52 protein-coding genes, 1 other RNA gene and 1 other annotated feature (1 of these 54 running past the window's edge) are annotated in these 57,671 nt (G+C 49.1%); of the genes, 31 read left to right on the top strand and 22 right to left on the bottom strand.

What is annotated here, in order from left to right; translation table 11 throughout:
- The 7 genes in view from ABNS49_RS09235 to mutS are tightly spaced (at most 3 nt apart) and all read right to left on the bottom strand, a layout consistent with a single transcriptional unit that may run on beyond the window.
- Positions 1–262 carry the 5' portion of a GNAT family N-acetyltransferase gene (locus ABNS49_RS09235; RefSeq protein ID WP_135980269.1) on the bottom strand. Its footprint begins 143 nt before the window's first position, so only the first 262 of its 405 coding nucleotides appear in the window; it begins with the start codon at positions 260–262; its stop codon lies off the left edge, out of view.
- Positions 263–1,639 (bottom strand): hemolysin family protein, encoded by a 1,377-nt coding sequence (locus ABNS49_RS09230; protein ID WP_277820806.1) that lies wholly within the window; start codon positions 1,637–1,639, stop codon positions 263–265.
- On the bottom strand, positions 1,567–2,472 hold the full coding sequence (locus ABNS49_RS09225) for a diacylglycerol kinase family protein (RefSeq protein WP_135980271.1): 906 nt from the start codon (positions 2,470–2,472) through the stop codon (positions 1,567–1,569). The genes ABNS49_RS09230 and ABNS49_RS09225 overlap by 73 nt, the downstream gene beginning before the upstream one ends.
- Entirely contained in the window at positions 2,469–3,164 is a 696-nt protein-coding gene (locus ABNS49_RS09220; RefSeq protein ID WP_348688175.1) for a ThiF family adenylyltransferase, read from the bottom strand. Before ABNS49_RS09220 ends, ABNS49_RS09225 begins: the two co-directional genes overlap by 4 nt.
- Entirely contained in the window at positions 3,148–4,062 is a 915-nt protein-coding gene (miaA, locus tag ABNS49_RS09215) for a tRNA (adenosine(37)-N6)-dimethylallyltransferase MiaA (RefSeq protein ID WP_135980273.1), read from the bottom strand. Before miaA ends, ABNS49_RS09220 begins: the two co-directional genes overlap by 17 nt.
- Entirely contained in the window at positions 4,055–5,956 is a 1,902-nt protein-coding gene (gene mutL / locus ABNS49_RS09210; RefSeq protein ID WP_289108112.1) for a DNA mismatch repair endonuclease MutL, read from the bottom strand. The genes miaA and mutL overlap by 8 nt, the downstream gene beginning before the upstream one ends.
- A gap of 3 nt (positions 5,957–5,959) precedes the next feature.
- Positions 5,960–8,494 carry a DNA mismatch repair protein MutS gene (mutS, locus tag ABNS49_RS09205; RefSeq protein ID WP_135980275.1) on the bottom strand — a complete coding sequence of 845 codons (2,535 nt, stop codon included), beginning with the start codon at positions 8,492–8,494 and terminating at the stop codon, positions 5,960–5,962.
- Positions 8,495–8,594: 100 nt separating this feature from the next.
- Here mutS and ABNS49_RS09200 point away from each other — a divergent pair, with 100 nt between their 5' ends.
- Positions 8,595–9,845, top strand: a complete 1,251-nt coding sequence (locus ABNS49_RS09200; protein WP_288341583.1) for an FtsW/RodA/SpoVE family cell cycle protein — start codon at positions 8,595–8,597, stop codon at positions 9,843–9,845.
- Here ABNS49_RS09200 and ABNS49_RS09195 read toward each other — a convergent pair.
- Complete coding sequence (locus ABNS49_RS09195; protein WP_288341585.1) at positions 9,820–10,674, bottom strand: NAD(+)/NADH kinase; 855 nt, start codon at positions 10,672–10,674, stop codon at positions 9,820–9,822. The two genes, ABNS49_RS09200 and ABNS49_RS09195, sit on opposite strands and share 26 nt — an antisense overlap.
- 55 nt (positions 10,675–10,729) lie before the next feature.
- Here ABNS49_RS09195 and ABNS49_RS09190 point away from each other — a divergent pair, with 55 nt between their 5' ends.
- On the top strand, positions 10,730–11,278 hold the full coding sequence (locus ABNS49_RS09190; RefSeq protein WP_288341587.1) for a CYTH domain-containing protein: 549 nt from the start codon (positions 10,730–10,732) through the stop codon (positions 11,276–11,278).
- A 6-nt stretch (positions 11,279–11,284) separates the two neighbouring features.
- Here ABNS49_RS09190 and ABNS49_RS09185 read toward each other — a convergent pair whose 3' ends face one another.
- The 3 genes from ABNS49_RS09185 to dnaX form a co-directional block, all read right to left on the bottom strand.
- Positions 11,285–11,833 carry a hypothetical protein gene (locus tag ABNS49_RS09185; protein ID WP_288341589.1) on the bottom strand — a complete coding sequence of 183 codons (549 nt, stop codon included), beginning with the start codon at positions 11,831–11,833 and terminating at the stop codon, positions 11,285–11,287.
- A gap of 350 nt (positions 11,834–12,183) precedes the next feature.
- Positions 12,184–12,774 (bottom strand): recombination mediator RecR, encoded by a 591-nt coding sequence (gene recR, locus ABNS49_RS09180; RefSeq protein WP_135980280.1) that lies wholly within the window; start codon positions 12,772–12,774, stop codon positions 12,184–12,186.
- Positions 12,775–12,788: 14 nt separating this feature from the next.
- A complete protein-coding gene (gene dnaX / locus ABNS49_RS09175; RefSeq protein ID WP_135980281.1) occupies positions 12,789–14,549 on the bottom strand; it encodes a DNA polymerase III subunit gamma/tau in 1,761 nt (586 codons plus the stop codon).
- Positions 14,550–14,676: 127 nt separating this feature from the next.
- Between dnaX and ABNS49_RS09170 the strand changes: the two genes are divergently transcribed.
- A complete protein-coding gene (locus ABNS49_RS09170) occupies positions 14,677–15,333 on the top strand; it encodes an HAD family phosphatase (protein ID WP_135980282.1) in 657 nt (218 codons plus the stop codon).
- Between the two features lie 13 nt (positions 15,334–15,346).
- Here the strand turns inward: ABNS49_RS09170 and tadA are convergent, their stop codons facing one another.
- The 9 genes from tadA to dnaA all read right to left on the bottom strand — a co-directional run bounded on the left by tadA (position 15,347) and on the right by dnaA (position 26,151).
- Positions 15,347–15,835 carry a tRNA adenosine(34) deaminase TadA gene (gene tadA / locus ABNS49_RS09165; protein WP_135980283.1) on the bottom strand — a complete coding sequence of 163 codons (489 nt, stop codon included), beginning with the start codon at positions 15,833–15,835 and terminating at the stop codon, positions 15,347–15,349.
- Positions 15,836–15,853: 18 nt separating this feature from the next.
- Positions 15,854–15,951: signal recognition particle sRNA small type (ffs, locus tag ABNS49_RS09160), an RNA gene on the bottom strand.
- 49 nt (positions 15,952–16,000) lie between these two features.
- The gene (gene serS / locus ABNS49_RS09155) at positions 16,001–17,290 is read right to left on the bottom strand and encodes a serine--tRNA ligase (protein WP_135980284.1); all 1,290 of its coding nucleotides are present in this window, start codon (positions 17,288–17,290) and stop codon (positions 16,001–16,003) included.
- Positions 17,291–17,318: 28 nt separating this feature from the next.
- Positions 17,319–17,534, bottom strand: a binding site (T-box leader).
- Between the two features lie 42 nt (positions 17,535–17,576).
- Positions 17,577–20,156 carry a DNA gyrase subunit A gene (gene gyrA / locus ABNS49_RS09150; RefSeq protein WP_277820807.1) on the bottom strand — a complete coding sequence of 860 codons (2,580 nt, stop codon included), beginning with the start codon at positions 20,154–20,156 and terminating at the stop codon, positions 17,577–17,579.
- Positions 20,157–20,166: 10 nt separating this feature from the next.
- Positions 20,167–22,134 carry a DNA topoisomerase (ATP-hydrolyzing) subunit B gene (gene gyrB / locus ABNS49_RS09145; RefSeq protein ID WP_135980285.1) on the bottom strand — a complete coding sequence of 656 codons (1,968 nt, stop codon included), beginning with the start codon at positions 22,132–22,134 and terminating at the stop codon, positions 20,167–20,169.
- Positions 22,127–23,227 carry a DNA replication/repair protein RecF gene (gene recF / locus ABNS49_RS09140; protein WP_135980286.1) on the bottom strand — a complete coding sequence of 367 codons (1,101 nt, stop codon included), beginning with the start codon at positions 23,225–23,227 and terminating at the stop codon, positions 22,127–22,129. The genes gyrB and recF overlap by 8 nt, the downstream gene beginning before the upstream one ends.
- Entirely contained in the window at positions 23,224–23,427 is a 204-nt protein-coding gene (yaaA, locus tag ABNS49_RS09135; RefSeq protein ID WP_135980287.1) for a S4 domain-containing protein YaaA, read from the bottom strand. Before yaaA ends, recF begins: the two co-directional genes overlap by 4 nt.
- 102 nt (positions 23,428–23,529) lie before the next feature.
- A complete protein-coding gene (dnaN, locus tag ABNS49_RS09130) occupies positions 23,530–24,651 on the bottom strand; it encodes a DNA polymerase III subunit beta (protein WP_135980288.1) in 1,122 nt (373 codons plus the stop codon).
- A 153-nt stretch (positions 24,652–24,804) separates the two neighbouring features.
- The gene (gene dnaA, locus ABNS49_RS09125) at positions 24,805–26,151 is read right to left on the bottom strand and encodes a chromosomal replication initiator protein DnaA (protein WP_277820808.1); all 1,347 of its coding nucleotides are present in this window, start codon (positions 26,149–26,151) and stop codon (positions 24,805–24,807) included.
- A 490-nt stretch (positions 26,152–26,641) separates the two neighbouring features.
- Between dnaA and rpmH the strand changes: the two genes are divergently transcribed.
- From rpmH to ABNS49_RS09035, 18 genes are all read left to right on the top strand, one after another.
- Positions 26,642–26,776, top strand: coding sequence for a 50S ribosomal protein L34 (gene rpmH, locus ABNS49_RS09120; protein ID WP_016319755.1), 135 nt, complete (start codon positions 26,642–26,644; stop codon positions 26,774–26,776).
- 42 nt (positions 26,777–26,818) lie between these two features.
- Positions 26,819–27,169 (top strand): ribonuclease P protein component, encoded by a 351-nt coding sequence (gene rnpA / locus ABNS49_RS09115; protein ID WP_135980289.1) that lies wholly within the window; start codon positions 26,819–26,821, stop codon positions 27,167–27,169.
- Positions 27,166–28,188 (top strand): YidC/Oxa1 family membrane protein insertase, encoded by a 1,023-nt coding sequence (locus tag ABNS49_RS09110; RefSeq protein ID WP_135980290.1) that lies wholly within the window; start codon positions 27,166–27,168, stop codon positions 28,186–28,188. The genes rnpA and ABNS49_RS09110 overlap by 4 nt, the downstream gene beginning before the upstream one ends.
- A gap of 10 nt (positions 28,189–28,198) precedes the next feature.
- Positions 28,199–28,828 carry a R3H domain-containing nucleic acid-binding protein gene (locus ABNS49_RS09105; RefSeq protein ID WP_135980291.1) on the top strand — a complete coding sequence of 210 codons (630 nt, stop codon included), beginning with the start codon at positions 28,199–28,201 and terminating at the stop codon, positions 28,826–28,828.
- Between the two features lie 45 nt (positions 28,829–28,873).
- The gene (gene pth, locus ABNS49_RS09100) at positions 28,874–29,434 is read left to right on the top strand and encodes an aminoacyl-tRNA hydrolase (protein ID WP_135980292.1); all 561 of its coding nucleotides are present in this window, start codon (positions 28,874–28,876) and stop codon (positions 29,432–29,434) included.
- Positions 29,435–29,443: 9 nt separating this feature from the next.
- Positions 29,444–32,833, top strand: coding sequence for a transcription-repair coupling factor (gene mfd / locus ABNS49_RS09095; RefSeq protein WP_135980293.1), 3,390 nt, complete (start codon positions 29,444–29,446; stop codon positions 32,831–32,833).
- The gene (locus tag ABNS49_RS09090) at positions 32,830–33,096 is read left to right on the top strand and encodes an RNA-binding S4 domain-containing protein (protein WP_135980294.1); all 267 of its coding nucleotides are present in this window, start codon (positions 32,830–32,832) and stop codon (positions 33,094–33,096) included. The genes mfd and ABNS49_RS09090 overlap by 4 nt, the downstream gene beginning before the upstream one ends.
- 72 nt (positions 33,097–33,168) lie before the next feature.
- On the top strand, positions 33,169–34,395 hold the full coding sequence (locus ABNS49_RS09085) for an HD domain-containing protein (RefSeq protein ID WP_135980295.1): 1,227 nt from the start codon (positions 33,169–33,171) through the stop codon (positions 34,393–34,395).
- A 48-nt stretch (positions 34,396–34,443) separates the two neighbouring features.
- Positions 34,444–34,812 (top strand): DUF1934 family protein, encoded by a 369-nt coding sequence (locus tag ABNS49_RS09080; RefSeq protein WP_135980296.1) that lies wholly within the window; start codon positions 34,444–34,446, stop codon positions 34,810–34,812.
- Between the two features lie 5 nt (positions 34,813–34,817).
- A complete protein-coding gene (gene argS, locus ABNS49_RS09075) occupies positions 34,818–36,458 on the top strand; it encodes an arginine--tRNA ligase (protein ID WP_135980297.1) in 1,641 nt (546 codons plus the stop codon).
- 38 nt (positions 36,459–36,496) lie between these two features.
- Positions 36,497–36,829 (top strand): DNA-directed RNA polymerase subunit delta, encoded by a 333-nt coding sequence (gene rpoE, locus ABNS49_RS09070; RefSeq protein WP_135980298.1) that lies wholly within the window; start codon positions 36,497–36,499, stop codon positions 36,827–36,829.
- Positions 36,830–36,891: 62 nt separating this feature from the next.
- On the top strand, positions 36,892–37,722 hold the full coding sequence (locus ABNS49_RS09065; RefSeq protein ID WP_135980299.1) for an ABC transporter permease: 831 nt from the start codon (positions 36,892–36,894) through the stop codon (positions 37,720–37,722).
- 8 nt (positions 37,723–37,730) lie between these two features.
- A complete protein-coding gene (locus ABNS49_RS09060; protein WP_135980300.1) occupies positions 37,731–38,561 on the top strand; it encodes an ABC transporter ATP-binding protein in 831 nt (276 codons plus the stop codon).
- Between the two features lie 15 nt (positions 38,562–38,576).
- The gene (tagD, locus tag ABNS49_RS09055) at positions 38,577–38,963 is read left to right on the top strand and encodes a glycerol-3-phosphate cytidylyltransferase (protein ID WP_135980301.1); all 387 of its coding nucleotides are present in this window, start codon (positions 38,577–38,579) and stop codon (positions 38,961–38,963) included.
- A 2-nt stretch (positions 38,964–38,965) separates the two neighbouring features.
- Positions 38,966–42,313 (top strand): CDP-glycerol glycerophosphotransferase family protein, encoded by a 3,348-nt coding sequence (locus tag ABNS49_RS09050; protein WP_135980302.1) that lies wholly within the window; start codon positions 38,966–38,968, stop codon positions 42,311–42,313.
- A complete protein-coding gene (locus ABNS49_RS09045; RefSeq protein WP_135980303.1) occupies positions 42,313–43,323 on the top strand; it encodes an acyltransferase in 1,011 nt (336 codons plus the stop codon). The genes ABNS49_RS09050 and ABNS49_RS09045 overlap by 1 nt, the downstream gene beginning before the upstream one ends.
- Positions 43,320–44,516: a CDP-glycerol glycerophosphotransferase family protein gene (locus ABNS49_RS09040; RefSeq protein ID WP_348688174.1), complete on the top strand. Its 1,197-nt coding sequence runs from the start codon at positions 43,320–43,322 to the stop codon at positions 44,514–44,516. The genes ABNS49_RS09045 and ABNS49_RS09040 overlap by 4 nt, the downstream gene beginning before the upstream one ends.
- Before the next feature lie 9 nt (positions 44,517–44,525).
- A complete protein-coding gene (locus tag ABNS49_RS09035) occupies positions 44,526–45,641 on the top strand; it encodes a CDP-glycerol glycerophosphotransferase family protein (RefSeq protein ID WP_290091914.1) in 1,116 nt (371 codons plus the stop codon).
- On the opposite strand, the gene ABNS49_RS09030 is transcribed toward ABNS49_RS09035, so the two are convergent.
- On the bottom strand, positions 45,638–46,252 hold the full coding sequence (locus tag ABNS49_RS09030) for a DUF4230 domain-containing protein (RefSeq protein ID WP_277820810.1): 615 nt from the start codon (positions 46,250–46,252) through the stop codon (positions 45,638–45,640). The genes ABNS49_RS09035 and ABNS49_RS09030 overlap by 4 nt on opposite strands.
- Positions 46,253–46,328: 76 nt before the next feature.
- On the opposite strand from ABNS49_RS09030, the gene rsmG reads away from it, so the two are divergent.
- The 4 genes from rsmG (at position 46,329) to glmS (ending at position 50,736) form a co-directional block, all read left to right on the top strand.
- Positions 46,329–47,045: a 16S rRNA (guanine(527)-N(7))-methyltransferase RsmG gene (gene rsmG / locus ABNS49_RS09025; RefSeq protein ID WP_135980305.1), complete on the top strand. Its 717-nt coding sequence runs from the start codon at positions 46,329–46,331 to the stop codon at positions 47,043–47,045.
- Positions 47,033–47,812, top strand: a complete 780-nt coding sequence (locus ABNS49_RS09020; RefSeq protein ID WP_135980306.1) for an AAA family ATPase — start codon at positions 47,033–47,035, stop codon at positions 47,810–47,812. Before rsmG ends, ABNS49_RS09020 begins: the two co-directional genes overlap by 13 nt.
- Complete coding sequence (locus tag ABNS49_RS09015) at positions 47,809–48,690, top strand: ParB/RepB/Spo0J family partition protein (RefSeq protein ID WP_135980307.1); 882 nt, start codon at positions 47,809–47,811, stop codon at positions 48,688–48,690. Before ABNS49_RS09020 ends, ABNS49_RS09015 begins: the two co-directional genes overlap by 4 nt.
- Positions 48,691–48,930: 240 nt before the next feature.
- Positions 48,931–50,736 carry a glutamine--fructose-6-phosphate transaminase (isomerizing) gene (gene glmS, locus ABNS49_RS09010; protein WP_135980308.1) on the top strand — a complete coding sequence of 602 codons (1,806 nt, stop codon included), beginning with the start codon at positions 48,931–48,933 and terminating at the stop codon, positions 50,734–50,736.
- A gap of 1 nt (position 50,737) precedes the next feature.
- Here glmS and ABNS49_RS09005 read toward each other — a convergent pair whose 3' ends face one another.
- The gene (locus ABNS49_RS09005) at positions 50,738–51,271 is read right to left on the bottom strand and encodes a DUF5662 family protein (protein ID WP_135980309.1); all 534 of its coding nucleotides are present in this window, start codon (positions 51,269–51,271) and stop codon (positions 50,738–50,740) included.
- A gap of 164 nt (positions 51,272–51,435) precedes the next feature.
- On the opposite strand from ABNS49_RS09005, the gene ABNS49_RS09000 reads away from it, so the two are divergent.
- The 6 genes from ABNS49_RS09000 to ABNS49_RS08975 all read left to right on the top strand — a co-directional run bounded on the left by ABNS49_RS09000 (position 51,436) and on the right by ABNS49_RS08975 (position 57,454).
- Complete coding sequence (locus ABNS49_RS09000; protein WP_290091911.1) at positions 51,436–53,130, top strand: ABC transporter substrate-binding protein; 1,695 nt, start codon at positions 51,436–51,438, stop codon at positions 53,128–53,130.
- Positions 53,131–53,307: 177 nt separating this feature from the next.
- Positions 53,308–54,288 (top strand): ABC transporter permease, encoded by a 981-nt coding sequence (locus ABNS49_RS08995; protein WP_135980311.1) that lies wholly within the window; start codon positions 53,308–53,310, stop codon positions 54,286–54,288.
- Between the two features lie 11 nt (positions 54,289–54,299).
- Positions 54,300–55,211 carry an oligopeptide ABC transporter permease gene (gene opp4C, locus ABNS49_RS08990; protein ID WP_290091910.1) on the top strand — a complete coding sequence of 304 codons (912 nt, stop codon included), beginning with the start codon at positions 54,300–54,302 and terminating at the stop codon, positions 55,209–55,211.
- Between the two features lie 15 nt (positions 55,212–55,226).
- Positions 55,227–56,273 (top strand): ABC transporter ATP-binding protein, encoded by a 1,047-nt coding sequence (locus tag ABNS49_RS08985; protein WP_135980313.1) that lies wholly within the window; start codon positions 55,227–55,229, stop codon positions 56,271–56,273.
- Between the two features lie 3 nt (positions 56,274–56,276).
- Entirely contained in the window at positions 56,277–57,263 is a 987-nt protein-coding gene (locus ABNS49_RS08980; RefSeq protein ID WP_135980314.1) for an oligopeptide/dipeptide ABC transporter ATP-binding protein, read from the top strand.
- A complete protein-coding gene (locus ABNS49_RS08975; protein WP_135980315.1) occupies positions 57,263–57,454 on the top strand; it encodes a hypothetical protein in 192 nt (63 codons plus the stop codon). The genes ABNS49_RS08980 and ABNS49_RS08975 overlap by 1 nt, the downstream gene beginning before the upstream one ends.
- Positions 57,455–57,671 lie beyond the last annotated feature (217 nt).

Raw genomic sequence — 57,671 nt, 5'->3', positions numbered from 1 at the left:
AAGCGCTGCCAATCCCTTTGCCTTGCGCTGCCGGATCGACGAGCAAGTCTTGAATGAAGACGACCGAAACGCCATCTCCAACGACCCGGATCAGGCCTGCCAGTTTCTTTTTCTGGTATGCGCCGTAAATTTTCAGAGAACGGGAAAACGCCCGTTTCAGACGTTCCGGCTCTTTCGTGTATGCCCGCCATCCGACTCGCTCGTATAGCGATACGATTTCCTGCTCGTCGTACGTCGTATATTCCCGAATCACGAACTCCATTTATTTTTTCGCTTTCTCGGTTTCTACGATTTCCGCGTCTTCCGCGCACACCGGCAAAATAAGCCGGACTTCCTCGATGCGGTTTTTGTCGATTTTTTTCACTTGCAGGATAATGCCGTTTTCCAGCGTCACCTGGTCGTTGAGCTGCGGCAGACGACCAAGCCGGTCGATAATCAAACCGCCAATCGAATCAAAGTCCTCGCTGTCCAAATGAAGATGAAGCTCGTCGTTCAAATCATGCAAATTGATAAAGCCTTTTATATCGTAGGTGTGATCGTCGATTTTTTGAATGTTCTCCATTTCATGCGCGTCGTATTCGTCCTGCACTTCCCCGACGATTTCCTCTACGATATCTTCCACCGTGACGATGCCGGCCACTTCGCCGTATTCATCGAGCACAATCGCCAAATTGAATGTCGATTGCTTCATTTCCATCAGCAAGTCCGAAACGTTTTTGTTTTCAACCGTAAAATACGGTTTTCGCAAAATCTTGCGAATGTCGAAGTGCTCCAGATCTTCATACAAAAGCAAATCTTTCATATTGATCAAGCCGATAATATTGTCCACATTGCCTTCGTAAATCGGGATCCGGGTAAACTGCTCTTCCCGGAAAAGACGGATCAAATCGTCGTAGCTGCTTTCCACATCCGCCATCACGACGTACACCCGCGGCACCATGACGTCTTTGGCCACCGCGTCGCCCAAATCGAACACGTTGTTGATCATTTCCTTCTCGTCTTCCTCAATCACGCCCTCCTCGTGGGACACGTCGACGATCGTGCGCAGTTCCGACTCGGTCATGCTCGGTCTGGAATCTTTGCCAACGCCAAGAATCTTTAAGATGCAGGCGCTAAACAAGTTGATGAACCAAATGACCGGCGTCAGGATGCGCATCAAAAACAAAATGACCGGACCGTACGCCAGCGCCAGCTTTTCGGCGTTTTGGGTGGCGATCGTCTTTGGCGTGATTTCACCAAAGACCAAAATCAAAAACGTGATAATGAACGTCGCGACGCTGACCGCCGCGCTGCCGCCAAACGACAACGCGATCATCGAAGCGATACTGGCCGCGTACGTATTGACCAGGTTGTTTCCAATCAAAATAGCGCTTAGCATTTTCGCGTCGTTTTCAAAAATCTTCATCAACGTCTGCGCGCGTTTCACCCCGGATTCCGCCATGCTGCGAATCTTGATTTTGCTCACAGCGACCAGCGACGTTTCGGCTGAAGAGAAAAAGCCCGACAACAGCAATAAAATCAGCAGTACAACGATTTGTTTCCATATGTCTTCATTCATGAATTGTTTCACTCCTTTGTCCTTGCGGGTAAAGCCAGCCGCACCGCGCCGGGAACGATCCCGATCCATGGATCCCGGCATTTGCGCACTTCCCCATCCATATTCGCATAAACGACGCGGCCATTCGTATCGACATGCACCAAAGACGCGGTTTTCATCGTCACGATTTTCTCAAACGCCACATGCTCGCCGCGCGCGTACGCTTTGGAAAACCGGACGATTTGATATTTTTGAATGTCGTGAATCAAACACACATCCATTTTTCCGTCGTCGACTTGTCCATCCGGACAAGGCTGGTATCCGCCACCATAAAACCTTCCGTTGCCCAGCACGACAAACGCGTAGTCCTTTTTTAGACTGTCCACGCCGTCGATTGCCAGCGACAACGACACGTTCAGCGGCTTGAGCAAGCTTTTCGCCATGCCAAACGTGTAGGGAACGATCCCGGTTCCCGGAAATTTTTTCCGGCATTCGTTGACCGCCTTCGCCACATGGACATCGAAACCAAACGAAATCGTGTTGATCGCGTACTCGCCATGCATACACAACACGTCGCACTCCATATGCCGGGGCCGCTCGTAACGGGTCAAATCCAAAAAATCCGTCAGCTCGTATTCCGGAAACGACTTGACGAAATCGTTTCCCGTTCCAATCGGGCAAATCGAAAGCAGCACATGCCCGGCGTGCACGATTCCGTTCACGATTTCATGCAGCAAGCCGTCCCCGCCACACGAAAACAAGTGAACCGGCTTTTTTTGCAAGGCGTAATGACGGGCGATATGGGTCGCGTGTTCCGGATAGCGGGTCCATTCCACTTTGACATCTCGCCCGATCCGCCATTGCTCGACTTGCGCCAGAAGCGCGGCCCGACGCGACGCGTCCGCCAGGCCATTGACAATCAAAACGGTTTTCATTGACCGGATCCTTTCAGCTGCTCGACGCAATAGTGCGCAAGCGCGAGTCCGGCCGCCGCCGGAACGAACATCATGCTTGGCAGCGGCTCGCCCGCCTCGACTTTGACTGGAATCTCGCTGGAAGCCGCCACCATGATTTTTTTCCGGATCCGCTCTTTCCGCTTCCAGACGCGCAGCCGTTTCGCCATCGGATCGTAACTCGTCTTTTCTAGCTCCATCACTTGAATTTTACACGGGTCCTTTCGGCGCGCCATCCCCATGCTGCAAATAAACGGAATGTTTCGATCCAGGGCGTAGCGAATCAAATCCTGCTTGGAAGAAATCGAGTCGATGCAGTCGACCACAAAGTCGATCGGGTATTGATCCAGTACCTCGTTCATATGACCATCATACGTTCCATGAATGGCGACGACTTGCGTTTTTGGCGCGAGCGAAGCGATTCGCTCTTTCCATACCTCTCCCTTTTTCCGGCCCACGCTTTCAAACGTCGCGACAAGCTGGCGGTTGATATTGGACGCTTCGACAATGTCCCGATCCACCAAAACAAGATGGCCGATTCCGCTGCGTGCCAACGCTTCGATGCACATGCCGCCCACACCGCCGACGCCCACGACCAAAACCCATTTCGTTTGCAGGTTTTGGATCGAGTCGCGCCCCAGCAGCAACTCGCTGCGTTCATTCGCCTTTGTCATCGTACCACTCCTTCACCGTTTTCAAGATCGAATCCTGATCCGTTTTTTCAAACCAGCGCACCGGGATCTGGTGATTGAACCACGTCATTTGCCGTTTCGCGTACTGGCGGGTGTGGATCTTGATTTTTTCCTTCACCATTTCCTCGGACCATTCCTTTAAAAAATATGGTTTGAACTCCTTGTAGCCAATGCCTTGAAAACTCGTGTATTCCCACGTCTTGGGATCCGAAAACAAACGGCTCGCCTCCTCGACCAGTCCCTGGGCGAACATTTGCTCGACCCGCTCGTCGATTCGCTCCATGAGCCGGCTTCGCTCCAAATCCAGGCCAATCCATAAAATGTCGTACAGCGGCTCGTGCCGCTGCGCCGCCTCGCGTTCGCTCTTCGTCGTTCCCGAACGGGCGATTTGCAGCGCCCGGATAATTCGCTTCCGGTTGTTTGGATGGATTGTCTTAGTCGAAGCGGGATCTTCTTGTTTCAAACGCTCGTACAGCGCGCTCGTTTCCATCCCCTCTAGCTCCTTTTCGTACGCCTTGTCACCAGGCTGCTCTTCAAACTCGTAATCATACAGCGCCGCTTTCAAATACAGCCCGGTCCCGCCGCACACGATAGGCAGCTTGTGGTGGCTGGCGGCCGACTCGATCGCCGCCCGGCATTTTTCCTGAAACGCCATCACATGAAACGGCTGATCATACGATTGGATATCCAGCAAATAATGCCGGATGCCTTGTTTTTCCTCGTCTTTGATTTTCGCGGTCCCGATATCCATTCCCCGATACACCTGCATGCTGTCGCCGGAAATGACTTCCCCGTCAAACAGCCGGGCACACGTGATGGACAAACTCGTTTTGCCGACACCCGTTGGACCGACGATTGCCAGCACTTTTTGTTTAGCCACGTTCAAATTCCTTTCTAAGGTCGCCGTCGCTTAAAGTGATGACGGTCGGCCTGCCATGCGGACAATGATACGGCTGTTCGCATTTTTGCAAGTCGGCGATGACTTGCCGCATCTCGTCCATCGAAAGATTCCGGTTGAATCGAATCGAGGAGTGACACGCCATCGTCGCGATCATATGCTTTTGGATTTTCGCCAGGTCGACGTGCAAATCCCGCATAAAGAACGCGATCAAGTCGTCCAAAAACGCCTGCTCGTCCACCTGTTTGAGCCAAACCGGCACTTCCCGGACGAGAAGCCGGTCCTGCCCGAACGGTTCGAACCGCAGTCCGAAGTACGCGATCTTTTCATTGATCGTTTCCACATGGGCCATCACCGACGCGCTCACATGCACCTGCATCGGCAGCATAAGGGTTTGCGTTTTCGTCGTTGGCGTCAAAAACCGCGCGCGCAGCTGCTCATAGTGGTAACGCTCCTGCGCCGCGTGCTGGTCGATAATGACGAGCCCTTCTTCGTTTTCACACAAAATATACGACGACTTCAACTGGCCGATAATGCGAAGATGGTCAAAGAAATCGTGACCAAGCGCGTGGTTCTCGGCGTGTTTTTCCTTCGTCGAGGCAATCGACGCCATCACGGTTTCCGTGGATTCCGGCGCGGCCGGCACCAGCGGTCCTTGCGCAGGCGCAGCCGGAGGGACCGGATCCTCCTCTACCATGCTCATAAAGTTTTTCTTATGATATTCATACGATTGAGCCGATGGCGCCGGCATGTCATCAAGAACAGGTTCCGTCTTGGCTTTTTCCAGTCGGGGCGTTTCCGTATCCAGGGCGAGCGTCGGCTGTTCCACCACGGGCTCTTCTTGCGATGTGCGCGACACGACGACCCGTTTCGGATCGACTTCCACCGTTTTCAGTTTTTCTTCAAACAAGCCGGCAATCGTTTGTCGAATTAATTCGACGAGATCGTTTTGTTTCGTGAGCCGGATTTCCCATTTGTTGGGATGCACGTTGACGTCGACGAGCTGCGGATCGACTTCGATGTCGATCAAAAAAATCGGGTAACGGTTGGGCGGCATGAATTCATGGTACGCGTCGATGATCGCGTTTTGCAGCGGAAGACTGCGAACGAGCCGGTGGTTGACGCTAATAAACATGAAATATTTCGTCGCGCGGTTGATTTTGGGCTGGATCGCGTACCCGTGGATATGAAAATCCAAAGTCCGGGAATCGAAGGCTTCGGCGGCGGACGCCACCTCTTTCCCGTACATTTGGTAAATGATTTCCAAAATGTTGCCTTTTCCGCTCGTTTGAAAAACAAGCCGTCCATTGTGGGAAAGCGAAAAACGAATGTGAGGGTACGACAGCGCGAGCTTGTTGACGAGTTCCGCGATAACCGAAAACTCGTAATTCGACTTTCGCAAGTATTTGAATCGGGCCGGCGTCTTGTAAAAAAGACCCGTCACCTCGATTCGCGTACCCGCCGGACAGCTTGTCGCCTCTTCTTTGATTTTCTCGCCATAATCGTAGACGACTTCCGTCGCCTCCTGGCCGTTGTTCGTTTTCAATTCCACATGCGCGACCGCCGCGATGGAAGGAAGCGCCTCCCCGCGAAAGCCCATCGTCTGGATGTTGAACAAGTCGTCTTCGTCCAAAATCTTGCTCGTGGCGTGCCGCACAAATGCCAGCGCCGTGTCTTCGGCCGCCATGCCCAGCCCGTCGTCCGTGATGACGAGCTTGTCGATGCCGCCTTCCCACGCCTCGATCGAAATCGAAGTCGCCTGAGCGTCGATGCTGTTTTCAACGCATTCTTTGACAATGTTGGCGGGCCGCTCCACGACTTCGCCCGCCGCAATCATGTTGGATAAATGTTCACTCAATACGTGTATTTTCGCCATGGTTTATTCCTCGATTTCCTCTTGCAGCTTTTTCAGCTCGTACAAGCAAGCCAGCGCCTCCCGGGGAGTCAGCTCGTCGACGTCGATCGTTTGCAATTTTTGGATCAGCTTCGATTTTTCCGGCTTGACTTCGTCCATGATAAACAAATTAGGCTGGTATCCGCTTGTGTTGTCTTGCGACTCGAATCCTTTCAGCAAGCTGGAAGCGCGCTCCAGCACGACTTTGGGCAGTTTAGCGAGCCGGGCCACGTTGATGCCATACGACTTGTCCGCCTTGCCTTTGACGATGCGGTAGCGAAACTCGATTTCGCCTTTCTTTTCCTGCACGTCGACGTGGACGTTTTTCATCGTGGCGTGCTCTTCTTCCAAATTCGTCAGTTCGTGGTAATGAGTGGAAAACAGTGTCTTGGCTTGGAGGGCCGCGTCAATGTATTCAAGCATCGCCTGGGCGATCGCCATACCGTCGTATGTCGCCGTTCCGCGGCCAATTTCGTCAAAAATAATGAGCGAGTCGGCCGTGGCGTACTGGAGGGCCGCGTTGGCTTCCATCATTTCCATCATAAAAGTCGATTTGCCCGTCAGCAAATCGTCGCTCGCCCCGATCCGGGTAAAGATCCGGTCGAACAACGGCAGGTTCGCGCTGCGCGCCGGGATGAAACTTCCCATTTGCGCCATAATAACGAGCAGCGCGTTTTGACGCATATACGTCGACTTTCCGCCCATGTTCGGTCCGGTAATGAGTTCGATGTGCTCCTGCTCGTCCATGATCCAGTCGTTAGAAATGTACGCGCTCATGCGCGCATCCAAAATCGGATGCTTGCCTTCGAGCACTTCCACGCGGTGGCTGGCGTTGAATCGGGGCCGCACATAGCCTTCCTTGCCCGCCAGTTCGGCCAGCGCCACGAGCACGTCGACAGTCGCCAAAGCGTGGGCGCACGTATGCAAATCGAAAAGATTCGCCTTGATGGTCGCCAGCAGCTGCTGGAACAGCTCCATTTCCAGCTTCACTTTCCGTTCCTGGGCGTGGAGGATCTTTTCCTCCTCCTCTTTCAATTCCTGGGTTATAAAACGGGTGGCGTTGGCCAGTGTCTGCTTGGCCACATAGCCGAATTCCGGCTTGATTCGTTCAAGATTTCCGTTCCGCACTTCGATATAGTATCCAAACACGCGGTTGTAGCCGATTTTCAACGACCGCACTTCGGTCCGTTCCCGTTCTTTTTGTTCCAGAGCGATGATGTAGTTTTGCCCCTCATCCGCGATTTTTTTCACTTCGTCCAGCTCTTCGGAGTAGCCGGCCCGAAACACGCCGCCCTCTTTTAGCGTCAAAGGCGGCTCGTCCACGATCGCGCCCTGAATCGTTTCATACAAGCTCTGGCATGTGGGAACCGATTGAAACTGCGGATACGCTTCCAGCCGGCCGGCCATCTCGAGAATCGGCGCGGCGTGCTCGAGCGAGGCGACAAGCTGGATGATGTCGCGCGGGCTGGCGTTGCCGTACGCGATCCGGGAAGCCAGGCGTTCCATGTCGTAAATAAACCCCAAATGATCTTTCAGCTGTTCCCGCAGCATGAAGTCGTCCATCAGCTGCTCGATCGCGTCCTGGCGCTGTTCGATCGGGCCTTGTTCGATGAGCGGAGCGACGATCCACTGTTTGAGAAGCCTTGCGCCCATGGCGCTTTGCGTCCGATCCATGAACTCCCAAAGGGAGATGGCTTTGGCGGCGTTGGAACGGCTTTCGGTCAGCTCGAGATGCTGTTTCGTGTCGTAATCCATTTGAAGGATATGGTCCTGGTCCATTTTCTCGATTTGGAAAAAATGGTCGATGTGCTGCTTCTGGGTCTTTTTCAAATACCCCATCAGCAAGCCCAGCGTTTCGCGCATCGACTCGTCGTTTTCGGTCAGCAGCTTTTCATCGTCGGGCTCCAGCGGGCTTTTTTTATGGGTCGAAATCAAAAAGCGGTCCAGTTCCTCAAACGCCGCTTTCCATCGTTTATCCATTGTGGAATCCACGACGATTTCGCTCACATTCATTTCCAGCAGCGCTTTTTGCAGCCGGACGAGCGAGCGCTCCAGCTTTTGGCTTCGAAGCTCGCCTGTACTCAGCTCGCAATACAAAACGCACACTTCATAGCCATTCATATGAATGGCGGCTAAATAGTTGCTTGCTTTGGATTCAGACGTTTCCTCCATGTACGTGCCGGGCGTCACGATTTTGATAATGTCCCGATCCACGAGCCCTTTGGATTGGGATGGATCGGACAGCTGCTCGCAAATCGCCACCTTGTAGCCTTTTTTGATGAGACGCTGAATGTAAGCCTGCGCGGCGTGGAACGGGATGCCGCACATCGGCACTTTTTCTTCGACGCCCGCCGAGCGGCCGGTCAGGACAAGGTCGAGTTCCCTGGAGGCCGTTTTGGCGTCTTCGAAAAACATTTCGTAAAAATCGCCGAGCCTGTAAAAGAGGATCGAGTCCTGGTTTTCTTCTTTCAGCTTTAAATAATGCTGCATCATCGGAGTGTATTGCTGTTTTTTTGGCACGTTTCTTCGTCCTTTCTATCCATCTTCAAGAAATCCTTGTTTTTCATTATACCAAATCTTTTCGCCTTAGTGATATACTATGAAAACAAGGGGGTCATTTGTGAAACATAAAATCAAAATCGGAAAACACACTTTGCGAATCGACATCGGCTTTATTCTCATTTTGCTTTGGATGTGCGCGCTCAGCTGTCTTGCTTTATATACATCGTTTAATTTGATCAGTATCGGATCGGGTACCCGCTATCTTGTGATGCAGGTCATCTGGTACATCGTCGGCTTCACGACGATGGGGATCATCGGCTATTTTCACAACCGGGTCTTGTACCGCTACATGCGGCCGGCCTACAACTTTTTGATGGGATGTCTGGTGTACTTGTTTTTGTCGATGGTCTGTTCCCGGCTGCTTCACTTCAACCTCCCGCTCGCTCCGACGCTCAACGGCGCGGTTTCCTGGTTTCAGATCCCGTTCATATCGAGTTTTCAGCCTTCGGAGTTTTTGAAGATCGTCCTGATTGTCATGACGGCGCAAACGATTACGAGCTTTCAGAAAAAGCATAAAAACCCGACCATGCATGACGATTTGCACATGCTGTGGGAAATCGGAAAAGTCGTGCTGCCGCCGCTGGTGCTCATTTTTCTTCAACCGGACACGGGCGTTTGCATCATTATCTTCGTCACGATTCTCGTCATGCTTATGTGCTCGGGGATCCGGAAGCAGTATATTTGGATTTTGCTCGGTTTGGCGGTTCTCGCCATTGGCGGCTTTTTCTACTTGTATTTTTTCCAGGAGGATTTCCTGCACTCGTTTGTTTCCAGCTACCGCTTGCAGCGTATCGACGCCTGGCTGGATCCCGAAAGCAACATTCGGGGCAGCTCCAACCAGTTGTACACCGCCCTGCTTTCTTTAGGCAGCTCGGGGCTGACCGGCTATGGCTTGCAGCCTAACATCATCGCGATTCCCGAGGCCCATACGGACTTCATTTTCGCGGCGTTTGGTCAAAGCTTTGGTTTGATTGGCACGACGGTGATTGTGCTTTCGTGCTTTGGACTCGACTTGTATTTGTGCAAGATCGCCTACAACATGCGCAACCGGACGGACCGGTTGATCGTCATCGGCGTTATCGGCATGCTGTTTTACCAGCAAATCCAAAACCTGGGCATGATCGTCGGCCTGCTGCCGATCACGGGTATCACCTTGCCGCTTATCTCGTATGGCGGCAGTAGTATCCTTTCCTATTTTATCGCCTTTGGATTCATTTCAAATTCCAGTCCACAGGCGCGCAAAAAAGGCATTCGAATTGGAAAGTTGAAGAAAAGAACCTCGGCTAATAAAGGTTCTTCAAACGTTTAAGATAGGAATACGTGCGATATCGGGCGAATCGCACTTTTTTTTCGGATGTCCAGATTTCCACTCGTTCGTTGCCGGCCAGCGACCGCTCGAGATGGTCGTAGCACACATGCGCCTCTCCAAGCTCTTTCGATAAAATCGTAATGACCCGGTTGGTGTTCATTATGTACGGATTGCGCAAAGAGTGGTGGTTTTTATGGGAAATGGGCATGATTTCACACAACTGCATCACTTCCAGTCCGCTGTCGATCACGGCTCCGTTGAGGGCGCGGTTCACAGCGGTCGAACCGGCTTGCGAAGAAACGCAAATGCCGGAACCGGTCGCGCGTTCGAAAAACTCATGATCCAAATAAATATCGAGAATCAACGTCTTGGAAAACGATTCGATGCGCATTTCATTCAAAGAGTAAATCGTTTCCCCGTTTTCCAGTTTCATTGCCAGAAGCGGAGACTGCTCGATGTCCGGCTCACCTTTTTCGATGTCCTCTAAAAACATTTCAATTTCCTGCTGGGTATAATCGGTAAAAAAACCAAGCGTTCCCGTATGGATACCGATAAAGGCGATGCGATCCAGCTGCTCCAAATACTGGTGGATGGCTCGCAACAGCGTTCCGTCGCCGCCAATGCATAAAATGATTTCCGGTTGCTCCGGATCGTAAATCCACCCTCGTTTTTCACATTGCGACCGGATGTAGGCCGCGATTTGAACCGAATTGGGATCGGAACGATCGACGATATTGAATTTCATCGGATTGCGAAGTGGATACATGCAGGAAACTTCGCTTCCCCCTTCCTTGTGCGTATCCTTTGATTCCTTGGTGATTTGGCTCATCGTGCTTTTGTTTGTTTCCTGTTCATTGTATCATGAAAACAGAAGGTGATAGACAATGTACGAAAATAAAGAACGTGAGTTGAAACTTCTGCTTTCCAGGCAAAAGTACGATGAGATTTTATCTTCCTGTGATTTTCCGGTTTGCCGCACGCAAACCAATGTGTATTTCGACACACCCGATTCGCAAGTACGCGACGCGGGTTGCGCGCTGCGGATCCGAACTACGAAAGACGAACGGATTTTCACATTGAAAAAACGGATCGACCCGATCACGCTCATCGAGCTGGAACGTCCGATCGACGCCGACACGATCGCCGCCATCCGCGATCCGCAAGTGCTTTCGTGGCTGACGGAGTATCATATTCCTGTTCAGAAACTTCAGCCGGTCGCTTCGTTTACGACAACAAGGCGTCTTTTAAAACTCGACCACGCCGAGCTTTGTCTGGATCAGACGACATTCGCGCACCATACGGATTATGAAATCGAATATGAATATTTTGAAGACCACGACGGAGTGCGGGCGTTTAACGAGTTTCTCGCCCCGTTTGGATTGCGGTATGAAAAAAATTGCTCCAGCAAAATTGCCAGAGCAATGAAAGATTGAGCCAAATTAGATTTTGTGCATCAAGCGGTAGAAGAAGGATTTTGAATTGTATTCTTCTTCTTTTCTTTTATAGTCCTCGTTTTTGCGTTTGAGTTCTTCCGCCTCGGACAGTTCTTTTTTTAATTTCTGATTTTCAGATTCCAATTCGGAAATTTTAGACTCTTTTGTTTGGTTTTCCAGCAAAAACGTCTGCCGGTTTTTTTCCAGTTCCAGCAGCAGTCTTTCTTTATACAGTTGCTCGATTTGATTCGCCGCTTTTTCCTTCTCTTCAATGATCGCTTTCAGCTTCTCATTTTCATAGCGAAGTTCCATTTCCACAGCCGACACTTCGTGTTTTTCCTTCCGGAAATACGTCGACAGTTTTTCCACGCCTTCCGCTTTGATCGTGATCCGCTTCGTTTCCGGGTTTTTATATTTCCAATCTTTATCCGGATTGTCTTTGACAAGTTTGGCGATGGCTTTATCGACTGTATTCCGGGATTTGTTGAAATGCTGACAAATCTGCGCAATATCCATATCATAGTAAACGTCGATCGTTTTTTCGACTTCAGACATTCCAATCATCCTCTCTTTTTCATAAATAAAAATCAGCGAATGCATTATAGCATACTTTATATTGAATAGCTATTCCGATTGGCCCGGATACGAAAAGCGAAAAAAGAACGCCATTTTCGCCTTCTGGTTTCCACCGATTTTCTTTTATATGATTTATATATGATTTTCATATATTTTCAACTTTTTTGAATTTCTCTCAAGATTGAGGTGTGATTTTTACGATTTATTTCATATGACCGGTAAGGTTTTCGTTTTTCTTCCTTTCTCCATGTTTTTCACCTCTTCTTTCCTTATCCCTTTTCGGTAATAAAAAAAGCGAAGGATTCAACGCTCCTTCGCCAGAAAAAGGACTATTTTTCGTTCGAGCTGCGTCCTTCGAACGCTTTCGCCAAGGTTCGGGCATCCGCGTAATCCAAATGTCCCCCCACCGGAATTCCATGCGCCAGCTTCGATACTTTAACATGTCCTTGCAGCAGCTTTTCCAAATACAGCGCGGTCGTCTCGCCTTCAATCGTCGGGTCCACCGCAAGAATCACTTCCTCTGTTTCTTCATTGATCCGTTTCAGCAGCGCGTTGATGTTCAACATATCCGGCAGGATGCCTTTGGATGTGTTAATCAACCCGTTCAACACATGATACACCCCTTCATACGATTGCATATTCTCAATCGCCACAATGTCTTTCGGATAGGAAACGACGCAGATGATGTTCTGATTTCGGTTGTGATTTTCACATATCGAGCAGATTTTGCCGCTGCTCAAGTTCCCGCAAATTTCGCAGTGCTGAATTTGATCTATGCCATTCAGAGACGCGATCAGATCTTTTCGTTTTTCCGCGTCCCAATCCAAAATGGTAAACGCGTATCGTTCGGCGGTTTTCGCCCCGACGCCAGGCAGACGCTGCAAGGCGAAAATCAGATTTTCTAACTGGTTTGGATACATACAGACTCCTCTCTTTAATCTTCAAAAATTTGAATGGTTGGAAACACTTTTGTCATTAAGTCTCCCTCGTTGTTTTTCGTATTTTCCGTTTTTTGTTCCTTTTTCAGTTCCACGACAACCGGCTCCGGCAAATCATGGCTGGCCATGCGTTCCCGAAACTGCCGGACGACGCGCTCGTATTGCGCTTTGGGAACCGCGAACAGTTTTTTCGGTGTTCCAAGAAGGCCTTCGAAATAATCCAGGAAACCGATGTTGAATTCCATTTCGTTCAGCTCATCCGCTTCGAGCGGATGCTGGGTTTCCACGAGCACATAATTGGAGCCACTGGCGACCAGCTGGCTATTTTTAAGCAAACTGATACTGCGAATCCATCTCAAATCTGTCATTAGCTGATCTTGAATATTGAATTTCATCGCGTCTTTTTGGCGCTCCGATTTCGTCGCGCCAACGAGTAAACCAAGCACATATTCGTCTTCAAACCGAATGCGCTCGGACTGAAAATTAGCATTTTTTGTGTCAATAATTGTTTCACGTGAAACATCAGAAATGGGAATAGGATGTGAAAAGCCCTGTTTTTGGGGGATTTTCACTGTTTTTTGGCCGATTTCTGACTGTTCAGATGGCTCATTCTTCGAAAAATCGTACTTTTTCACCTCTGAAACCGGAATGTTTTCAGAATTCGAAGCCGAAGCATCTGAATACGAATTTGACAGAAACTGCAAAAACGCGCCCTCGATATAATCCAAAATCCGACTGGCATATGAAAACTTGCTGTAGGTGTCCATCAACAAATTCATCAAAGCGATCCGTCCGCTCAAGGGAATGTTTTTCATCGACTCATGGACGACTTCCTTCGTGCTCTCGTCCACAAGCGTCGAATTCGCCGAGTACTCCAAAATCACGCTGTCTTTCAATAAGCGAATCGCGTCCGCCGTGAATCGTTTCAAATCGAAACCGTCCTCGTCAATGCCATGGAGAAACTCAATCACATCTTCCACTTTGCGCTCGCTTAAATCCATCAACAGCCGCCCAATGTCCTGCTTCGTGACGACACCATATACCTCCCGCACGTCGTCCAGCTCGATATGCTTGTCGCAATACGCCACGCATTGATCCAAAATCGACAGCGAGTCGCGCATGCCGCCATCGCTCAATTCCGCAATGAGCGACAAAGCCGGCAGCGAGGCGTCGATGCCTTCCTCCTGGCAAACCGTCGTCAAACGGGAAACGATGTCCTTGATCGCGACTTTGGAAAAATCGAAACGCTGACAGCGGGAAATGATGGTTGGAATCACTTTGTTTGGCTCCGTCGTCGCAAAAATGAAAATCACATGTTCCGGAGGCTCCTCGATCGTTTTGAGCAACGCGTTGAACGCGCCGGTCGTCATCATATGCACCTCGTCAATAATATAGACTTTGTATTTGCCTTCCATCGGCGCGTATTTCACCCGCTCGATCAAGTTCCGAACCTCGTCCACGCCATTGTTGCTGGCGGCGTCGATTTCTATAATATCCGGATGGGAATTGGACAGCGCCATCTTGCAGTTGGGACATTGATTGCATGGCGCGTTTTGAGGATCGGTGCAGTTGAGCATGCGCGCGAAAATCTTCGCGATCGAAGTCTTTCCCGTTCCCCGCGGTCCGCAAAACAAATACGCGTGCGAGATCCGGTTGTGCAGCACGGCGTTTTTCAACGTTTGAATGATTTGCCGTTGGCCAACGACTTCCTCGAAATTCGATGGCCGGTATTTGCGATAAAGCGCCTGATACGCCATACGTCATCGCTCCTTTCCGATATACTTTCCCATTATAGCATGAGAAGCCGCCGCTGTTGGACATCGGATTTCGAATTGCTTCCCGAAACGGAACCCGATACAATGAAAGAGAGAAAGGAGAAAGACGATGAAAGGGATCATCTTTGATATGGACGGCCTGATGATTGACTCGGAAAGAGTCACCTACGAAGGCTATGTGGAACTTTGTGAAAAGCTCGGAAAGACATTGACCGTCGATATGTATGTCCAATGCCTCGGAAAGCCGGTCCCGCAAATTTGGGATGTGTTTTACAAAGGGTTTGGCAGCGACTTCCCGGCACCGGAAATCATGAAGGCGAACCACGACCGGATGGCCGCCCAGTTCGAACAAGAAGGCGTACCCGTCAAACCCGGGTTGCGCCCGCTTCTCGACTATTTAAAAGCGCAGGGATATAAAACGTGCGTGGCGACCAGCAGCACGCGGGAGCGCGTCGACAAAATTTTAGCCAAAGCGGATTTAGCCAACGCGTTTGACGAGACGATTTGCGGCGATGAAGTGGAAAGAGGAAAGCCGGATCCGGAAATCTTTTTGAAAGCGTGCCAAAAGCTCCAGCTTCCACCGGAAGCGTGTCTAGTTTTGGAAGACAGCGAAATGGGAATTCTAGCCGCCAGCCGGGCCGGCATCCGGGTGGTCTGCGTTCCGGATATGAAATACCCGGAACCGGAATACGCCAAAAAAACGTGGAAAATCGTGGAACGACTTGATCAAGTCATTCCGCTTTTACGCGAATCGGAGCAATCATAGGAAAAGGAGCGCCTCAATCCGATGGCGCTCCTTGTTTTTTTTGTTCTTTTCGCAATTTCCGTTTTTTTCTGAAAAAATCCGACAGCAAAGCCGAACACTCCGGCTGCAAAATTCCTCCTTCATAGGAAGGGTAGTGATTGAAACCGGGAACGGCGAATAAATTCGTACACGATCCCACGCAGCCTCCTTTGGGATCGTACGCCCCAAAGACGACCCGGCGAATACGGGACTGGATGATGGCTCCCGCGCACATCGGACATGGTTCAAGCGTCACATACAAATCGCAGTCGTCCAGCCGCCAGGAACCAAGTTTCCGGCACGCTTTTTCAATAGCGATGATTTCCGCATGCGCGATGGAACGTTGCTTTGTTTCGCGTCGGTTCGATCCTCTCGCGATGATTTGGTTGTCTTTGACGATCACGCAGCCAATCGGCACCTCGTCGTATTTCAGCGCTTTCTTCGCTTCCACAATGGCTTTCTTCATCCAGTATTGCTCGTCCATTTCTGCTTCCTCGACTTTTCCATAAAAAAAACTACTACACATACGGGAGCTTCCTTAAGGCTGCTTCATTCCTGACCTGACCTGATTCGTAAGATCGTATTGTAGTAGCTCATTCATAATAGCAAACTTCCAAATTCCTGTCAATTCAAAACAGAAAGGTTTGGATTAGCGAACCGGAACGAGTTTTTCTTTCATTCCCATATACGGCCGCAGCACCTCCGGAATGCGAACCGATCCATCCGCCTCCAGATTGTTTTCCAGGAAGGCGATCAGCATTCTGGGCGGCGCCACGCACGTGTTGTTGAGCGTGTGGGCGAAATACTTCTTGCCGTTCTCGTCCTTGACCCGGATTTTCAGTCGGCGCGCCTGCGCGTCTGTCAAATTGGAACAGCTTCCCACTTCAAAGTATTTTTGCTGTCGAGGGGACCATGCTTCGACGTCGACCGATTTGCATTTGAGATCCGCCAAATCGCCCGAGCAGCATTCCAGCGTTCGGACCGGCACATCCATCGAGCGGAAAAACTCTACCGTGTTCATATACATCTTCTTGAACCAGTCCATGGAATCTTCCGGTTTGCAGACGACGATCATTTCCTGCTTCTCAAACTGGTGGATCCGGTACACGCCCCGCTCTTCGATTCCGTGGGCGCCCTTTTCCTTCCGGAAACAAGGCGAGTACGAAGTGTACGTGTATGGAAGGTCTTTTTCGTCGAGAATCGTGTCAATGAATTTTCCAATCATCGAATGCTCGCTCGTTCCAATTAAATACAGATCCTCGCTGTCGATCTTATACATCATGCCTTCCATTTCCGCAAACGACATGACGCCGGTCACGACATTGGAGCGAATCATGTAAGGCGGGATGACGTACGTGAATCCCTTGTCGATCATGAAGTCGCGCGCGTAAGACAAAATAGCCGAATGCAGTCTGGCGATATCGCCCATTAAATAATAAAAGCCGTTTCCCGCCACTTTGCGGGCGCTGTCCAAGTCGATTCCATGAAACGACTCCATAATCTCGGTATGGTAAGGAATCTCGAAATCCGGAACAAACGGTTCGCCAAAGCGCTCCAGCTCCACGTTTTCCGAATCGTCTTTTCCAATCGGAACGCTGGCGTCGATCATATTCGGAATTTGCATCATCTTTTCCTGCACCGCAGCCCGCAGCGCGTCTTCTTTATTCGAAAGCGCGTTCAAATCCTCGGCAATCGCGGCCACCTTTTGTTTGGTTTGCTCGGCTTCCTCTTTTTTTCCTTGTCCCATCAGTTTTCCGATTTCTTTGGAAATCGACTTGCGCTGACTGCGCAGATCGTCCGCCTGCCGCTGCGTTTGCCGTAAATCCAGATCGTCCTGGATCACTTCATCCACGAGATGCAGCTTATGATCCTGGAATTTCTTTTTCATATTCTCTTTCACAAGATCTGGGTTCTCTCGAACAAATTTGATATCTAGCATGTTCTCCTCCTATAAAAAAGAGACCTTCAAAAAGGACGAAGGTCTCGTGGTGCCACCTTTTTTCTTTTCACGTGAAACATTTTCCGGAAAAGTCTTCCACAAAATAACGGTGTGGGCCGAAACCGGATACTGGATTCCCCGGTTCACTCGAAGGGGCTCGACACGCGGATCCAAGGGACATTCGCACCACCCATGTCCTCTCTGCGCTCTTTGCCGCGTATACTGTCCTTCTCGATGTTTTCGGTTTTAATATATCATATTTGTCTTTGATTTCAACTCCGGTTTTTTATTCCGTCAAGTTTTCTTCAAAGACATTCATTTCCTGCTCGTCGTTGGATTCCACATCCAGCCGCTCAACCATGCCTTCGCCGTCTTTGACAATGTCGATCTCTTCGACTTCTTCCTCGTCGCCATTCACCAGCGTCACCTTCGTCACTTTCGCCCCGTCGTTCAAACTAATGAGCTTCAGTCCCTGGGTGTTGCGGCCATAGACGCCGATATCGGCTAACCGCAAACGAATCATGATGCCTGTGCTCGACACGATCAACGCGTCCTCGTCGCCTTTGACCGCCTGAAGCGAAACCAGGCTGCCGGTCTTCTCCGTAATGTGGAGCGCTCGGACGCCTTTTTTGCCACGCGACGTCAAACGGAAATCGTCGAACTGGCTGCGTTTGCCATATCCGTTTTCCGATACGACAAGAACCGTGTCGCCTTCATGGGAGAGGGCCACGCCAATCACCGTTCCGCCATCCGTGTTGAATCCTTGCACGCCCGACGCGGTTCGTCCCATCATCCGGATTTCCTTTTCGTCGAAGCGCACCGCTTTACCGTTGTCGCCCGCGATGATGACTTCGTCATCGCCTCGTGTCGCTTTCACATACCGCAGCTCGTCGCCTTCGCGCAGCGTGATCGAGATCTTGCCGTTTTTATTGATGTTGTCGAACTCCGACACCGGCGTGCGTTTCGCCAATCCGTTTTTCGTGACAAACAACAACGACTCGACGCCTTCCTTGTCTTCCGGGATCGGCAGCAGCGTCTGCACTTTTTCATCCGGCAGCAGCTCGATAATATTGACGATTGGCAATCCTTTCGCCGTGCGGGAAGCGTTTGGAATGTTGTAGCCCTTCAAACGATACACCCGTCCTTTGTTCGTAAACAGCAAAATGTGGTTATGCGTCGTCATCGCCACCATCGTATCCACCGAATCCTCTTCGTTGAGCGTCACGGATTTGATTCCGCGTCCGCCGCGGTTTTGGGCGTGGTACGTATCGACCGGCTGCCTTTTAATATAGCCTGACTCCGTCAATGTGATAATGATATCCTCGCGAGGAATCAAATCCTCGTCCTCCATGTCGACATAGGAATCGGCGATCTCGGTTCGCCGCTCGTCGCCAAACCGGTTGACCATTTCGTCCAAATCGTCGCGAATGATTTGAAGAACCCGGGAATGGTTGGCTAAAATGTCTTTCAAGTCGGCAATCGTTTTCAAAAGAGCCTGGTACTCGTTTTCGATTTTTTCCCGTTCCAATCCCGACAGCCGCCGCAGCTGCATCGCCAAAATGGCTTTCGCCTGCACCGGCGAGAATCCGAACGCCGCGCACAGATCAGCGTTCAATCCGTTTTCATCTTTATGGGAGGAGCGAATCATATGAATGACTTCATCCAAATGATCCAGCGCGATCCGCAATCCTTCCAAAATATGCGCCCGTTCTTCCGCTTTACGCAATTCATATCTCGTTTTTCGGATAATCACATCCGTTTGATGATCAATGTAGTCGACGATGATTTCCTTCAGCGTCAGCTGTTTTGGCTTTCCGTGCTCCAAGGCGAGCATGTTGATGCCAAACGAGCTTTGAAGCGGCGTCAATCGGAACAGCTGATTCAAAATCACATCTTCCTGCGCGTCTTTTTTCAGCTCCATGACGATGCGCACGCCTTCGCGGTTGCTTTCGTCGTTCAAATACGTGACGCCTTGCAGCGCCTTATCCCGAATGAGAGCCGCCATCTTCGTCATCAAGTTGGCTTTGTTGATGGCGTAAGGAATTTCATAAAAGATGATCCGCTTACGGCCCTGGCTCAATTCCTCGACCCGGTACTTCGAACGAATCGAGATGGAACCTCTTCCTGTTTCATATGCCTGGCGGATTCCCTTGCGGCCCAAAATAATGCCGCCCGTCGGAAAATCCGGTCCTTTAATGTGTTCCATGAGCTCGGGCACCGTGATATCCGGATCGTCCATGACCGCCTTGATGCCATCCACCGTTTCATTCAAATTGTGCGGCGGAATGTTGGTCGCCATCCCGACCGCGATCCCGACCGCCCCGTTGAGCAGCAAGTTCGGAATGCGGCTAGGCAAAACGACTGGCTCCTCGCCTTCCGAGTCGTACGTCGGCGTGAAGTCGACCGTTTCCTTGTTGATGTCGGCCACCATCTCCATCGAGATCTTCGACATCCGCGCCTCGGTATAACGCATCGCCGCCGCACCATCGCCATCCAGGGAGCCAAAGTTGCCGTGGCCGTCCACGAGCGGATACCGGTAGGAAAAGTCCTGCGCCATGCGCACCATCGCGTCGTATACGGCCGTATCGCCATGCGGATGGTACTTGCCGATGACATCGCCGACGATCCGGGCGCTTTTTTTGTGCGCCACCGTGGCCGTCATATTCAAACTGTTCATCGCATACAAAATCCGGCGGTGAACCGGTTTCAAACCGTCCCGCACATCCGGCAGCGCGCGCTGCACGATGACCGACATCGAATAGTCGAGAAACGACTCCTTCATTTCTTTCGAGATCTCAACGTTTTCGACCTGGTCGTGCTGAGACTCTAATATTTCGAATTCTTCCATGTTTTCATGTTCTGGCATGCCGGACCTCCTAGTAATCTAATGTTGCGTATGTCGCGTTCGTTTGAATGAAATCGCGTCTTGGCTCGACGTCTTCTCCCATCAACATGTCGAACACCGCGTCGGCCTCCATCGCGTCCTCAACTGTGACCCGCTTCAGGATCCGGTGCTTTGGATCCATCGTCGTTTCCCACAGCTGTTCCGCGTCCATCTCGCCAAGACCTTTGTAGCGCTGCACTTTGTAGCCTTCTTTAAATTCGGCGCGCAGCGTATCCATTTCCTGTTCCTTGTAGGCGTAGGCGATCTTTTTTCCTTTTTGCACTTTGTACAGCGGCGGCTGGGCGATGTACACATAGCCCCCGTCGATAACCGGCTTCATGAACCGGTACAGGAACGTGAGCATCAGCGTGCAAATGTGCGAGCCATCGACATCGGCATCGGTCATGATGACGATTTTGTGGTAGCGCAGCTTGGACACGTCCACTTCGTCCTGAATGCCGCATCCAAACGCCGTGATCATGCTGCGGATTTCCGCGTTTTCAAAAATACGGTTCGGCCGCGCCTTTTGCACGTTCAAAATCTTTCCTCGCAGCGGCAGGATGGCTTGCGTTTTCGCGTCGCGTCCCTGCTTAGCCGAACCACCGGCGGAATTTCCCTCGACGATGTAAATCTCGCACTCGCTCGCGTCTTTGCTCGAGCAGTCCGTCAATTTACCCGGCAGCGAGGAAATCCCGTCCAGCGCCGACTTGCGCCGCGTTAGCTCGCGGGCTTTTTTCGCCGCAATGCGCGCCTTGGAGGCGACCATCGCTTTTTCAACAATCGACTTGGCGATTGTCGGATTTTCCAAAAAGAAGCGCTGCATCTTCTCGCCCACGATGTTGGAAACGATTTTTCGAACTTCCGAATTGCCAAGCTTCGTTTTCGTCTGTCCTTCGTATTGCGGATCCGGATGCTTGATGGAAATGATCGCCACCAGCCCTTCCTTCACGTCGTCTTGCGAAAGCGTTTCGTCTTTCTTCAGCAAATTGTTGTCTTTTCCGTATTTGTTGATGACACGCGTCAGCGCCAGCCGGAAACCGTCTTCGTGAAAACCGCCTTCGTGCGTGTTGATGTTGTTGCAAAAAGAGTAAATGTTGGACTGGTACCCCTCGTTGTACTGGAGCGCCACTTCCGCGAAAATGTTGTCCTGCAGGCCGTCCACGTAAATGACCCGGTCCGAAATCGTCTGTTTTCCTTTGTTAAGATATTCCACGTACTCGATGATTCCGCCCTCGTAGTGGTAGTCGCTTTGACGCGCTTCTTCCGGATCGCGCTCGTCCTTCAACGTCAGACGGATATCCCGGTTCAAAAAAGCGAGCTGACGAAGTCTTGTGTTCAAAATATCGTAGTCGTACTCTGTCGTTTCCTTAAAAATGCGCGGATCGGCTTTGAACCGGACGAGCGAGCCGGTTTGAGTCGTCTCGCCAATGACTTTCAATGGCTCGACCGTATGCCCGCCATCCTCGAAGCGGATAAAGTACACTTTTCCATCCTGGAAAACGGTGACTTCCATCCATTCGCTCAACGCGTTGACGACGCTGGCGCCCACGCCATGCAAACCGCCCGACACCTTGTACGCGCCGCCGCCGAATTTACCGCCCGCGTGCAGGACGGTCATAATCGTTTCCACCGCGCTGATGCCTGTCTTTTCGTGAATGCCTACCGGCATGCCTCGACCGTTGTCGCGCACCGCGATGACGTTGCCCGCTTCGATGACGACGTCGATTTGGTTCGCGAAGCCCGCAAGCGCCTCGTCGATGCCGTTGTCCACGATTTCCCAGACGAGATGATGCAAGCCGCGAGAACTTGTCGAGCCAATGTACATCCCGGGACGAAGCCGAACCGCTTCGAGTCCCTCGAGCACCTGAATGTCGTCGGCGGTGTAGGAATGGTCGACAAACGTCGCTTCGTTTTCCATCTCCTCAAATTTTAAAAATTCTTCGTTTTTATGTTCACTCATGCAAGTCCTCCTTTATCTTCCCGTTCTCAATCTCGTAAAATTTCACCGGCCGCTCGAACCACGATTTCGGGATTGGCTCGGCGCTGGTGATAAATATTTGCATCGTTTCCGGCAGCATCGCGATCAGCTTGCGGCGTCGGCTTTCATCCAGCTCGCTGAACACGTCGTCCAGCAAAAGAATCGGATACTGGCCGCCTTTTTCATAGACGATTTGCGCCAGACCGAGCTTGAGCGCGAGCAGCACGCTGCGCTTTTGTCCCTGGCTGGCCGCCTCCACCAGCGGCACTCCGTCCAGCAAAAAGACGAAGTCGTCCTTATGCACGCCGATTTGCGTGTTCTTGTATTGAAGATCGCGTTCCAGCGTCTTCTCGTAGCAGGCGCGCATCGCCTGCTGCAAATCGTCTTCCTCGATGGACACAAACGTTTCGTAACGCGCCTCCATCCGTTCCTGCCCGTCGCTAAAAAAAGGATACAAAGTTCTTACTTTTTCCATCAGCTCGTCAAGAAAGCGATGACGCTGGGAAATGATGATTTTTTGATCCTGAATCATCTGTCGCGTATACACATCCAGCAGGGAACGGTCGACGTATGGCTGCTTCAGCGCCTGGTTTCTTTCTTTGAGCAGCTTCTGATAGTGCGACAAAGTCGCCGTATACGACTTTGACAGTTTGATCAGCTCCATGTCGATAAACTTGCGCCGCGCCGCCGGCGCGTCCGAAAACAGCGTCATATCGTCCGGACAAAACAAAATCGCGTTCACCATGCCGACAAACGAAGAATACTTCGCGACCGGATCGTTGAATCGAAACAGTTGTTTTTTTGAATCCGAAACCGCGACTTTCAGCTCCTCGATCCGACCTTTGGATTCCACGTCGGCTTCGATCACAAAAGACGCTTCGCCATGCTTGACAAGATGCGCCAGCTTGTTCGTTCGAAACGAGCGCAGCAGCGACAAAAAATAAATGCCTTCGACGATGTTCGTCTTGCCTTGCGCGTTTTTCCCTTGCAGCACGTGAATCGTATTTTCGTCAAAAGAAAAAGAAGCCTTGTCATAATTTCGAAAATGATAGAACTTCAATTTCCTGATATTCATTCGACTTCGATCCTGACTCCGTTGGTTTCCACTACGTCGCCGGGACGTATTTTGCGTCCCCGCCTTTGATCCTTCTCGCCATTAACAAGAACTTCGACAGAATTTAAATATCCTTTCGCTTCGCCGCCGCTTTGAATAAGATCGCCTTTCTTCAAAAGCTGGCCTAACGTGATGTAGTCCGTATGTATTTTCAATTTCATAAATGAATAGCTCCTATCGTTCCTAATTATAGCATAAATTTATTGATTTTACCATATAATTCCGGTATACACAAGAAAAAAAGAAGTATCTTCACAATACTTCTAATCAAAGCTACGAACCGGGACAACGATCATCAAAACGGACTGGTCCTCCGGGTTCGTTAAGCGAAACGGCTTGAGCACACCTGTAAAGTCGATTTCCACCCGTTCACCATTCAACGCCTTGATCGCGTCCAGCATATAGGTTCCGTTGCATGTGATTGTCAGATCCTCGCCATTGTAAATCGCCGACATCAAGATCTCGTTGGAATCGCCAATCTCGCTCGAGCGCGTCTTCAAATGCACTTCCTTGGCGGCGCATTCCAGCCGAATCAAATGGACTTTGTCCTTGCGGATAAAGTTTGTTCGATCAATCGCCCGCGCCAGCTCCGTCGAATCCGACTGGTAAAAGCTGATAAATTCTTTCGGAATGATCCGTTCGACATCCGGAAAGGCGCCATCCAGCAAATTGGTTTGATACAACGTGTCGTCGAAAACGAATTGCACTTTTTTATTGTCGACAAAAATGTCAACATCGTTTTCTTCCCCTTCCAGCGACTTCACGACATCGCCAAGCGATTTTTGGGAAATCGTGATATTGAAGTCCATCGGCTGCTCTAATTGTACAATTTTTCGAGCCAGCCGATACGTGTCGGTTGCGGAACAAAACAACTGCGTGTCGATGGCTTTGAAATTGATCCCGGTCAGCACCGGCCGGCTGTCTTTATCCGAGCAGGCGAACGCGGTTTGTGTCACGATCGTACGCAGCTGGTTTTTCGAAAGCTTGAATTCGGTTTTTGGCTGGTAAAAATCAAGTTCCGGATACGCGTTGCTTTCGATACCGTTTAAATGGAACACACCCTGCTTGTTCGAAATGCGCAGCAACGTCGTATCCATCAATTCAAATTCAATGGTATCAAAATCCATTTTTCGAACGATTTCCTGCAAATATTTGGATTCGACAATAATCGAACCGGTTTGCTCGATGTGCAAATGGTTGATTTCATCCGGATAAATCGTGGATTGGATACTAATGGTCGAATCGCTGCCGGTTAATTGAATTTTGTCTTTCATGACTTCGATCCAGATCCCGGACAAAGCGGGAAGTGGTGAGTACATGGAAATCGCCCGCGACACGATCGTGAGCTTGTCGGAGAGGTATTTTCGATTGATTGTGAATTTCATAAAGACTCCTTTTTTGATGTGTGTTTTTCTTTTATTTATATAAAGTAACAACAATAAGGGCGTGGATAACTGGGGAAAACTTCGTTTCGCGCGATAACGACGCCGAAATTGTTGGATTTTCGCTGTTGAAAGACTGTGGAAAAATGGGGAAAACTACATGAGCTTCTCTTTTATTTTGTCGACGGCCATTCGAAACGCGTTGTCTTTTTTCATGAGCTCGCACGCGCGGTTGTACGACGACTGAATGGTTGTATGGTCGCGGTTTCCCAGGTCTTTTCCAATTTGCATATACGGTTTATGCAGCATTTCCCGTGATAAATACACGCAAATGTGCCGGGCGTTCATAATTTGTTTGAGTCTTGACTTCCCTTCCAGATCCGCGTACGACAAGCCGTAAAACTGTGAAACGGCTTTTTTTATTTCCCGGATCGTCAGCTCGCTTCGTTTTTCGATCACGGGTTCTTTTCCCAAATGCTCCATCGCGAATTTCATGTCGATGATATCGGGATTGAACAGTGTGGACTGGAAAATGAGCTGGTTGAGGCTGCCTTCCAAATTGCGGACGTCGTTGGAAAACGTGAGCGCCAAATAGTCCAGCACGTCGTCGCTAATGATGTCCTCCCTTCCTTCCAGCTTTTTTTTCAGGATGGCTTTGCTCGTTTCGAAGCCCGGTTTGGAAATATTGATCGCCAGACCGGAGGAGAATCGGGAAACGAGCCGGTTTTGCAGGCCGCTAAGCTCTCTTGGATGGATGTCGGACGTAATGATGATTTGCGAGTTTTTTTGGATCAGCTGATTATAAACCGTAAAAAAAACTTCCTGACTTGAAGTGTGCTGAAGGTTCTGAATATCGTCAATCAGAAAATAGTCACAGTCAAGAAGCTGTTCTTTGACCCGGTCGACCGTGTTTCCATGGATGCTTTTGGCTTTCATGGCGTCGATAAGCAAAGTGACAAAGTCACCACTATACATATAGATGACTTTTGCTTCGGGGCGTTCGGCGGACAAGTAGTTGCCGACGGCGTGGAGAAGATGCGTCTTTCCCAGACCGGAGTTTCCATAAAGCATGAGCGGGTTGAATGCGGGAAAAGAAATTTGATTGCAGGCCGCAAAGCACGCCGCGTAGGCTTCCTGATTGCTGTTTCCTTCGATAAAATTTTCGAACGTGTACGTCGGATTGAACTTGTTTTCCAGAAGCGTGTTCGTTCGTTGCTGCACGATGACTTCCGGCATCATTTGTTCCATTTCCTTGTATTCGATTAAATGGATCCGGACTGGCGAAGACCATTCCTCGCTCAGCGTCGATTCGAAAATCGCCAGCTGCCGTTCCATGATGGCTTTGGTGATCGAAGATCGGTATGCGATGTACGCGATGTCGTTTTCAATTTTAAATAATGTCGTTTTATAGATCCACGCCTGAAAATCCTGGTCGTTGAAATAGTGCGAACTATGGATCTTTTTTAGGACATTTTCCCACATCCGGTCAAAATTCGCGGGCATACGATCCCTCCTTTTAGGTTTTCATTATACATGAAAGGGGAAAAACGGGCAATCAAATCTTGAGTTTTCCACAATATCCCCAATGTAGAATGTGGATAAACTTTTCCTTATTGGGAGTATTGGGGAAAACTGGCGAAAAAGAGTGGGGAAAACTTTGGTTATCCCCAATGGAAAAATGAGAAAAAACGGATAGGTAAAACGTAAAAGTGATTTTCCCCAGTTTTCCCCATCCCCAAAATCCCCGAGCGGTGTTTAAGGGGGATAAAAGGGGAAAACCTGTGGAAATTATCCCCTTTTATCCCCGCACGTGGAAAAACAAGAAAAAGTTATCCCCTCTTTTGTGGGAAAAACCGAGGGTTTTCCGCTCTTTTCCTTTTATATTTATTGGTGGAATCGGAAAAAACATGTGTTGACGGGGTGTAGGGGATTTGCTATAATGAGTCAGCAATCTTATTTGAAAATTAATAGAAGACTGAGGGGTGTGAATGACATGAAAAGAACATATCAGCCAAGTAAGAGAAAACACAAAACAGTTCATGGTTTCCGTGCTCGTATGGCTACCGTCGGTGGTCGTAAAGTTCTAGCTCGCAGAAGAGCAAAAGGTAGAAAGGTATTATCCGCATAGAAATCACCAGTTTAGGTGATTTTTTTGTCTGGATAAAGATGTATGAAAAAGAAGTGCAGAGTTTGTAAAAACTACGAGTTTTCTTCGATTATCCAGAAAAGGAAATATATCAAGTCTAGTGCGTTTGTTTTTTATTATCAACCGAAGAAAGAAGAACACGCGCGTGTCGGGATCAGTGTCGGAAAAAAACTCGGAAACGCTGTCGCGCGCAACAAGGTAAAGCGGCAGATCCGCGGAATGATCGACGCGCTATATACGTTTGATGAAGCGTATGACACGATCCTGATCGTTCGTCCGGTTTATCAAAAACAAACGTTCGAGCAAAACTTCAAAGAACTTGAAACAAGCAAGAGAAAGCTTGACCGAAGACGACAAGGAAAGGAACAAAGATGACTCATTTTTTACAAAGCAAGTTTAAGATTTTCATGCTTTGCGCATTTGTCCTGCTTGGTTTGACCGGCTGTTCCAATCCGCGAGGAACGGATGGAAAAACAAAAGTCGATCAAATCATCGCCAGCGAGCAAATGGTCGTTGAAAAAGGCCGGATCAACGTGTCGGATATCAGCGACGAGGCATTGAAAAAGAAATATGAAAAGCTTGGTGACAAGGATACGATCACAATCGAGCCGACTTCATTTAGCGAAGCGTTATCCGCGAGCTGGTTCGACGGATTGATCGTATGGCCGATTGCGCAGCTAATCAACGTGTTTGCATCGTGGACGGATGCGGGAATCGGAATTATTTTAGCGACGTTGCTCATTCAGATTCTCGTCTTCGCGTTTACGTACAAATCCCAGCTTTCGATGCAGCGGATGCAGGAGGCGCAGCCGGAAATCGAGCGCCTTCAAAGCAAATACAAAGGAAAAGACGACGAGCGTTCCCGCATGATGATGGCGCAGGAAATGCAGAAAGTGTACACGAAATACGATATCCATCCATTTGGATCCATTTTGGTCACCTTCATTCAGCTGCCAATCATGATGGGCGTGTACTACGCGACGATGCGGGCGGCCGCGGTCGTGTACGGAACCTTCTTTGGCATGCCGCTGTCGGAAACGCCAATCGCGGCGTTCACGAGCTTTGGTTCGGGCGACGTGCAATGGGGACCAATGATCGTTTATGTTTTGATGATCATATTCCAAATCATTTCTTTGCAGCTGCCAAAATGGCTGAAGAAATACGATGACAAGAAAAACAATGTAAAACAAAAGAAGTATTTGAAACAGGAAAACGGAATGGCCAACACGATGAATACGACGATGTATTTCTCGACCGCTTTGATCGCGGTGATGTATTTAAGCTGGCCAATCGCCATGTCGTTTTACTGGCTCGTATCGTCGGTGATTCGTTCGATTCAGTCCCTGTTCCTTCATTTTGTGATTATGGACAAAGATAAAACAAAGAAAAAGTAGGTGAGAAATCATGGAGTTTGAAAAATTTACCGGAAAAACACTTGAAGAGGCGCTGAAAAAAGCGGCGCAGGCCAAAGAGGTAACTGTGGAGGAATTGACCTACACGGTTCTCGAAGAAAAGGCTGGATTTCTAGGTATCGGAAAAACCGTGGAAATCGAAGTGTATTGTGATAAAGACATTCAACAATTTATTCATGATTATATCCAGACTTACTTTGACAACGCGCAGCTGGATGGCGAAACGGAAGTCAAAAAAGACGGCGACGATTTTTACCGCGTCATGGTGAACACTAACAATAACGCGATCCTGATCGGAAAAAACGGAAAGTCGCTGCAAGCTTTCAACCGGCTTGTAAAAGCCGCCGCGAGCGCCGCGTTTAAAAGAAGAGTTCGCTTGCTCATTGATGTCAACGGATATAAAAAAGATCGGTATGAGAAGATTTGCCGTATGGCGATTCGGGTGGCCAAAGATGTCCGCCGGACGAAAGTCGATGCCGAACTGGATCCGATGCCGGCCGATGAACGCAAAGCGATCCACAATTCTTTAGCGAAGATGGCCGATATCTCCACCCGTTCGGAAGGAGAGGGTGTCAATCGCCATTTGTGTATCTTGTATACACCAGGAAAAGAAATCGAATAAGCGGGAATTGGACATTCCCGTTTTTTTGTTAGGAGGAGAAAGACGATGAAAATTATAGCAGGATTGGGAAATCCAGGATTAAAATATGAAAATACGCGCCATAACGCCGGATTTATGACGATGGATAAAATCGCAAGGGAGCTTGGTGAAACGTGGAACCAGGAAAAGTTTTCATCCCAGTGGATCAAGACGAAAGTCCATGGAGAAGACGTGGTTTTGTTAAAGCCGCTCACGTATATGAATGAAAGCGGCATCGCCTTGCGGCAATGTCTTGATTTTTACAAAGCAGCGCCAGAAGACGTACTCGTCTTATATGACGATGTCGATTTGCCGGTAGGAAAGATCCGCCTGCGTCAAAAAGGAAGCGCCGGTGGTCACAACGGGATCAAAAGCGTGATTCAATGCATTTTTACGCAGGAGTTCGACCGCATCCGGATTGGCGTAGGAAAAGATCCTCGCATTCCGATGATCAACTGGGTGCTTGGGAAATTCCGTCCCGCGGAAAAAGAAGACATCGAAGCGGCGACGGATTTGGCCGCGCAGGCCGCAATTTATGCGATCGACCATCCGTACAGCGACACCATGAACCATTTTAATAAGAAGTAGGGAATTCATATGATTGATCCAATTTTAAAAAAACTGGAAACCAATCCGGTGACGCAAGCCATTTTGCGCAAAGAAAACCGGATCGGGCATTTGTATCCAATGGAGGAGGCGCTGCTTTTGACAGCGGCGTTCCAGGTGGACCGGAAAACGCGCATCATCGTCAAGCGAAACCGGTACGAAGCCAATCAGCTTTATGAACGGATTGCCGCGATGGAAGAAGATTGTCTGCTGTTCACGATGGAAGAATCGCTGCGCGTCCAGGCAATCGCCGCTTCGCCCGAAGACCGGGAAGCGGCGCTCGGCACGTTGACGCAGCTTGTTAAAAATCCAAAACCGCGGTTGATCGTCTGCAATACGGCGGGCTTTTTGCGTTTCCTCCCTTCCTATGAATTGATGAAAGAAAACATCCTCACGTTCCATGTCGGACAGGAACTGGAAATGGCGGCTCTGAAAAAAAAGCTGAACCGGATTGGCTACGGCAAGGTCAACTATGTCGACCGGCCCTGCACTTTCGCGGCCCGGGGCGGCATTGTGGACGTGTATCCGCTCGGGTACGAGCATCCGGTACGCATTGAGTTTTTCGATACCGAAATCGACTCGATTCGTTTGATCAATGAAACGACCCAGCGCACGATTGCCTCCCAAACCGAATGCACGATTGGACCAGCCACTGATATTTTATTCCAGGACGAGCAAATTGAGGAAATCAAAGCGCTTGTCAGCCAAAAGCTCGAAAAGGAAGCAGGCGCTCTTTCGGACGAGGAAGCGGAACGGCTCAACGATCATATCGAAGCGGATTTGCGGGCGCTGGAAACGTTTGAACCCGAGGCGAGGCTGTATTTGTATTTTAGTTACGTACATAGCGACAGTTTGCTTGACTACGTGGATGGCGAAGTCATTTTATCGAGTCAGGAGCAAGTGGAACGAGCCGCGAAAAAACTCAACGAGGACAACATCGCCTTCTTGCAGGAAATGATTCAGGACCGGAAGGCGCTGAGCCGGTATATCATGTTTCATGATTTATACGCGATGGAAAAAAAGAGGCCTTTTCTCATGTTCCACGAATTTCAGGATTTGCATGATCCGCTTGTTTCGAAAATTTATCCTCTGGACCAAGTCAAAGAGCCTCTGTCCCAGTTTTTTGAAACCCATCATCCGGACGCGCAGTTCGCGTTGAACGAAGAAGAACGCAAAAAAGTCGAAAGCTTGAGTCCTTTTCCGCTCCGATTTGTTCCTGATTGTTTTTATGAAGGATTTTCATATGAAAACCACGAAGTGTTTACAAGCAAAGAACTGTTTGAACAGGAGCCTAAACATCAGCGGTACCAAAAAACGTTCAAGGAAGGGCAGATTTTGGAAAATGTGCTGGAGCTGGAAAAAAACGACTATGTTGTGCATGGCCAATACGGCATTGGGCAGTATTTAGGAATCGTGACGCGTGAAACGAACGGAAAAGCGGCGGATTATTTGCATATTTTATACCGGGGCGGCGACGAGCTGTTTGTGCCTCTTTCGCAGTTTCAGCTTGTCCGAAAATACATTTCCAAAGAAGGGGCGGGCGTCAAGCTTTCCCAGCTTGGAAGCAGCCAGTGGCAAAAGACGAAAGAGCGTGTCAACGCCAAGATCGAAGAAATCGCGTCCCGGCTCATTGAGTTGTATGCGCATCGAAACGAGGAAATCGGCTACGCCTATCCAAAAGACGACGCGCTGCAGACGCAGTTTGACGAGGCGTTCGAATACGAGCCGACACTTGACCAAACAAGAGCGGTGCATGAAATCAAAATGGAAATGGAAAAACCGAAGCCCATGGATCACTTGCTTTGCGGCGACGTTGGCTTTGGCAAGACGGAAGTGGCGATGCGATGCGCCTTCAAGGCCATCGCGAGCGGCAAGCAAGTCGTGTTTTTGTGCCCGACGACCATTTTGTCGATGCAGCACTATAAGACGCTACAAGAACGGTTCGAATCGACCGGGGCGAACATCGCGCTCGTCAACCGGTTCGTTCCCGCCAGTCAAATCAAGCAAATCAAGGAAGGATTGAAAAACGGGACGATTGACCTGGTTGTCGGCACCCATAAACTGCTAAGCAAGTCGTTCGAATACAAAGATCTAGGTTTTTTAATCATTGACGAGGAACAGCGGTTTGGCGTGGAGCACAAGGAAAAAATCAAGGAAATGAAAGACACGATTGACGTTCTTTCTTTGTCGGCGACGCCAATTCCGAGAACGCTACAAATGTCCTTGATTGGCGTTCGAACGATTTCGCAACTGAACACGCCGCCCGCGCACCGGCACCCGATTCAAACGTATGTGATTGAAAAGCGGGGCAGTGCGGTAGAGGAAATGATCGAACGGGAACTCGCGCGGGGCGGCCAGGTGTTTTATTTATACAATCGCGTGGCCAATATTTACGCGGTGGCCAAAAAGCTTCAAAAGAAATTCCCGGATGTGCCAATCGCGGTCGCGCATGGAAAGATGTCCAGAGAAGACATCGAGTCGACCATGTACGACTTCTCGAGCGGTAAATATAAAATTCTCGTCTGCACGACGATCATTGAAACCGGATTGGATATCGCCAACGCCAACACGATCATTATCGACCAGGCGGATCATTTCGGCTTGTCGCAGCTGTACCAGATCCGCGGTCGCGTCGGCCGCCGGGATAAAATCGGGTATTGCTACTTGATGGTCGATCCGCATAAAGAGCTAACCGAGCAAGCGCATAAGCGGTTGCAATCCATCAAGGAGTTCACGGAGCTTGGATCGGGATACAAGATCGCGATGCGGGATTTGACGATTCGCGGCGCGGGCGACATGCTGGGACCGCAGCAAGCCGGCTTCATCGACCAGGTCGGTTTGGATATGTATCTGGAACTGTTGTCGAACGCAATCGCTCGAAAACAAGGAAAACTCGTGGAACAAAAACCTGAAAAGAGCGCGCAGATTCATGTGAATGGGTATATTCCGTCCCAGTTTACCGAAAACGATGGCGACAAGCTCGACTTGTATCAGGAAATCAAAGCGGCAAAAAGCCTGCAGGCGCTTCATGATTACGAATTGCGCATCATCGACTTGTTTGGAAAAATGCCAAAAGAAGTCAAGCAGCTGTTCAAACAGCGCCAGCTGGATTTGTTCGTCAACGAGGAAGGCGTCGATTCCATGCGGGAAACGACCACGCACGTCGTGATCAAGATGACGCCAGAATGGTCGAGCCGCGTCGACGGGGCGAAGCTGTTCACGGCCATGAGCGCGCTGTCGAAAAAAATCTCGTTGAAGCTGAAAGACCGGCGCATTGAAATCACATTGGAGAAGAAATCGAAATACTTGGATTTGCTGCTGAAAGTCATCGACTTGCTCACGCAAGCCAGCAAAACCATGATGAGAAAGGAAAACGAATGAGACTGGATAAATATTTAAAAACGGCCCGGATTTTAAAACGGCGCGAAGCGGCTAAAGAGCTCGCTTTGCAAGGCCGGGTACACGTCAACGGAAAAGCGGCGAAGCCATCCCAGGAAGTAAAAGAGGGCGACTTGCTGCGACTGGAGTTTGGCGCCCGGATTCTGGAAATCCGGATTCTGGAAATCAAAAAACAAGTGTCGAAGCAAAACGCTTCGCTGCTGTTTGAAGTAGTAAAAGAAGAACGAATAGAAGAAAAAGATTAAGAATCGTTCTTAATTTAAGAGAAAAAATATCGGATTTTGGTGTTTTTATTCCGAAAAAGGAGGGAAAAGGCGATGAAACTCAATCAAAAATGCGAAGAACGGAAAGTTTTGCGCGATCCAATCCATGGGTACATTCATATTGAATATCAGCTTCTTTGGGAGCTGCTGCAAACCCGGGAGTTTCAGCGCCTGCGCCGCATCCATCAGCTGGGTGGCAATTACTATGTGTATCATACGGCCGAGCATTCCCGATTCGCCCATTCGCTGGGTGTGTATGAAATTGTGAACCGGATGGTTCACGAAGTCGAAGATATGCGAAACGGGTTGAGCGAGCGGGAAAAGATCATTGCGATGAGCGCCGCTTTGCTGCACGATTTAGGGCATGGACCTTTTTCCCATTTTTACGAGTCGCTCACCAAAAAGCGGCACGAGGAAGTAAGCGTGGATGTGATTTTGGATCCGCATTCCCAAATTCATCAAGTTCTGACTTCGTATGAATTGGATCTGCCGCTTGAGATCGTGGCCATTCTTCGCCACCAGCATCCGGTGTTCGTGCTCAATCAAATCATTTCCTCGCAGCTGGACGCGGATCGAATGGATTATTTGCTGCGGGACGCGTATGAAACCGGCACGAGCTATGGAACGTTTGATTTGGAGCGGATCTTGCGCACGCTGCGGGTTTGCGACCACCGGCTATGCATTAAAGAAAGCGGGATCCATTCGGTGGAGGATTACATCATGGCGCGTTACCACATGTACTGGCAGGTGTATTTGCATCCGGACGCGAAAGCGTTCGAATTGCTGATTTCGAAGTTTTACCAGCGGTACGCGCAAATCAAGCACACGCTGCCGGCTTCTTCGCTGACGCTGCTCGATGCGCCGTATGATTTGAATTCTTTTATGAAACTGGATGAGTGCCGGCTGTTCTCCTTGTTCCAGGATGGATTGGAAAGCGAGGATCCTTATTTGCGGGATATCGCGTCCCGCATTTTGGAGCGGCGTCTTTTTGACTGGATCGAGGATCCTTCCGCACGGCAAGTGGAAACGATTCGTTCCGAAATTGAAAAACGGGGACTTCCTTTGGATTTGTACTACCACGAGGAGTTCTCCCATTCAAGTATGTATTTGCCGTATCGGGAAAAAGACGAGGAAGAGGCTATTGGTGTTTTAAGCGCCAGCGGCCGCGTTGAAAAGCTTTCGGAAAAAAGCGAAATCGTGAAGGCGCTGATGAAAATGGAAACCCATACGAGACGAAGGGTGTATTTTGTCAAGAAAAAAGCGAGATTCGACACGTTTTAAGCGGGTTTTGTTTGAAAAAAAATCCAATCATGATACTATACATTCGCTATGACACCATTTATAGTTTTAAAAGATCTTACGAACGATGAAGTCGTGTACGAAGGAGAGGGAACGATCCGGACGCAAGGGGGTCTTCAAGTCATCGAATTCGGGGGAAAGGATGGAGCGTTTCGGTATAGCTTTGATGACCGGCATTGTGAAATCACGAGCCGTCAGGAAGTCACCGTTCACCTGAATGTCGGATTGGATCCGGTTTCCCATGGATGGATCGACACTCCGTATGGACGCATCGACGTAGAAACATTCACAAAGAAATATGAAATTCAGAACAATGTCGTGGAAGTGGCGTACACGTTGTCGCTGCATGGAAACGAGCAGTTGTTTCATTTCAAATTGGAGATCCAGGAAAAGGAGTAAGGAATATGCAGTCAATAGATTCTCAATTAAAAAAAGCGATCCAGAAAGCTGTCCAGGACGCGTTTGACGTGACGCTGGACGAGCAGCAAATCGGAATCGAAATTCCGAAAAATAAAGAACATGGCGATTTTTCGAGCAATGTCGCGATGCAAATGACAAGGACGCTGCGGAAAAACCCGCGTTTGATCGCGCAGGAAATCGTGGATCATTTTCCGAAAGAGGCGGCGGGCATTGAAGAAATCGAAATCGCCGGACCTGGATTTTTGAATTTGACATTGAAAAAGGACTCGTTCGCGAAAGTGGTTGAGGACATTTTGCGTCAGCAAGCCGGCTATGGTACCCAACCAGCCAATGGAATCAAAGTGGATTTGGAATTCGTCAGCGCAAACCCGACCGGATCGCTTCACTTAGGCCATGCCCGCGGCGCGGCCTGGGGCGATTCGTGCGCGCGCATTATGACAAAAGCCGGTTACGACGTGACCCGGGAATATTATGTGAACGACGCGGGCAACCAGATCGCCAATTTGGCCCAGTCGTTGTACGCCCGTTACGCGCAAGCGCTCGGTTTCGAAAAGGAAATCGGCAAGGATGGCTATTTAGGCAAGGATATCGAAGACAAAGGAAAAGAGCTGGCGGAAACGTACGGAACAGCGTATTTGGAGGAAACGCCGGAAAATCTTGATTTCTTCCGCAAGGAAGGCATCCGTTTCGAACTGGATAAAATTAAAAAGGATTTGGACGCCTACCGGGTTGGCTTCGACGTGTGGTCGAGCGAGCAGGCGCTACGCGATGAAGGCGCGGTTGAGGCGGTGCTCGAAAAACTGGCGGAAAAAGGATTTACATATGAAAAGGATGGCGCGCTGTGGTTTCGGACGACGGATTTCGGCGACGACAAAGACCGGGTGCTGCGCAAGCAGGATGGCTCGCTGACATATCTTGTTCCGGATATCGCGTACCACAATAATAAATACGAGCGGGGCTTCGACGAGCTGGTCGACTTCTTTGGCGCCGACCATCACGGGTATATTCCTCGTTTGAAAGCGAGTATGGAAGCGCTTGGCAACGATCCGGATCACTTGCATGTGGACATCATTCAGATGGTTCGGCTGGTCAGCGATGGCGAAGAGGTGAAAATGTCGAAACGGCTCGGCAACGCGACGACGATCAATGAGTTGTGCGAAAGCGTCGGCGTGGACGCGGCGCGGTATTTCTTTGTGCAAAGAGCGTTGGATTCCCATTTGGATTTCGATGTGGAGCTTGCGAAAAGAAAATCGAACGAAAATCCGGTATACTACGCCCAGTACGCCCATGCCCGCATGTGCTCGATCTTGAAACAGGCGCCGGAATGGACGAAGCCGGAAACGTTTGACCGGTTGACACATGAAAAGGAAATCGACTTGATGAAGACATTGCAAGAATACAATAAAGTCGTGTCGGAAACCGCAAGAACCCGTCAGGTTCATAAAATGTGCCACTACATCCAAAATCTGGCTTCGAAGTTCCACAGCTTCTACAACGCCTGCAAGGTAATCGACTCGAACGACAGCGAACTGACAAACCAGCGGCTGTCCTTGGTCAAGGCGACGCAAATCGTGCTAGCGGACGCGCTCGGTCTGATCGGGGTGCAGGCCGTGGAATCAATGTGATTGAAAAGGATTTGAAACAATAAAAGGAGAAATCAAATATGAGTAAATCTATGGTTGAGACAGCTTACCAAGTGCTGAAAACGCATCAGGAACCTATTCCTTTCGTGCAGCTTTGGACGGAAGTGAGCAAGGAGATGGGATTCACGCCCACGCAGGCGGAAGATAATATCGCGCAGTTATATACCGACCTTTCCATGGATGGACGTTTCCTGAATATGGCAGGAAACACATGGGATCTTCGGTCCCGTCACACATATTCGGAAAGCGTGACGGATACGTCGACGATCGCGATTGACGATAGCGACGAGGACGAGGAAGACATCGACGAAGAGTTGGATGCGGACGAGGAAAAAAAGCTGAATGAAGAGTAAAAATCTGCGTTATGCAGATTTTTTGCTTATTTTTGCTTATAATAGATGAAAAGGAGTTGTCCATGTTTAAAAGTATTCAATACGTATTAAAAGAAAATTTTTCCAACGTATTTCGAATTTACAGCATCGCCAAATACGAGCTGCTGGCGGATATGCGGGATTCCAAATTTGGAATCGTCTGGAATTTCCTGTCGCCAACGATCCAGGTCTTTACGTACTGGCTGATCTTTGGTGTCGCGTGGAACCGCAAACCAATCGAGGTGAATGGAATCGAGGTGCCATATTTGCTGTGGCTGATCGTAGGCTACGCGGCGTGGTGGTTCATCCAGCCTTGCATCACCCAGGGGTGTTCCGCGATCCATTCGAAAATCAATGTGATTACGAAAATGAAATTCCCGGTTTCGGTTTTGCCGGCGACGGTGGTATGCAAAGAGTTTTTCAACCACTTGTGCATGCTCGTCATCGCGTTCGCGGCGTTGCTGATCTTTGGTTATTTGCCTAGTTTGTATTGGCTGAATTTAGTGTATTACGCGTTTTGCGCGTTTGTGATCGTGGAAGCGATCGGTTTGATTCTCTCCGTCTTGACGATGTTATGGCGCGACGTGAAAAAGCTCGTCACTTCTCTGACGCGGATGCTGTTTTATTTCACACCGCTGATTTGGAACTGCCACTTTAACAGCAATGTGCCGTTCCATACCGTTTTGAACGCGATCATGAAGCTGAACCCGTTTTATTACATCGTCAACGGATATCGCGATTCGGTGTTTTATCAAAAAAACTTTTGGGACCATCCGGCGCTGACCGCTTACTTCTGGCTTTTCACGTTGGCGGCCTTCACGATTGGCTGTATGCTCATGTACAAGTTCAAAAAGAAATTCATTGATCTGATTTAGGAGGAAACATGGAAAAAAAAGACGAAAAACAATACGCCGTAGTCGCGGATCATGTTTCCAAGATTTATGAGCTACGCAACAAGGACAACCAGCACAAAAGCGCGAACAAGCGGTTTTACGCGTTAAAGGATGTGTCGTTTCAAATCGAAAAAGGCGATGTCGTGGGAATTTTGGGAACGAACGGATCCGGAAAATCAACGCTGTCGCTGCTGCTGTCCGGAATTTCGGACATCGACACCGGGAAAATCACGGTCCATGGCGAGCAGGCTTTGATCGCCATCAACACGGGATTGAACATGCAGCTGACAGGGTTGGAAAACATCAAAGTCAAAGGCGCTTTGATGGGATTGAAAAAAAAGGAAATCGAAGCCATCACCCAGGATGTGATCAATTTTTCCGAGCTTGGCGACTTTTTATACCAGCCGGTGAAAAAGTATTCCAGCGGAATGAAATCAAGACTTGGTTTTTCGATTTCGCTGGCGCTGGATCCCGATATCTTTATTGTCGACGAGGCGTTGTCGGTTGGCGACAAAGGATTCGCGAAAAAATGCCTGGATCGAATGATGCAGCTGCGCAACGACAAAGGAAAGACGATTTTCTTCATTTCCCACTCGCTGGAGCAAGTGAAAAACTTTTGCACGACGGGGATGTGGATCGAAGGCGGACAGTTGCGGGAAATCGGTCCGGTGAACGAGGTAGCGGAGCATTATTCGGAATACGTCGACTTGCTCAATGGACTCAAAGGCAAGGAAAAGCAGAAATTTTTGGATGAGAAATTTAAAAAAAGGCTTTTGCCAAAAGAAGAGAAAAAGGGATTTTTGAAAAAGATCTTTTCGTAAAACAGGGGGTTGAACATGAAAAAAGTCATTACATACGGAACATTCGATTTGTTTCATATCGGACATTTGAATATTTTAAAAAGAGCGAAGGCGCTGGGCGATTATTTGATCGTGGCGGTCAGCAGCGACGAGTTTAACGCGATCAAAGGAAAAAAGTGTCAAATCTGCGACAAGGATCGTATGGAAATCGTCAAGGCGATTCGATATGTGGATGAAGTCATTCCGGAAACGTGCTGGGATCAGAAAGTCAAGGACATTCAGGAACACGATGTCGACGTGTTTGTGATGGGGGACGACTGGAAAGATAAATTCGATGAATTGAAGGATTATTGCGAAGTCGTCTACCTGCCAAGAACGGAAGGCGTTTCGACGACGCAAATCAAAGATGAATTGAAGGGCTAACGATGCGATTTAGAAAATTGATCAATAAATTCAAAAGCGACGCGTCCAACTTTCGAAAATACAGCACGCTTCCGATTTGTGAAAATCATATTCTTTTGGAAGCCGGGCAGGGAAAAAACACGAATGGAAACATGTTCGCGCTGCTGGAGGAAATTTGCCGCAATCCGAAATGGAAATCGCTTCATCCGGTTTTCGTCGTCACCGAGGAAACGAAGGAAAGCGCGAAAAAGCGCTTTGCGTTTTATGGCTGGAACATCGAACTGGTCATTCGCGACAGCGAGGAATACAAAAAAAAGCTGGCGAGCGCGAAATATTTGCTGACGGACAACTCCTTTCCCGTGTATTTCTTAAAACGGGATGAGCAAGTCTATTTAAACACATGGCATGGCACGCCGTTAAAAACATTGGGAAAAAGCGATCTGGAAAACGCGGTTTCGCTTTCCAATATTCAAAAAAATTATTTGATGTGCGATTACGCGCTGTTTCCCAATCCGCTAACGGAAGCGGTCTTTATGAAAGACTACATGCTGGAAAACCTATATCGCGGAAAGATTTTATCGTGCGACTATCCAAGAAACTGGCATTTGGCCGATGAGGCATTTGGAAAGAAGATGCGTCAAACGTTGGGCTTGAACCATCAAAGAGTGTTTGCCTATATGCCGACGTGGCGGGGAACGGGACGGAAAGCGTCGATCGAGATCCAAAAGAAAGTCATTGAAGGCTATTTGAAGGAACTGGACGAAAAGCTTGCCGACGACCAGGTACTGCTGGTCAATCTTCATTTTTTAGTCGGGAATACGATTGATTTTTCCACGTACCGCCATGTTCGGGCGTTTCCATCGGATTACGAAACATACGATGTGTTGTCCGCCTGCGATGGCTTGATTACCGACTATTCCAGCGTCATGTTTGATTTTGGTGTGACGAATCGAAAAATCATTTTATTTACGTACGATTTGGAAGAATATATGAGCGAGCGGGGAACGTACTTTTCGATTGACAAGCTGCCCTTTCCTCAATGCGAAACGGTGGAGGAAGTCGTTCAGCAATTCAACGATCCGAAAGTGGAAGACCGGACTTTGTTTTGGAACGAGTTTTGTCCTTACCGCGCCAAAGATATCCCGGAAAAAATTATAGATTTGCTGACAACGGGAAATCCGTCGGACTTGCGAATCGAAAACGCCCCGAACAACGGAAAAGAAAACCTGCTTGTTTATGTCGGCAATTTGAACGCGCCGGCTTATAACGAGTACATCGCCCAGCAAATCGTGAAGATCCAGCGGGACCATCCCGATCACAACATCGTGGTGGCGTTTCGCGGCGTGATTCGAAAAAAAGAAGTGGAATTTATTCGTCAGCTGCCGGAAACCATTCAGTTTTACGGGCTCGTGAAAAAATACGGATTTTATATCAACGAGCTCATTCGGCTTCGGCTTTCGCTGGAAAGCGATTTTTTCTACCGGCTCTTTAAGAAATCTTTAAAGCCGGTGCTGGAGATGGAAAGAAAACGACATTTTTATTCCATCGAACCGGCGCAAACCGTGACGATTTCCCGGCACAGCCGGTATATGGATTTTGAAATCGAATCGTTTCCTTGTCCCAAAACGCTGGAAATCCTGCCGCGGGTCTTAGTTGGGACCATCGCTTTGAACCGGGAGTATAAAGCGAAAATCAAACGGGCGCCAGCGGTGTATTCGCAAATTATCGACAACTCCATGGAAGACGTCCATGACTTGTTCAAGGACGATCCGCTCCACTACTACAACTACGCGGTCGCTATCGGCAACGTCAGAAATTCATTCCGCCAGCAAGGACGGAAATGGATCGCGCGTAGCGTGGGCGTTTTGCTCAATCCGCTTGATCTTCCGGTGGAACAGCTTCAAATCAAGATTCACGATGAAATTCTTCCTTCGCGTTTTCATACGCTTTTCCGGCTTGGAAAAGGGAGGGCTTTGGTTTCCTACACATTTGCGTTGGATTATGAGGAAATCGAACGATTCGATATTCAAAACAAAGTGTATTTGTCTTATACCGATTCCCGAGGATTCGGATTGGAAAAAGGCATTTTGTATCGAATCCAGGATCGAAGAAAAGGGGAACTGTATCAAGGAAAAGTCATTCAGATTCCGGAATACAACACTTCCGTATTTTTCCGGCAGTCGAAAAACAACTTGATGTATTTTACCGTACGGAAAACGAATATTAGCGACACGCCTTGGCAGCAGCTTAAAATCAACGCCGCTTATTTTCTGGCAAAGCTGCTTCCAAAGAAAAAAAGCATTTTAATGTTTGAAAAGGAAAGCGCTCGGTATGAGGAAAGTGCGTCCGTCGTGTATGAGCGTTTAATCGACCAAGGATATGAAAACGTGGATTTCGTCCTGGATCCAACGTATCCATTTATTCAGTCGATTCCGAAAAAGTATCGCTCCCATATCGTTTTCAAAGGAAGTTTTAAGCATTACTTGAAATTTTTCCGCGCGACGACATTCATTGGATCGGAAATGCTCGTGCACTCGATTGATTTGCGAATTGCCAACCGCCACGCCTTGAAAAAGCTGGAGGACAAAAACAACAATTACGTGTTCCTTCAACATGGCGTGATGTACATGGTGTCACTGGATTCTGAATCGAGAAGATTTTTCAAACCATTAAAATTAAAAGGAAAGTACCGGGTCGTGACTTCTTCGGTGGCTGAGGCTCGCCACTTTATCGAGCTGGGCGGGTATCCGGAAGACGTGTTGTATATTACCGGACTGCCGAAGTTTGATAAAAACGAATGGCTGCCGACGGCGGATCGAATCGTCATTATGCCGACATGGCGTCCTTGGGAATACAACGAGGCGCGGTATGATTTTACGGAAACGAAGTATTATCATATGATTGAGCGAATGATCGAGGCGATTCCCGAATCGCTGCGCGAAAAGGTCACCGTGCTCGTTCATCCTTTGTTTTTGGATGCCGTCAAAGGAAAGACGTATCCGTTGCAAAAATACATTAGTACGGAAACGAAGTATGATGACGTGCTCAAACAAGCCAAGATTTTGATCACCGATTATTCCTCCATTGCGTACGACGCCTTTTATCGGGGAAGCAACGTGATTTTCTATTGGGAGGAAAAAGACGAGAGTCTGGAGAACTATGGCGAGAACACCAAGCTGATGCTCAATCCGGACAACGCGTTTGGCGATATTTGCATGAACGCGTCGGATTTGTCGGCGTGCATTGTTCGAAATTATGAAAGCGGACAAGTTCCGCTGTACCGAAAACGGTATAAGGAGCTTGTGACCTTTGAAGACGGGAAAAATACCGATCGCCTTATTGAATGCTTGAAGAAAGACGAGATTGTTTGATGACGGTTGTTTTTGGCTTGCTGGGATTGCAGGTGCTGGCGCATGGACGGCCAACACGGTGGAATTCGGATTATTTATCCCATAAGACGACAATTCAAATCAACGGGATTTTTGTGCTTTTGGTTTTCCTGTCGCATTTTTGCCAGTATTTAACCGTTCCGCTTCCATACAGCGAGGGCTACTACGTGATTCGGAAAATGTTGAGTCAGCTCGTCGTGACGACATTTTTGTTTTATTCCGGTTATGGCGTGATGTATTGTCTGGAGCGGCAAAAGGAACGGTATTTGGAGAAAATCCCAAAAAAGATTTGCGAGATGATCGTCCTGTTTTCGTTGGCGGTGGCCATGTATGTCGTCATTCAGCACTTTTTAGGAAAATCCTATTCAATTTCCCATATTTTATACGCGTGTATCGGATGGGAAAGCGTTGGGAACTCGAACTGGTATTTGTTCGTGATTTTGCTGTTGTACGCCATGACATACGCCTGCTTTCAAATTTTTAAAGAAAAAAAATACGCGTTGTTCGCGATGGTCGTTTTGTCGCTGTTCGCGATGGTGTGGCTCCAAGAGAGCCGAAGCGGAACCCGGTGGTACAATACGTTTCTATGCTATCCGGCAGGTATGATTTTTTGTGCCAGTCAGGAACGAGTCGATCGTTTTGTGAAAGGATCGTCGTTTCGCTATGGCGCCATTCTTCTTTTGCTGGCCACGGGATTTGTCGTTTGCTATCGACTCCGCAAGTCCATGGTGTTTTATGAGGCGCACGCGATTTTATTCGCGTTGCTTGTGACTTGGGTGATGATGAAATGGAAGCTGGACGATCCATTTCTTTTGTGGGTCGGCGAACGGATCTTCGGCATTTATATTTTGCAGCGGATTCCGATGATTGTTGGAAAAACGTTTGGTTTGCCTGCATACCCGATCCTTTATTTTTGCGTTTGTTTGATTGGCGTGGCTGTACTGGCTGAAATCTTTCAGCGAATGACTAGGAAGGTGAGAACACTGCTATGAAAATCTTGAGATATTTAAAAAAAATAGCGGGAAAACTCGTTCGAGTTGGCTACAAGCTGACGTATCGGCTCATTCCCGTCGATCCAAAACTCGTGATCTTTATTTCCTTTCATGGCCGCGGATACTCGGACAATCCAAAAGCGATTTACGAGGCAATGAAAGCCGACCCGCGATTTGAAGGATACCGGTTTATATGGTTCATTAAAAATCATCGGAAAAAGGATGTGAAAATCCCGGGTGCGAAAATCGTGGAATATTTCAGCATTCCGTATTTTTACTATTTGTCGCGCGCGAAGTTCTGGATCATCAACTGCAAGATGCCGACGTACATTTGGAAAAAGCCAAACCAGGTGTATTTGCAAACGTGGCACGGCACGCCGCTCAAGCGCCTCGCGCACGATATCGACGTGGCCAAGGACACGACCTTTTATCGTTCCGGAATTTCATATGACGAGATGGTAAAAAGCTATGATGTCGACGTGGCTCGCTATAATTATATGATTTCGCCGAACAAGTTTTGTACGGAGGTGTTTCAAACCTCGTTTGGAATCAATCGCGAGCGCCTCATTGAAACCGGGTATCCGCGCAACGACTTTTTATCCAATTATACGAACGAGGACTGGATGGCTATCAAAAGAAAGTACAACATCCCGCTCGATAAAAAAGTGGTTTTGTACGCGCCGACTTGGCGGGACAACTCGTATGTGGCGGCGGGCTACACGTTTGAGCTGCAAGTCGATTTTCTGGAATGGAAAAAGCGGCTTCCAGAAGATACGGTTGTCGTTTTTAAACCGCATTACTTGATTATTAATCAATATGAAAAAGACACGCGGCTGGATGGGTTTTTGTATTCGATTCCCGCCAGCGCGGAAATCAGCGAACTGTACATTATCGCGGACGCGATGGTGACGGATTATTCCAGCGTGTTCTTTGATTACGCGATTTTGAGACGTCCGATTTATTTTTACATGTACGATTTGGAAGAGTACGCGTCGGATTTGCGTGGTTTTTATTTAAACATCCATCAGGACTTGCCAGGCCGGATTTACCGGGATGAGAAAGAAATGCTGGACGCGATTGGTCATGGCGATTATGATTACTCTGCGTTGGAACGTTTCAACGCCATGTTCAACAATCGGAAAGACGGGCATGCCGCCCGGCGAGTGCTTGATGTGCTGGCGAAAGATCGGTAGGTGACGACAATGGGATTGAACAAGATCATTTTAAATATCGCGTTGGCAATCGTGGATTTCTGCACGTTTTTTCTTCGTCCAGTCCCGAATCGGATCACGTTTATTTCCTTGACTTCCGATCACTTAACTTCCGACTTTAAAAGAATTTCCGACGCGCTGCAACGCCATGGCGGGTACGAGCTTCGGTACAATCTCGTCGTGTTTAAAAAAAATCTTTGGGGCGATTTTCTTTACTTTTTGAATTGCCTCAAACAAGTCGTGGAATTGAAGCGTTCCCGTCTTGTCATTCTCAATGACAACAACTACGTGATTTCGCGGATGAAACCACAGGAAACGATCGTGCTGCAAGTGTGGCACGCGGCCGGCGCGGTGAAGAAGTTTGGCAATCAAATTCACCGGCAATACGAAATTAAAAACTACAACGCCATTGTCGCCTCTTCATCGTATTGGCAATCGTGCTACGCCCAGGCGTTTGGCGTGCGGCCGGAACAAGTGATGAATGTCGGCATGGCGCGGATCGACGACTTGCTGGATCAAGCGCGTATGGAAGCGAATGTCGCCGCGTTTTACGAACGCTATCCGCAAACGAAGACGAAGCGGTGCGTCCTGTACGCGCCGACGTTTCGCGGCAATATCATTGATGGTTTTGAAGTCGAGTCGCTGCATTTGGATCAAATGGCCGACACGCTGCCGGACGATGTGATGATTTTATACAAGTTCCATCCGCTGCTTGGGGATATCCGGTTTCAAGCGCCCAACGCGATCGCGGTCAATCAAGAGGATTTGTATACTTTGATGCATGTGAGCGACTGTCTGATTTCCGATTATTCCAGCGTGATTTTCGATTACGCGCTTTTGAAAAAACCGATGATCTCCTTTGTTCCGGATTTGGAAAAATACAAGCGGACGATCGGATTGAATATGGAATATGAAAAAGACTTTCCTGGCGCGATTTGCCAAACCGAAATGGAAGTCGTGGACGCCTTGCGAAATCTTGCGGCGTATGATTATGAAAAATTATATGATTTTCATAAAAAATACATCGTGCACACGGATGGAAAAAACACCGCGCGGATCGTGCGCTGGATCGAACAGCAGATGAAACAACAAAAAAAAGACGCCTAGGCGTCTTTAAATTTTATATCCAGTTTGTATTGGTCGCGAATCGCGTCGGACATGTTTAAAAGCTGGGAGATGGATTTGATCGTGTTTTCCTTGGCGATTTCGTAAATGTTCTTTTCCTCCAGCTCTTTGTCGACGGCTTCTTTTTGCTGGATCGCAAATTCTTTATAGTCGTTGACGCTGATGGGATTGAACACGTTTTTCGACTCGTTGTACACTTCGATGCTTTTTTCGTCAATCGCGTTGGAAAGCACTTCGACAGGCGGCAGCGTAATCGCAATCGTGTCGCCGCGCACCGCGATGTCCGCTTTCGTCAAGTCGATTCCTAGTTGGACTTCTCCTTCATAAGTCAAAATAAAGTATTTGTTCGTAAGCGGAATCGACCATCCGTTGATTTCCAGCGAGTTTTCATAGCGTCCGACTTTGGAGTAATGGTAATCGGTCGTAATGAGATCCGAAGCGCTTTGCAGCTGCTCCAGAACGGTCGTCTGCGTCACTTTCGGCTCGCTTTGTCCGATATTCAAATTCACCATTCCGAAAAAGAGGAAGGCGCCAATCAAAATGCCAACGACAAGCATGGTCACGTAGGATTTCCAGTTTTTCAATTTTTTCATGTTTCCATCATAGCATATTTTAAACAGATGTGAATACCATATGAATCGTGTTATAATAATTCCCATGGAGGCCCTTATGACAAAAAACCAATTTATCGAGGCGCTGCATCAAACCGGTGTGGATTTGACAGACCGGCAGATCGCGCAATTTGAACAATATATGAAGCTTTTACAACAATGGAACGAGAAAATGAACCTCACGGCGATTACCGAGGAAAACGAAGTGTGGGAAAAGCATTTTTACGATTCGATTCTTCCGTTTGCCTCGCTGCGTCCCACGTCGATGTGCGATGTGGGCAGCGGCGCCGGCTTTCCGGGCATTCCGGTGAAAATCGCTTTTCCGGATTGTGACATGACGCTGCTCGAACCACTGCAAAAGCGGTGCCGTTTTTTGAGCGAAGTCGTCGACCAGCTCGGTTTGCAGAAAGTCACAATCGCCAACGCGCGGGCGGAAGACTATGTCAAAGAGCACCGCGATTCTTTTCAAATCGTATGCGCGCGGGCGGTCGCCAAGCTGTCGGTTTTGCTGGAGCTTTGCGTCCCTTTGCTGAAAATGGATGGAATCATGGTCGCCTTGAAAGGGAAAAACGGCGACGAGGAGCTGAAGGCGGCGCAAAAAGCCATTCGCGAACTCGGGATCCAGCTCGTCAGAGAAGAAAAAACGACGATCGAGGATGGCGCATCCCGCATTAATTTTTATTTTAAAAAGACGCGGCCGACACCAAAAAAATATCCGCGGGCTTACGGACAAATCAAAAAGAAACCGCTAGAGGAGGAAACATGGGAAAAATAATCGCGATCTCGAATCAAAAAGGAGGCGTCGGCAAGACGACGACCGCCATCAACTTGTCGAGCGGACTCGCCAAGCTCCATAAAAAAGTCCTCCTTGTGGATTTTGATTCGCAAGGCAATGCCTCGCAAGGCCTGGGCGCGCTGACAAGCGAAGGGCAGCCCACCATTTACGCGGTCTTGATGGAAGACTATCCGATTCGGGACACGATTGTCCACGACGAAAACAGCGGCGTCGATATTTTGCCGGCCAATATGTCGCTGGCGGGCGCGGATTTGATGATGGATAAAATGGGAAGCGGCAAGGAAATGCTGCTGAAAAACGTTTTGGATCCCATTAAAGACGAATACGACTATATATTGATTGACTGTCCGCCTTCGCTTGGTTTGCTCAATACCAACGCGCTGACAGCGGCCAACAGCGTTTTAATTCCGGTCCAGTGCGAATATTACGCGCTGGAAGGGGTGACTCAGCTGCTCATTACGATTCGAATCGTCCAGCAAACATCCAACGCCGGCCTCAAGATCGAGGGGATCTTGATGACGATGTTTAACAACACGACGAATTTAAGCGTGGAAGTGTCGCAGGACGTCCGGCAGGCGTTCGGGAAGCTCGTATACCAAAATTCCATCCCGCGCAATGTTCGTCTTTCCGAGGCGCCAAGCCGCGGACTTTCGATTTTTGAATACGATCCACGTTCCAAAGGGGCCATGGCCTACATGGAATTATGCCAGGAATTTTTAAATAGAAATGAGGGGAAAACAAAATGAGCACATCGCGTTTAGGAAAAGGGTTGACGACGATTTTCGGACAAGATGTCAGCAAGGTGCTCGATGACATTCAAAACGGGGAAATCGACACAGTCGTGCAGGACCAGATGCAGATTCCGGTCAACGAGATCCGGCCGAATCCGTATCAGCCTCGAAAGGTGTTCGATGACGCCGCGTTGCAGGAATTGAAAGTGTCGATCGAGCAGCATGGTGTCTTTACGCCGATCCTTGTTAAAAAAAGTATCGCTGGCTACGATTTGATTACCGGCGAGCGCCGTCTGCGGGCGACCAAGCTGGCCGGGCTGTCGACGATTCCCGCCATCATCGTCCAGTTCGACGACCAGGAAATGATGGAAATCGCCTTGCTGGAAAACATCCAGCGGGAAGATTTGAATGTGATCGAGGAAGCCAAGGCGTACGAGCAGCTTATCCACAAGCTCGACTACACGCAGGAGCAGCTCGCCAAACGAGTCGGGAAAAGCCGGGAGCACATCACGAATTTGCTTCGTCTGCTTCGCCTGCCGGAAGATGTCCAGCAGCTGGCGATTGACAAGCAGTTGTCCATGGGGCATTTGCGGGCGCTGTTGTCGCTGAAAAACGAGGAGGATATGCGGCGAATCGCGAAGATGGCCATCGACCAGGGCTTGTCCGTGCGCAAAGTGGAACAGCTGGTGAAAGAAAGCGCGCAAAAGAAGCCAAAAGCGCCAGCGGCGATTCCATATCAGGAAAACTTGTTTGTGAAAGACGCCCAGCGGCAAATGGAGGAGTTTTTCCAAACGAACGTTAAAATCGCCAATCACAACATCACGATTCATTTTGAAAGCGATTCCGATTTGACGCGCATCCTCGAAATTCTCGAATTGATGGAAAAAGAGTAAAAATCAACAAGAAATAGTTTGTATTTTTCAGATCGCACTGTATAATTAGAAAAATCATGGAGATCGTATAAAATAGCGCCAGGACTGCTTCGGCAGTTGACGAGGACCAGATTTTTCGAAAGATTCGGCGGGTGATCTGGAGGCTTGATACAGTCTGAACCAAGGACAAAACCACGTTGCGAAACGTGAACAAATCCGAGCAAGTATCCTCCATGAAGAAAAGAAAATGGAGGATTTTTTATGTGTGGAATTACTGCTTACACCGGGAAAGGGGAGGCTCTGCCTTTTTTGATCCAGGGACTGGAAAAATTGGAGTATCGCGGATACGATTCGGCTGGCATCACGTTAGTGGACGAAAAAGAGCTTGTGACAATCAAAGCCAAAGGGCCGCTGGCTGTTTTGAAAGAAAAACTGGAATGTGGAACGTTCGACCAGCATACCGGGATCGGGCACACGCGCTGGGCGACGCACGGGATTCCTTCCAATTTGAATTCCCATCCGCATACGAACGCGGCGGAAACGATTTCCATCGTGCATAACGGCATTATTGAAAACTACCAGTCGATCAAGGAAGGGCTCGACATGCAAGGGTACGCGTTCGCGTCTCAAACCGACAGCGAAGTCATCGTGCATTTGCTGGATTATTACTACCAAGGCGATATGAAGGCCGCGTTGCGAAAAGTCATGGGATATTTGGAAGGCAGCTACGCGTTGTGCGTCGTGACCGTGGACGACCCGGAAACGATTTACGTGGCGAAAAAAGAAAGTCCGATGATTTTAGGCATGGACGGCAGCGCGGCGTTTTGCGCTAGCGATATCCCGGCGCTGATTGCGTACACGAAAGACATGATCACGCTCGAAGACAACCAGATGGCGGTCCTGAAGCCGGATTCGATTGAAATTTTCGACGCGCAGGGACAAATCGTGGAGCCTAAGCGCATCCATATTCCGTATGATTTGGAGGCCGCGCAAAAAAACGGCTACGACACGTTTATGCAAAAGGAAATGCACGAGCAGCCTTACGTCATTCGCGAAACGCTGCGAGGCCGCATCGAGGATTCGATCGTCATGCCGGAACTGGACGGGATTGATTTGCGCGACTATGACCACGTGTATTTGATCGCGTGCGGCACGGCGTACCACGCCTCGTTGTACGCGCAGTACCTTGGCCGAGAATGGATGGATATGCCGATCACGTGCGTGCCGGCCAGCGAGTTTCGCTACGGCAACTATCCGGTGAACGCGAAAACCTTGGCGATTTTCGTTTCCCAGTCGGGCGAGACGGCCGACACGCTGGCAGCGTTGAAAATGTGCCTGCGAAAAGGGGCGACGACGCTGGCTATCAGCAACGTGCTCGACTCGTCACTGGCTCGATTGGCGGATATTACGATGTATACGTGCGCGGGGCCGGAAATCGCGGTGGCGAGCACGAAAGCGTACACGACGCAGCTCGTTTTGCTGGCGGCCATGATGGTCAAGCTCGCGCAAAACGCGGGCGCGCAGGTGCGGGACGTGGAGACGTTCATTCACGACTTGAAGGAAATTCCAAATGTCGTCGAGGCGATGCTGGAACAAGAGAACGTGATGGAACGTTACGCGCGGCTGCTTCAGGATCAGCGCGACGCGTACTTTATTGGCCGGCAGCTGGATTATGTGAGCGTGCTGGAAGGGGCGCTGAAGCTGAAGGAAATTTCCTACGTGCACGCGGACGCGTATTACGCGGGGGAATTGAAGCATGGCCCGATCGCGTTGATTGACGAAGGAACGGTCGTGATCGCGCTGGCGACGCAAAAGGAAGTGGCGCCTAAGACGATTTCGAATATCGAGGAGACGATCGCGCGCGGGGCGAAGGTCATTTTGATCAAGGCGCCAGGCATCCATTCGGACAAGATCGAGCGGCAAATCGAGATCCCGGCCATCCATCCGTATTTGGCGGGCATCCCGGCGACGATTCTTTTGCAGCTGTTCGCGTTTTACACGGCGAAAGAAAAAGGCTGCAACGTCGACCAGCCTAGAAATCTGGCCAAGAGCGTCACAGTCGAATAGTCTAATCGTCTTTTGGCAAAGAGCGGATGTAGTCGCATGTTTTGTCGAGTCCGTTTTCCGACAAATAGCAAAGCAAATATAAAATGAGCCGGTCGGTTTCGGGGTGGATCATGATCCGCTTGCGGCCGTTTAAATAATAATCAAGTGCACTGTGATCAGTGTACTTTTCTTTTTGGTAAATCATGCTGGCTGCTACGCGGTCGCAAAACATTTCGTATACGTAGCGTTTGGGCATCGGCTGGGCGCAGACGCCGGTTTTGGCGTTGTCGAGCCAGTATTCCCAGTGGTGAGGATTTCTGCCTTTGTGGTGCAGCCACGACATCGAACAGCCTTCCGCCTCCTTTTGGGCGTCGATGGGCGAGCGGAATCCTTGGTAGTATTTGAATCCGGTTTTTAGCTCGGTCGGCGTGTACTTGCTTAAATCGTGCAGAAGGCCTTGTTTGTAGAGGCCGCATCGGAAGCAAAGCCACGTCACGACGGCTTTGTGTTTGTTGATGGTGGACAAGTGTCCTTTGATTTTAGTAAGGTCGTACATACAACCATTTTATCATATCGAAATGAAAAAAACGCAGAAACAAGCTTTCAAAAAATCGAAAAGCCTTTCATTTCTGTTGAAAAAACCAAATATTTCTTGAAAACGCAATTTCATGTTGATAAAATTGAAACATCTAAAAGAGTTTTATTTAGGAGGAGATTAAAATGAACTCACGTAAATTATTTGCGGGTCTTGCGTCGGCTTCGATGCTGTTAGGGCTTGCAGGATGTGGAAGTTCCGGCGGCAGTTCCAGTAGCAAACCATTGATCGTCGGTACGACACAGGAATTGGCCGGCGTGTTCTCGCCGATTTTCTATTCGTCCGCTTATGACGGATGGGTAGTGGATATGATCTACGAACCACTGCTTCGCTACACGAAGGATTCTGAATTGAAGCCATATTTGGCTGAGGAAATGCCGGAAGTGAGCGAGGATGGAAAAACGATCACGTTCAAAATCAAAGAAGGCATCAAATTCTCGGATGGTACGGATCTGGATGCCAATGACGTCAAGTTCACGTTCACTTTGATCGCGGACCCTTCGTACGACGGACGTTTCACGGGTACGGCGGACTATATCGAAGGCTATAAAGAATACCACGATGGCGACGCTGAGGATTTCAGTGGAATCGAAGTCGTGGACGATCATACCGTTACGTTCCACTTGACGGAGACGCAATACGATTCCGTCAGCACGCTGGGCGGCATGGGTATCATCTCGGATGAACAATACGAATACAAAAAAGGCGATCTGGGCGACTACAAATCGAAAAACGACCAGCCGATGGGCTCGGGACCATACGTGTTGAACTCGTATGACAAGGCGTCCGGCGCTTCGTTGACGAAAAACGAAAACTATTCCGGTACGGGCGACTACAAGATTGACCGCGTTATCATTAAAACGATCGCGGAAGCGACAGAGCTGACTTCGCTGCAAAACGGCGACATCAACTATTTGGCGGAAAACATTGACGCCGACGTCATCGGTCCGGCTTCGTTGGATGAAAAACTTACGTTCAACCACTATTTCCGTCCGGCGGAAGGTTACTTTGGCTACAACTGCCAAAACGGCGCGACGGCCGATCCAGCTGTTCGCCAGGCGTTGTCCTACGCGACAAACCGGCAGGAATTCTCGGACGCGTACTTCAAATATCCGGAAGCTTCCGACGAATTGAAGGAAATCCCGCTTGGATACGTGCCGACGATTTACTGGAACCCGGTTTCGGCCAACCTTGGAAAAATCGTAACGGGCGAGGAAAAACTGGACGGATTGAGAACGTTCGACTACGATCTCGACAAAGCGAAACAAGTGCTGGAAGACGCCGGCTGGAAAGTCGGAGCCGACGGCATCCGTGAAAAAGACGGTCAAAAACTGACTGTGAAGTTCCTGCTGAGCGAAGGAAACTCCGTACTCGACATGCTCATTCCGATTATCCAGAAATCATGGAAGGAAATCGGTGTCGACTTGAAACAAAACACGGTTGACTTCAACACATTGCTGGATACGGTCACTCCGGGCAGCGGCGACAACGACTGGAACGTTTTCTTCATGGCGACTAGCTACACGGGCGTTGAGAACGCGGATTCGAACTACAACCTCATGAGCGGCGATCCAAACAACTACGCTGGTTTGAAGGACGAGAAACTGGATGCGGAACTGAAAGCCGGCCGTTCGACGATGAACGAGGAACAGTCCGTTGAAAACTACAAGAAAGCGATGATCACAGAAAACGAATTGGTTCCATACTTGCCAATTTATGGAACCGAACTATTCAACATTTACGCGAAAAATGTAAAACTGACAGAAACAGGTCCTGTACGTTCCTGGGCTCAAGCTTTGGATTCGGCTGAAATTGAATAATAGCTGACTCTATAAAGAGCAAGTCATTACGGCTTGCTCTTATTCTAATTTTCAAAAGACTGCCTTTTGGAAATTAGAATAAAAATAGATTTTCCATCTTTTTATTCTTTGATTTCAGGGATTTTGATCTGAAAGAGTTTTGATTATGAATTTGATTTTCGAGAGGAGGAAATATTTATGTTTAAGTACACGATTAAACGTCTGCTCACGATGATTCCAGTCGTTTTGATCATTTCCATCCTGATTTTTTCCGTTGTCAAGGCGATGCCTGGGGATGAAGTCACCACGTATTTAGGGCCTGGAAGCCGCGCATCGGAGCAAACACGTCAGGAAGTTCGTGCCAAGCTAGGACTCGACAAAAGTCTGCCGGAACAATATATCCGCTGGCTTCAGCGTCTGGCGACCGGAGATTTGGGAACTTCGATCGCGTTGCGTAAGCCGGTTGGAGAAATTATCGGCTCGTATGTTTGGAACACCTTTTATTTGAACGCGCTCGCGCTCATTGTGGCGCTGGTGTTCGCGATACCGATTGGAATCAAGCAGGCCGTGAAAAAAGGGTCCGTGTTCGATAATTTCTGGACCGTGTTCTCGCTGCTTGGAATTAGCGTTCCAACGTTCTTCTTCGCGCTAGTTTTGATTTTCTACGTGGCGCTCAATCTTGGTCTGCCGATTTCAGGCATGCGCGACACGATGCTGGCAAGCTTTGGCTACGACAACGCGTGGCAGGAGTTCTGCGATGTGGCGGTCCACTCGATTTTGCCGGTGACGGTTTTGGCGTTCAGCTCGTTTGCGACGTTCTCGCGCTATGTGCGCAACTCGATGGTCGAAGTCATCAATATGGACTACGTCCGGACGGCGCGCGCGAAAGGTTTGAAGGAAAAAACCGTCATTTACAAGCACGCGTTTAAAAACGCGCAAATTCCGCTGGTGACGCTACTTGGTTTGTACATCCCGTCGTTGTTTAGCGGCGCGGTTATTTTGGAAACGGTATTTGTTTGGCCGGGCATTGGAAAAGTGCTGATCGACGCGGTCAATCAGCGCGACACCTCGCTGATCATGGCGTGTCTGGTCTTCTCGGCGATTTTGATGATTTTAGGAAACCTGCTGAGCGACTTGTGCTATTCGCTTGTCGATCCGCGTGTCAAAGTTGATGGATAGGGGGGACTTCGATGGCTAAAAAAGACGCAGTGGTATTGGATACTGGTGAAAAAATCGAATCGGTCGGCCCTTGGATGATCGCGTGGCGGAAATTCCGCGCGAACAAAATCGCGATGGCCGGATTGGTAATTTTCGTATTGATTGTATTGAGTGTGATTTTTGTTCCGATGATCATGGGCATCGACGTTCATGACTATGACGTGTCGATTGCCAATCAGGGACCAAGCGGCGCGCATTGGCTTGGAACGGACAACCAGGGACGCGATTGTATGTATCGTTTGTTCCTTGGCGGCCGGATTTCGATCATGGTTGGTTTGCTGGCGGCGTTGCTGACGGTTGTTTTAGGGTGTCTCGTGGGCGGAATTTCCGGATATTATGGCGGCATGGCGGATAATTTGCTGATGCGCTTTTCGGAAATCGTGTACGCGCTTCCGTTTACCCCAATGATTATCGCCGTGGCGGCGACGATGGTATGGGTTCCTCAAAACCAGAAGATGTATACCGTGGCGCTGTTGATTGGTGTGCTTTCGTGGCCTGGACTGGCTCGTCTGGTGCGCGGACAGATCCTGACGCTGCGCGAGCAGGAGTTTATGCAGGCTTGTACGGCGCTGGGCTTCTTGGACTTTTCGAAAATCTTCCGCCATTTGCTGCCGAACGTCATTTCGCTTGTCATCGTCAACGCGACGCTACAAATGGCGAGCGCGATTTTGACGGAGGCTGGTCTTTCGTTCCTTGGTATGGGTGTCATGCCGCCGACGCCGTCGTGGGGCAACTTGATGAACCTGGCGCGCGACCAGCGGATTTTCCAATATTATCCTTGGCAGTGGATGCCGGCTGGCTTGATGTGTTTGCTGACGGTTGTTTCAATCAACCTGATTGGCGAAGGTCTGCGTGACGCGTTTGACCCGAAAGAACTTCAATAGGAAGCGGAGGTTACTATGTCTGTCAATAAAAAGATTTTGCGCGTCGAAGATCTTCGCGTGTATTTCCATACGAAAAACGGCGAATCCAAAGCCGTGGACGGCAACCATTTTACAATGTATGAAAACGAGACTTTGGCGATTGTCGGCGAGTCGGGCTGCGGAAAATCCGTAACCGCGATGTCGATTTTGGGCCTGGTTTCGGAACCGGGCGAAATCATGCCGGGTTCGAAAATCATTTATATGGGGGATGTCGAGAAAGATGAGGACGGGTTGAATCTCGCGACCGCGACGGATGAGCAGATTCGCCATATTCGCGGCAACGAGATCTCGATGATTTTTCAGGAACCAATGACGTCGCTTAACCCGGTGTTTACAGTAGGCGACCAGATTATTGAAAATATTACGATTCATGAAACCGTATCGAAAGAGGCGGCCAGACAGCGCGCGATCGACCTGCTTTCGTCGGTCGGCATTTCACGCCCGGAAAGCGTCATTGACAACTACCCGTTCCAGCTTTCCGGCGGTATGTGCCAGCGTGTGATGATCGCGATGGCGTTATCGTGCAATCCGAAGCTTTTGATTGCGGATGAGCCGACAACTGCGCTGGATGTGACGATTCAGGCGCAGATTTTGACTTTGATGAATCAGCTCAAAGAAAAAACCGGAACGAGTATCATGCTGATTACGCACGACTTGGGCGTCGTAGCGCAGGTAGCCGACAACGTCAATGTCATGTACGCGGGAAAAGTCGTGGAAACGGCGCCGGTTGTCGAATTGTTTAAAAATCCAAAGCATCCGTACACGATTGGATTGATGCATTCGATGCCTTCGCTTGTTTCGGAAGGAAAACGGCTAGCCACGATTGAGGGAACCGTGCCGAACCCGCTTTATTTGCCAAAAGGCTGTTATTTTGCGGATCGTTGCCCGGATGTGATGCCGATTTGCCGTCAAAAACAACCGACCGCGACGAAAATTGCTTCCCGGCACCGCGTATGGTGTTTCCTTTACGAAAATGAGGTAGAGGAAGAAGTTGTGGAAGTAACGGAAGAAGTGGAGGTATAAATCATGGCTGAAGAACGTAAAAAAATATTGGAAGTCCGCGATGTCAAAAAATACTTTCCACTGGGGAAAGGCCGGTTAAAAGAAGGCGCGCCTTGTGTCAAGGCGGTCGATGGCATCACGTTCGACTTATACGAAGGCGAAACGCTTGGTCTTGTTGGCGAGTCCGGATGCGGAAAATCGACCTTGGGGCGGACGATCATTCGTCTTTACGACCCGACGTCGGGAACGGTTCTTTTCGAGGGCGAGGACATCTCGAAGAAATCGCGCAAGGAGATGCGAAAGCTGCGCGAGAAGATGCAGTTTATTTTCCAGGATCCGTATTCCTCGCTGAACCCGCGGATGAATGTTTTTAACATTTTGGCGGAGCCGCTGCTCGCGCATGGAATTTTCAAGCGGGGACCGGAACTAGAAGCGTACGTAAAAGATTTGATGGATAAATGCGGGCTGCCAAGCTACTACTGCTATCGGTATCCACATCAATTTTCCGGTGGACAGCGGCAGCGAATCGGGATTGCGCGCTCTCTGGCTTTGAATCCAAGCTTTATCATTTGCGATGAGCCGGTCAGCGCGTTGGACGTGTCGATCCAGTCGCAAATTATCAACTTGATGAAAGACATGCAGGAAGAAAAAAACATTTCCTACATTTTTATCTCGCATGACTTGTCAGTTGTGAAACACATTTCCGATCGCGTTGGAGTTATGTACTTAGGAACAATGGTCGAACTCGCGTCGAAAGAAAATATTTATGGAAATCCGCAACATCCATATACGCAAGCTTTGATCGCGGCGATTCCGATTCCGGATCCGGAAAAACGCCATGAAATGAAATTGATCGAAGGCGAGATTCCAAGCAACGTGCATACGCCGAGCGGATGCAAATTCCACCCTCGGTGTCCGTATGCGAAAGATATTTGCAAAGAAAAAGAACCGCCAGTGAAAGAAATCGAACCAGGCCATTTTGTAAAATGCTGGTTTGCCGGTGACTTTTAATGGCAAAACGCAGACCTTCGATGCATGAAATGCTCGAGAAAAAAGAAAAGCGGCCAGGAAAAGTCGACGATCTTGAAAAAGACGATTTTCGCGCGTTGAATAAAGCGGCTTTTCAAGTGTTTGGACCCGTTATCCTTGGCGCAGTTCTCATTCTTGCGTTGGTCATTTTGATTTTTACACTCATATTTTAAAAAAACAGAAAAGCAGAGGAAGATGAAACTTCTTCTGCTTTTCTTATGAAAAGAGGATTTTGTTCGCTCTTTTTTTCCTCTTTTATCTGTCATCTAAATTTATTTAAAAAAGTTATAAAAAGTAGTTGACAGTTGATGAAGAGTGCGGTATGATAAGTGAGCGTTAAGGAAACGCCTCTCGAAAACGACAAACTTGTTAAAAAAGTCAAAACAAGGG

It is taken from the genome of uncultured Dubosiella sp., assembly GCF_964018005.1.
Classification (GTDB): domain Bacteria; phylum Bacillota_I; class Bacilli_A; order Erysipelotrichales; family Erysipelotrichaceae; genus Dubosiella; species Dubosiella muris.
The sequence above is the reverse complement of the archived record's forward strand: the minus strand, read 5'-3'. Positions and strand labels throughout refer to the sequence as shown.

Bases quoted from the DNA above. Each gene is read 5' to 3' on its own strand.
- dnaX (WP_135980281.1), bottom strand. From the start codon at position 14,549: ATGGCGTATCAGGCGCTTTATCGCAAATACCGGCCATCGAATTTCGAG.
- ABNS49_RS09170 (WP_135980282.1), top strand. From the start codon at position 14,677: ATGAAAGGGATCATCTTTGATATGGACGGCCTGATGATTGACTCGGAA.
- ABNS49_RS09020 (WP_135980306.1), top strand. From the start codon at position 47,033: ATGGGAAAAATAATCGCGATCTCGAATCAAAAAGGAGGCGTCGGCAAG.
- ABNS49_RS09090 (WP_135980294.1), top strand. From the start codon at position 32,830: ATGAGACTGGATAAATATTTAAAAACGGCCCGGATTTTAAAACGGCGC.
- ABNS49_RS09185 (WP_288341589.1), bottom strand. From the start codon at position 11,833: ATGTCTGAAGTCGAAAAAACGATCGACGTTTACTATGATATGGATATT.
- ABNS49_RS09230 (WP_277820806.1), bottom strand. From the start codon at position 1,639: ATGCCGGGATCCATGGATCGGGATCGTTCCCGGCGCGGTGCGGCTGGC.
- ABNS49_RS09195 (WP_288341585.1), bottom strand. From the start codon at position 10,674: ATGAGCCAAATCACCAAGGAATCAAAGGATACGCACAAGGAAGGGGGA.
- gyrA (WP_277820807.1), bottom strand. From the start codon at position 20,156: ATGCCAGAACATGAAAACATGGAAGAATTCGAAATATTAGAGTCTCAG.
- ABNS49_RS09050 (WP_135980302.1), top strand. From the start codon at position 38,966: ATGCGATTTAGAAAATTGATCAATAAATTCAAAAGCGACGCGTCCAAC.
- rpmH (WP_016319755.1), top strand. From the start codon at position 26,642: ATGAAAAGAACATATCAGCCAAGTAAGAGAAAACACAAAACAGTTCAT.
- recF (WP_135980286.1), bottom strand. From the start codon at position 23,227: ATGAATATCAGGAAATTGAAGTTCTATCATTTTCGAAATTATGACAAG.
- dnaN (WP_135980288.1), bottom strand. From the start codon at position 24,651: ATGAAATTCACAATCAATCGAAAATACCTCTCCGACAAGCTCACGATC.
- pth (WP_135980292.1), top strand. From the start codon at position 28,874: ATGAAAATTATAGCAGGATTGGGAAATCCAGGATTAAAATATGAAAAT.
- rsmG (WP_135980305.1), top strand. From the start codon at position 46,329: ATGACAAAAAACCAATTTATCGAGGCGCTGCATCAAACCGGTGTGGAT.
- opp4C (WP_290091910.1), top strand. From the start codon at position 54,300: ATGGCTAAAAAAGACGCAGTGGTATTGGATACTGGTGAAAAAATCGAA.
- ABNS49_RS09225 (WP_135980271.1), bottom strand. From the start codon at position 2,472: ATGAAAACCGTTTTGATTGTCAATGGCCTGGCGGACGCGTCGCGTCGG.
- ABNS49_RS09085 (WP_135980295.1), top strand. From the start codon at position 33,169: ATGAAACTCAATCAAAAATGCGAAGAACGGAAAGTTTTGCGCGATCCA.
- ABNS49_RS08975 (WP_135980315.1), top strand. From the start codon at position 57,263: ATGGCAAAACGCAGACCTTCGATGCATGAAATGCTCGAGAAAAAAGAA.
- ABNS49_RS09000 (WP_290091911.1), top strand. From the start codon at position 51,436: ATGAACTCACGTAAATTATTTGCGGGTCTTGCGTCGGCTTCGATGCTG.
- serS (WP_135980284.1), bottom strand. From the start codon at position 17,290: ATGCTAGATATCAAATTTGTTCGAGAGAACCCAGATCTTGTGAAAGAG.
- tadA (WP_135980283.1), bottom strand. From the start codon at position 15,835: ATGGACGAGCAATACTGGATGAAGAAAGCCATTGTGGAAGCGAAGAAA.
- ABNS49_RS09045 (WP_135980303.1), top strand. From the start codon at position 42,313: ATGACGGTTGTTTTTGGCTTGCTGGGATTGCAGGTGCTGGCGCATGGA.
- ABNS49_RS09065 (WP_135980299.1), top strand. From the start codon at position 36,892: ATGTTTAAAAGTATTCAATACGTATTAAAAGAAAATTTTTCCAACGTA.
- recR (WP_135980280.1), bottom strand. From the start codon at position 12,774: ATGTATCCAAACCAGTTAGAAAATCTGATTTTCGCCTTGCAGCGTCTG.
- dnaA (WP_277820808.1), bottom strand. From the start codon at position 26,151: ATGCCCGCGAATTTTGACCGGATGTGGGAAAATGTCCTAAAAAAGATC.
- ABNS49_RS09040 (WP_348688174.1), top strand. From the start codon at position 43,320: ATGAAAATCTTGAGATATTTAAAAAAAATAGCGGGAAAACTCGTTCGA.
- ABNS49_RS09015 (WP_135980307.1), top strand. From the start codon at position 47,809: ATGAGCACATCGCGTTTAGGAAAAGGGTTGACGACGATTTTCGGACAA.
- ABNS49_RS08985 (WP_135980313.1), top strand. From the start codon at position 55,227: ATGTCTGTCAATAAAAAGATTTTGCGCGTCGAAGATCTTCGCGTGTAT.
- mfd (WP_135980293.1), top strand. From the start codon at position 29,444: ATGATTGATCCAATTTTAAAAAAACTGGAAACCAATCCGGTGACGCAA.
- tagD (WP_135980301.1), top strand. From the start codon at position 38,577: ATGAAAAAAGTCATTACATACGGAACATTCGATTTGTTTCATATCGGA.
- ABNS49_RS09060 (WP_135980300.1), top strand. From the start codon at position 37,731: ATGGAAAAAAAAGACGAAAAACAATACGCCGTAGTCGCGGATCATGTT.
- mutL (WP_289108112.1), bottom strand. From the start codon at position 5,956: ATGGCGAAAATACACGTATTGAGTGAACATTTATCCAACATGATTGCG.
- ABNS49_RS09030 (WP_277820810.1), bottom strand. From the start codon at position 46,252: ATGAAAAAATTGAAAAACTGGAAATCCTACGTGACCATGCTTGTCGTT.
- ABNS49_RS09190 (WP_288341587.1), top strand. From the start codon at position 10,730: ATGTACGAAAATAAAGAACGTGAGTTGAAACTTCTGCTTTCCAGGCAA.
- ABNS49_RS09005 (WP_135980309.1), bottom strand. From the start codon at position 51,271: ATGTACGACCTTACTAAAATCAAAGGACACTTGTCCACCATCAACAAA.
- gyrB (WP_135980285.1), bottom strand. From the start codon at position 22,134: ATGAGTGAACATAAAAACGAAGAATTTTTAAAATTTGAGGAGATGGAA.
- ABNS49_RS08995 (WP_135980311.1), top strand. From the start codon at position 53,308: ATGTTTAAGTACACGATTAAACGTCTGCTCACGATGATTCCAGTCGTT.
- ABNS49_RS09035 (WP_290091914.1), top strand. From the start codon at position 44,526: ATGGGATTGAACAAGATCATTTTAAATATCGCGTTGGCAATCGTGGAT.
- glmS (WP_135980308.1), top strand. From the start codon at position 48,931: ATGTGTGGAATTACTGCTTACACCGGGAAAGGGGAGGCTCTGCCTTTT.
- ABNS49_RS09080 (WP_135980296.1), top strand. From the start codon at position 34,444: ATGACACCATTTATAGTTTTAAAAGATCTTACGAACGATGAAGTCGTG.
- rnpA (WP_135980289.1), top strand. From the start codon at position 26,819: ATGAAAAAGAAGTGCAGAGTTTGTAAAAACTACGAGTTTTCTTCGATT.
- rpoE (WP_135980298.1), top strand. From the start codon at position 36,497: ATGAGTAAATCTATGGTTGAGACAGCTTACCAAGTGCTGAAAACGCAT.
- yaaA (WP_135980287.1), bottom strand. From the start codon at position 23,427: ATGAAATTGAAAATACATACGGACTACATCACGTTAGGCCAGCTTTTG.
- ABNS49_RS08980 (WP_135980314.1), top strand. From the start codon at position 56,277: ATGGCTGAAGAACGTAAAAAAATATTGGAAGTCCGCGATGTCAAAAAA.
- ABNS49_RS09105 (WP_135980291.1), top strand. From the start codon at position 28,199: ATGGAGTTTGAAAAATTTACCGGAAAAACACTTGAAGAGGCGCTGAAA.
- argS (WP_135980297.1), top strand. From the start codon at position 34,818: ATGCAGTCAATAGATTCTCAATTAAAAAAAGCGATCCAGAAAGCTGTC.
- ABNS49_RS09110 (WP_135980290.1), top strand. From the start codon at position 27,166: ATGACTCATTTTTTACAAAGCAAGTTTAAGATTTTCATGCTTTGCGCA.
- ABNS49_RS09220 (WP_348688175.1), bottom strand. From the start codon at position 3,164: ATGACAAAGGCGAATGAACGCAGCGAGTTGCTGCTGGGGCGCGACTCG.